53 protein-coding genes are annotated in these 53,883 nt (G+C 66.5%); 34 read left to right on the top strand and 19 right to left on the bottom strand.

Translation table 11 applies throughout. The features are described 5' to 3' along the window. Positions 1 to 275: 275 nt before the first annotated feature. Positions 276 to 1,094, bottom strand: a complete 819-nt coding sequence (locus NR101_RS17455; RefSeq protein ID WP_256776896.1) for a hypothetical protein — start codon at positions 1,092 to 1,094, stop codon at positions 276 to 278. Between the two features lie 551 nt (positions 1,095 to 1,645). Between NR101_RS17455 and NR101_RS17450 the strand changes: the two genes are divergently transcribed. The 11 genes from NR101_RS17450 (at position 1,646) to NR101_RS17400 (ending at position 10,124) form a co-directional block, all read left to right on the top strand. Next, a complete protein-coding gene (locus tag NR101_RS17450) occupies positions 1,646 to 2,014 on the top strand; it encodes a hypothetical protein (RefSeq protein ID WP_256776897.1) in 369 nt (122 codons plus the stop codon). A gap of 31 nt (positions 2,015 to 2,045) precedes the next feature. Further along, the gene (gene atpB, locus NR101_RS17445) at positions 2,046 to 2,840 is read left to right on the top strand and encodes a F0F1 ATP synthase subunit A (RefSeq protein ID WP_256776898.1); all 795 of its coding nucleotides are present in this window, start codon (positions 2,046 to 2,048) and stop codon (positions 2,838 to 2,840) included. 61 nt (positions 2,841 to 2,901) lie between these two features. Beyond that, positions 2,902 to 3,204 carry a F0F1 ATP synthase subunit C gene (gene atpE, locus NR101_RS17440; protein WP_256776899.1) on the top strand — a complete coding sequence of 101 codons (303 nt, stop codon included), beginning with the start codon at positions 2,902 to 2,904 and terminating at the stop codon, positions 3,202 to 3,204. Positions 3,205 to 3,315: 111 nt separating this feature from the next. Beyond that, positions 3,316 to 3,786: a F0F1 ATP synthase subunit B gene (locus NR101_RS17435; protein ID WP_128097913.1), complete on the top strand. Its 471-nt coding sequence runs from the start codon at positions 3,316 to 3,318 to the stop codon at positions 3,784 to 3,786. 3 nt (positions 3,787 to 3,789) lie between these two features. Continuing rightward, positions 3,790 to 4,317 carry a F0F1 ATP synthase subunit delta gene (locus NR101_RS17430; protein ID WP_256776900.1) on the top strand — a complete coding sequence of 176 codons (528 nt, stop codon included), beginning with the start codon at positions 3,790 to 3,792 and terminating at the stop codon, positions 4,315 to 4,317. Between the two features lie 44 nt (positions 4,318 to 4,361). Further along, positions 4,362 to 5,909: a F0F1 ATP synthase subunit alpha gene (gene atpA, locus NR101_RS17425; protein WP_256776901.1), complete on the top strand. Its 1,548-nt coding sequence runs from the start codon at positions 4,362 to 4,364 to the stop codon at positions 5,907 to 5,909. Between the two features lie 109 nt (positions 5,910 to 6,018). Beyond that, positions 6,019 to 6,882 carry a F0F1 ATP synthase subunit gamma gene (gene atpG, locus NR101_RS17420; protein WP_038686099.1) on the top strand — a complete coding sequence of 288 codons (864 nt, stop codon included), beginning with the start codon at positions 6,019 to 6,021 and terminating at the stop codon, positions 6,880 to 6,882. A 37-nt stretch (positions 6,883 to 6,919) separates the two neighbouring features. Then, positions 6,920 to 8,326, top strand: coding sequence for a F0F1 ATP synthase subunit beta (atpD, locus tag NR101_RS17415; protein ID WP_256776902.1), 1,407 nt, complete (start codon positions 6,920 to 6,922; stop codon positions 8,324 to 8,326). A 112-nt stretch (positions 8,327 to 8,438) separates the two neighbouring features. Further along, positions 8,439 to 8,861 (top strand): F0F1 ATP synthase subunit epsilon, encoded by a 423-nt coding sequence (locus NR101_RS17410; protein ID WP_256776903.1) that lies wholly within the window; start codon positions 8,439 to 8,441, stop codon positions 8,859 to 8,861. Positions 8,862 to 9,066: 205 nt separating this feature from the next. Then, a complete protein-coding gene (locus NR101_RS17405) occupies positions 9,067 to 9,612 on the top strand; it encodes a chorismate mutase (protein ID WP_256776904.1) in 546 nt (181 codons plus the stop codon). Positions 9,613 to 9,764: 152 nt separating this feature from the next. Further along, entirely contained in the window at positions 9,765 to 10,124 is a 360-nt protein-coding gene (locus NR101_RS17400; protein WP_256776905.1) for a DUF5339 domain-containing protein, read from the top strand. 50 nt (positions 10,125 to 10,174) lie between these two features. Here the strand turns inward: NR101_RS17400 and NR101_RS17395 are convergent, their stop codons facing one another. Next, positions 10,175 to 10,558 carry a GtrA family protein gene (locus NR101_RS17395; protein ID WP_256776906.1) on the bottom strand — a complete coding sequence of 128 codons (384 nt, stop codon included), beginning with the start codon at positions 10,556 to 10,558 and terminating at the stop codon, positions 10,175 to 10,177. 86 nt (positions 10,559 to 10,644) lie between these two features. On the opposite strand from NR101_RS17395, the gene glmU reads away from it, so the two are divergent. Continuing rightward, the gene (glmU, locus tag NR101_RS17390) at positions 10,645 to 12,012 is read left to right on the top strand and encodes a bifunctional UDP-N-acetylglucosamine diphosphorylase/glucosamine-1-phosphate N-acetyltransferase GlmU (protein ID WP_256776907.1); all 1,368 of its coding nucleotides are present in this window, start codon (positions 10,645 to 10,647) and stop codon (positions 12,010 to 12,012) included. A gap of 64 nt (positions 12,013 to 12,076) precedes the next feature. Here glmU and NR101_RS17385 read toward each other — a convergent pair whose 3' ends face one another. The 7 genes from NR101_RS17385 to NR101_RS17355 all read right to left on the bottom strand — a co-directional run bounded on the left by NR101_RS17385 (position 12,077) and on the right by NR101_RS17355 (position 19,848). Then, positions 12,077 to 13,423, bottom strand: a complete 1,347-nt coding sequence (locus NR101_RS17385) for an ATP-binding protein (protein ID WP_256776908.1) — start codon at positions 13,421 to 13,423, stop codon at positions 12,077 to 12,079. Further along, positions 13,420 to 14,763, bottom strand: a complete 1,344-nt coding sequence (locus NR101_RS17380; RefSeq protein WP_256776909.1) for a sigma-54 dependent transcriptional regulator — start codon at positions 14,761 to 14,763, stop codon at positions 13,420 to 13,422. The genes NR101_RS17385 and NR101_RS17380 overlap by 4 nt, the downstream gene beginning before the upstream one ends. A gap of 80 nt (positions 14,764 to 14,843) precedes the next feature. After that, complete coding sequence (locus tag NR101_RS17375; RefSeq protein WP_256776910.1) at positions 14,844 to 15,263, bottom strand: PDZ domain-containing protein; 420 nt, start codon at positions 15,261 to 15,263, stop codon at positions 14,844 to 14,846. A 1-nt stretch (position 15,264) separates the two neighbouring features. Continuing rightward, a complete protein-coding gene (locus NR101_RS17370) occupies positions 15,265 to 16,485 on the bottom strand; it encodes an ABC transporter permease (protein ID WP_256776911.1) in 1,221 nt (406 codons plus the stop codon). Between the two features lie 16 nt (positions 16,486 to 16,501). After that, positions 16,502 to 17,806, bottom strand: a complete 1,305-nt coding sequence (locus NR101_RS17365; protein WP_256776913.1) for an ABC transporter permease — start codon at positions 17,804 to 17,806, stop codon at positions 16,502 to 16,504. 7 nt (positions 17,807 to 17,813) lie between these two features. Beyond that, positions 17,814 to 18,533 (bottom strand): ABC transporter ATP-binding protein, encoded by a 720-nt coding sequence (locus tag NR101_RS17360; RefSeq protein WP_256776914.1) that lies wholly within the window; start codon positions 18,531 to 18,533, stop codon positions 17,814 to 17,816. Positions 18,534 to 18,579: 46 nt separating this feature from the next. Beyond that, entirely contained in the window at positions 18,580 to 19,848 is a 1,269-nt protein-coding gene (locus NR101_RS17355; RefSeq protein ID WP_256776915.1) for an efflux RND transporter periplasmic adaptor subunit, read from the bottom strand. A 203-nt stretch (positions 19,849 to 20,051) separates the two neighbouring features. Between NR101_RS17355 and glmS the strand changes: the two genes are divergently transcribed. The 3 genes from glmS to NR101_RS17340 all read left to right on the top strand — a co-directional run bounded on the left by glmS (position 20,052) and on the right by NR101_RS17340 (position 23,097). Beyond that, on the top strand, positions 20,052 to 21,893 hold the full coding sequence (gene glmS / locus NR101_RS17350) for a glutamine--fructose-6-phosphate transaminase (isomerizing) (RefSeq protein ID WP_256776916.1): 1,842 nt from the start codon (positions 20,052 to 20,054) through the stop codon (positions 21,891 to 21,893). A 428-nt stretch (positions 21,894 to 22,321) separates the two neighbouring features. Further along, on the top strand, positions 22,322 to 22,753 hold the full coding sequence (locus tag NR101_RS17345) for a CBS domain-containing protein (RefSeq protein WP_256776946.1): 432 nt from the start codon (positions 22,322 to 22,324) through the stop codon (positions 22,751 to 22,753). Next, the gene (locus tag NR101_RS17340; protein ID WP_256777756.1) at positions 22,750 to 23,097 is read left to right on the top strand and encodes a hypothetical protein; all 348 of its coding nucleotides are present in this window, start codon (positions 22,750 to 22,752) and stop codon (positions 23,095 to 23,097) included. The genes NR101_RS17345 and NR101_RS17340 overlap by 4 nt, the downstream gene beginning before the upstream one ends. Positions 23,098 to 23,172: 75 nt before the next feature. Here NR101_RS17340 and NR101_RS17335 read toward each other — a convergent pair whose 3' ends face one another. The 4 genes from NR101_RS17335 to gloA form a co-directional block, all read right to left on the bottom strand. After that, the gene (locus tag NR101_RS17335; protein ID WP_256776918.1) at positions 23,173 to 24,645 is read right to left on the bottom strand and encodes a UdgX family uracil-DNA binding protein; all 1,473 of its coding nucleotides are present in this window, start codon (positions 24,643 to 24,645) and stop codon (positions 23,173 to 23,175) included. Then, the gene (locus tag NR101_RS17330) at positions 24,642 to 25,913 is read right to left on the bottom strand and encodes a putative DNA modification/repair radical SAM protein (protein ID WP_256776919.1); all 1,272 of its coding nucleotides are present in this window, start codon (positions 25,911 to 25,913) and stop codon (positions 24,642 to 24,644) included. The genes NR101_RS17335 and NR101_RS17330 overlap by 4 nt, the downstream gene beginning before the upstream one ends. A 167-nt stretch (positions 25,914 to 26,080) precedes the next feature. Beyond that, positions 26,081 to 26,515 carry a VOC family protein gene (locus NR101_RS17325; RefSeq protein ID WP_256776920.1) on the bottom strand — a complete coding sequence of 145 codons (435 nt, stop codon included), beginning with the start codon at positions 26,513 to 26,515 and terminating at the stop codon, positions 26,081 to 26,083. Between the two features lie 150 nt (positions 26,516 to 26,665). After that, complete coding sequence (gene gloA, locus NR101_RS17320) at positions 26,666 to 27,193, bottom strand: lactoylglutathione lyase (protein ID WP_256776921.1); 528 nt, start codon at positions 27,191 to 27,193, stop codon at positions 26,666 to 26,668. 111 nt (positions 27,194 to 27,304) lie between these two features. Here gloA and NR101_RS17315 point away from each other — a divergent pair, with 111 nt between their 5' ends. Continuing rightward, positions 27,305 to 28,417, top strand: a complete 1,113-nt coding sequence (locus NR101_RS17315) for a PLP-dependent cysteine synthase family protein (protein WP_256776922.1) — start codon at positions 27,305 to 27,307, stop codon at positions 28,415 to 28,417. Between the two features lie 155 nt (positions 28,418 to 28,572). On the opposite strand, the gene NR101_RS17310 is transcribed toward NR101_RS17315, so the two are convergent. Further along, entirely contained in the window at positions 28,573 to 28,968 is a 396-nt protein-coding gene (locus tag NR101_RS17310; RefSeq protein ID WP_256776923.1) for a hypothetical protein, read from the bottom strand. 173 nt (positions 28,969 to 29,141) lie between these two features. Between NR101_RS17310 and NR101_RS17305 the strand changes: the two genes are divergently transcribed. Then, positions 29,142 to 31,178: a M3 family metallopeptidase gene (locus NR101_RS17305; RefSeq protein ID WP_256776924.1), complete on the top strand. Its 2,037-nt coding sequence runs from the start codon at positions 29,142 to 29,144 to the stop codon at positions 31,176 to 31,178. A 274-nt stretch (positions 31,179 to 31,452) separates the two neighbouring features. On the opposite strand, the gene NR101_RS17300 is transcribed toward NR101_RS17305, so the two are convergent. Both NR101_RS17300 and NR101_RS17295 read right to left on the bottom strand, forming a co-directional pair. Further along, on the bottom strand, positions 31,453 to 32,253 hold the full coding sequence (locus NR101_RS17300) for an SDR family oxidoreductase (RefSeq protein WP_256776925.1): 801 nt from the start codon (positions 32,251 to 32,253) through the stop codon (positions 31,453 to 31,455). Then, complete coding sequence (locus tag NR101_RS17295; RefSeq protein WP_256776926.1) at positions 32,244 to 32,837, bottom strand: DUF1415 domain-containing protein; 594 nt, start codon at positions 32,835 to 32,837, stop codon at positions 32,244 to 32,246. The genes NR101_RS17300 and NR101_RS17295 overlap by 10 nt, the downstream gene beginning before the upstream one ends. 254 nt (positions 32,838 to 33,091) lie before the next feature. Between NR101_RS17295 and NR101_RS17290 the strand changes: the two genes are divergently transcribed. The 3 genes from NR101_RS17290 to NR101_RS17280 all read left to right on the top strand — a co-directional run bounded on the left by NR101_RS17290 (position 33,092) and on the right by NR101_RS17280 (position 36,887). Continuing rightward, positions 33,092 to 34,558, top strand: a complete 1,467-nt coding sequence (locus NR101_RS17290; RefSeq protein WP_256776927.1) for a benzaldehyde dehydrogenase — start codon at positions 33,092 to 33,094, stop codon at positions 34,556 to 34,558. Positions 34,559 to 34,571: 13 nt separating this feature from the next. Next, positions 34,572 to 35,699, top strand: coding sequence for an NAD(P)-dependent alcohol dehydrogenase (locus NR101_RS17285; RefSeq protein ID WP_256776928.1), 1,128 nt, complete (start codon positions 34,572 to 34,574; stop codon positions 35,697 to 35,699). 87 nt (positions 35,700 to 35,786) lie between these two features. Beyond that, a complete protein-coding gene (locus NR101_RS17280; RefSeq protein WP_256776929.1) occupies positions 35,787 to 36,887 on the top strand; it encodes a helix-turn-helix domain-containing protein in 1,101 nt (366 codons plus the stop codon). A 55-nt stretch (positions 36,888 to 36,942) separates the two neighbouring features. On the opposite strand, the gene NR101_RS17275 is transcribed toward NR101_RS17280, so the two are convergent. After that, positions 36,943 to 37,425 carry a YajQ family cyclic di-GMP-binding protein gene (locus NR101_RS17275; protein WP_256776930.1) on the bottom strand — a complete coding sequence of 161 codons (483 nt, stop codon included), beginning with the start codon at positions 37,423 to 37,425 and terminating at the stop codon, positions 36,943 to 36,945. Between the two features lie 78 nt (positions 37,426 to 37,503). On the opposite strand from NR101_RS17275, the gene NR101_RS17270 reads away from it, so the two are divergent. From NR101_RS17270 to NR101_RS17255, 4 genes are all read left to right on the top strand, one after another. Next, positions 37,504 to 38,400 (top strand): DMT family transporter, encoded by an 897-nt coding sequence (locus NR101_RS17270; RefSeq protein ID WP_256776931.1) that lies wholly within the window; start codon positions 37,504 to 37,506, stop codon positions 38,398 to 38,400. Positions 38,401 to 38,540: 140 nt separating this feature from the next. Continuing rightward, positions 38,541 to 39,548, top strand: coding sequence for a methionine ABC transporter ATP-binding protein (locus tag NR101_RS17265; protein ID WP_256776932.1), 1,008 nt, complete (start codon positions 38,541 to 38,543; stop codon positions 39,546 to 39,548). Next, the gene (locus NR101_RS17260) at positions 39,545 to 40,234 is read left to right on the top strand and encodes a methionine ABC transporter permease (protein WP_256776933.1); all 690 of its coding nucleotides are present in this window, start codon (positions 39,545 to 39,547) and stop codon (positions 40,232 to 40,234) included. Before NR101_RS17265 ends, NR101_RS17260 begins: the two co-directional genes overlap by 4 nt. A gap of 116 nt (positions 40,235 to 40,350) precedes the next feature. After that, the gene (locus tag NR101_RS17255; RefSeq protein WP_256776934.1) at positions 40,351 to 40,653 is read left to right on the top strand and encodes a HigA family addiction module antitoxin; all 303 of its coding nucleotides are present in this window, start codon (positions 40,351 to 40,353) and stop codon (positions 40,651 to 40,653) included. 9 nt (positions 40,654 to 40,662) lie between these two features. On the opposite strand, the gene NR101_RS17250 is transcribed toward NR101_RS17255, so the two are convergent. Beyond that, positions 40,663 to 41,268: a lipocalin family protein gene (locus tag NR101_RS17250; protein ID WP_256776935.1), complete on the bottom strand. Its 606-nt coding sequence runs from the start codon at positions 41,266 to 41,268 to the stop codon at positions 40,663 to 40,665. A gap of 161 nt (positions 41,269 to 41,429) precedes the next feature. Between NR101_RS17250 and NR101_RS17245 the strand changes: the two genes are divergently transcribed. Together NR101_RS17245 and NR101_RS17240 are read left to right on the top strand one after the other, a co-directional pair. Further along, on the top strand, positions 41,430 to 41,786 hold the full coding sequence (locus tag NR101_RS17245; RefSeq protein WP_256776936.1) for a hypothetical protein: 357 nt from the start codon (positions 41,430 to 41,432) through the stop codon (positions 41,784 to 41,786). Positions 41,787 to 41,820: 34 nt separating this feature from the next. Continuing rightward, positions 41,821 to 43,914 carry a prolyl oligopeptidase family serine peptidase gene (locus NR101_RS17240; RefSeq protein ID WP_256776937.1) on the top strand — a complete coding sequence of 698 codons (2,094 nt, stop codon included), beginning with the start codon at positions 41,821 to 41,823 and terminating at the stop codon, positions 43,912 to 43,914. 704 nt (positions 43,915 to 44,618) lie between these two features. On the opposite strand, the gene NR101_RS17235 is transcribed toward NR101_RS17240, so the two are convergent. Next, a complete protein-coding gene (locus NR101_RS17235) occupies positions 44,619 to 45,806 on the bottom strand; it encodes a pyridoxal phosphate-dependent aminotransferase (protein WP_256776938.1) in 1,188 nt (395 codons plus the stop codon). Positions 45,807 to 45,918: 112 nt separating this feature from the next. On the opposite strand from NR101_RS17235, the gene NR101_RS17230 reads away from it, so the two are divergent. The 8 genes from NR101_RS17230 (at position 45,919) to hslU (ending at position 53,651) form a co-directional block, all read left to right on the top strand. After that, positions 45,919 to 48,039 (top strand): S9 family peptidase, encoded by a 2,121-nt coding sequence (locus NR101_RS17230; RefSeq protein WP_256776939.1) that lies wholly within the window; start codon positions 45,919 to 45,921, stop codon positions 48,037 to 48,039. 106 nt (positions 48,040 to 48,145) lie between these two features. Next, positions 48,146 to 48,571, top strand: a complete 426-nt coding sequence (locus NR101_RS17225; protein ID WP_256776940.1) for a YbaN family protein — start codon at positions 48,146 to 48,148, stop codon at positions 48,569 to 48,571. 228 nt (positions 48,572 to 48,799) lie between these two features. Continuing rightward, positions 48,800 to 49,036, top strand: a complete 237-nt coding sequence (locus NR101_RS17220; protein ID WP_256776941.1) for a lipoprotein — start codon at positions 48,800 to 48,802, stop codon at positions 49,034 to 49,036. Further along, the gene (gene dapF / locus NR101_RS17215) at positions 49,029 to 49,880 is read left to right on the top strand and encodes a diaminopimelate epimerase (RefSeq protein WP_256776942.1); all 852 of its coding nucleotides are present in this window, start codon (positions 49,029 to 49,031) and stop codon (positions 49,878 to 49,880) included. Before NR101_RS17220 ends, dapF begins: the two co-directional genes overlap by 8 nt. Then, positions 49,877 to 50,554, top strand: a complete 678-nt coding sequence (locus NR101_RS17210; protein ID WP_256776943.1) for a DUF484 family protein — start codon at positions 49,877 to 49,879, stop codon at positions 50,552 to 50,554. The genes dapF and NR101_RS17210 overlap by 4 nt, the downstream gene beginning before the upstream one ends. A gap of 22 nt (positions 50,555 to 50,576) precedes the next feature. Next, positions 50,577 to 51,467, top strand: a complete 891-nt coding sequence (xerC, locus tag NR101_RS17205; RefSeq protein ID WP_256776944.1) for a tyrosine recombinase XerC — start codon at positions 50,577 to 50,579, stop codon at positions 51,465 to 51,467. Between the two features lie 91 nt (positions 51,468 to 51,558). Then, positions 51,559 to 52,110, top strand: a complete 552-nt coding sequence (gene hslV, locus NR101_RS17200; RefSeq protein ID WP_019183676.1) for an ATP-dependent protease subunit HslV — start codon at positions 51,559 to 51,561, stop codon at positions 52,108 to 52,110. A gap of 167 nt (positions 52,111 to 52,277) precedes the next feature. After that, positions 52,278 to 53,651: an ATP-dependent protease ATPase subunit HslU gene (gene hslU / locus NR101_RS17195; protein ID WP_256776945.1), complete on the top strand. Its 1,374-nt coding sequence runs from the start codon at positions 52,278 to 52,280 to the stop codon at positions 53,649 to 53,651. Positions 53,652 to 53,883: the final 232 nt, after the last annotated feature.

Genomic DNA, 53,883 nt, shown 5'->3' with positions numbered 1-53,883 from the left:
CCTGGGCAAAATAAAGGAGGAGGCCGCCAGGCCGGGGGACATTTGCGCCAGGGGCCTACCGGCCGCTACGGGGCCCTCACGCGCGCGACAGGCCCCAGCGGAGACACAGCCGGATCCACCCGCCGCCGACACTGGCCCGTCCCACTCGTAGCAGCGTCGAGTTCACTCTGCGACGGACCTTGCAGAAAGACGCTCCCCTCAGATGGGAGACGACCCAAAAAAAACGCGGCCCCCGATGTTCCGGGGGCCGCGCTCGGAGAGATCGCCTGGAGAACTTAGAAGACGAAGCTGACGCCCGCCACCGGGCCCTTGAACTCCTGCTTCAGACCGATCGTGCCGTCGCTGCCGCTCTGGTCCACGTCCAGCTTGAACCAGTCGTAGCCGGCGAACAGACCGAAGTTCTTGGTCAGGCGGTAATCCACGATCGCATTGGCGCGGGTCAGGTCACCGTCGTAATCATCGAAGTTGCCCCACTTGGTGTTCAGGTACTGGCCCTGCACCGTGATCATCCACTTCTCGGACGGGTTGAAGCTCATGCGCGCACCCACCACCGGCGCCACACCGTCGGCCTTCTCATCCAGGAAACGGCCCTGGTACAGATCGCCCACATCGGCATAGGCCTTCGTGCTCACCTTGGCGTACTCGGCACCCAGCTGCAGGCCGAGATCGAAGGTATCGGTATCCACCACCGAGTAGTCGTACACCAGGCTGGCGACCTGATACTTCAGCTCACCCTTGATGAAACTGCCGGCCGGCACGGACACGTCACCGAAGCTCACGCCGTCATCCAGCGTCTCGCGGCGGTCCTTGTCGTACTTGAAGTAATTGAACAGCAGGCGCTGACGGTCGCTGATGCGGAACATGCCGTCGATGCGCGGTTCCCATTCCTTGCCACCCAGCTTGAAGTCTTCGGAGAAGCCCACGTCCTGGCCGGCCACGTTGGTGTTGCCGCGGATCGTGTTGTCCGAATCGATGTTCATCGCACCCAGGCGCAGCGCGAAGCGGTCATCGCCCTCGGCAGCGCTGGCGGTGTTGGCATGGGTCAGCGCGGCCATGGCCAGCGGCAGGGCGAGGAGGGAAAGCGTCAGGCGCATCGGTGTGTGTCCTTGCAGTGGTTCATTGATGTGCCGACACTCTGCCCAGTGCCGCGTCCACCATTCGTGAACGTATGGTGGAGGGAGTGTGTACCGTTCATGCAACAGCCGGTGCCGCCGGGCGGGTGGGGTGGCCGCGACCGGCGTCGGAATGCGTTTGAACCGCTGTGGACCGGTCCCCGATGGGTACCGGAACATCGGAAGCCGGTCCCACCAAAGAAAGTGGCCCCGGAGAGAGCTCGGGGCCACTTTGGGGTGCAGACCTGCGCTTGGGGCGCCGACGAGGATCGAAAAGTGCAGGTCGATGTCTGTGACCGGGCGCTGCGACCAAAGTTCAATATGTTGCATCGCAACAGGCCAAGAGCCTGACAGGGCCACGATTGGACCGCCGGTGGACCGCAAAATCTGTGGCGATGCAGCAACTTGCAGACATCCGGGATGAACAGGGGGCGGTTGTCTCGCAAATTGTCCCGTTGCTATAATTTGGCGGCTCGACGGGGCGCTTGCTTGCGACCCCGGCCTTTCTACTTACGATCAAGCAGGACATACGTGTGCTGAACTCCGTTGATTCGGGTCGGCGACTGATGCTGCGCGCAGCGGTTTACCCGCTGGCTGCAGTGGCTGTCCTGGCCCTGGCCTTCCTGCTGCTGGCAGGGCAGAAGTCCGCCCTGGGAGCGCTGGTGTCAGGCGTGGCGGTGTCGGCAGGTGGTTGGGTTGCCGCACGGATGGCGCTCAGTGGTGGGGTACAGGCGGCCGGTTCGGCGCTGGCCCGGCTGATCGTGGCGGTGGTGGCAAAGTGGGTGCTCGTTTTCGGCGTCCTGATGGTGGGGTTCCTGGTCTTCAAGCTGCCTGCATTGGCGCTGCTGGCCGGTATCGCCGTCGGGTTGATGTTCCAGGTCCTGGCTCTGGCCAGGCGCTGATCCAATTTATTTAACTTAAGGTTCCGGACACATGGCAGGCGAGGCGCTTACTCCCACCTCCTACATCCAGCATCACCTGCACAACCTGACGATTCATATGCAGGAAGGTGGTTTTTGGGCGATCCACGTCGACACCATCGTGACCTCGGTCCTGATGGGCCTGTTGATGGTGTTCGGTTTCTGGATGGCCACCCGCAAGGCCACTGCCGGCGTGCCGGGCAAGTGGCAGGCGTTCGTGGAAATCTGCCTGGAGTTCGTTGACCGCCAGGCCAAGGACACCTACCACGGCACCAGCAAGCTGGTGACCCCGATCGCGATCACGATCTTCTTCTGGATCCTGTTGATGAACCTCATCAAGATGATCCCGGCCGACTTCATCGCGCTGCCGCTGGAAGCTCTCGGCGTGCCGTACTGGAAGCCGGTTCCCACCGCCGACGTCAATGCCACCCTGGGCATGTCGATCAGCGTGTTCTTCCTGATGCTGTTCTTCGCGCTGCGCTCCAAGGGCCTGGGTGGTTTCACCAAGGAATTCCTGACCGCGCCGTTCGGCAAGTGGCTGATGCCGTTCAACCTCATCCTCAACATCGTCGAGTGGCTCAGCAAGCCGATCTCGCTGGCGATGCGACTGTTCGGCAACATGTTCGGCGGCGAAATCGTCTTCCTGCTGATCTGGGTGCTGGGCGGTGCCGGCATTGCCGGTGCCATCGCGGGCGGCGCATTCGGCCTGGGCTGGATGCTGTTCCACCTGCTGGTGATTCCGCTGCAGGCTTTCATCTTCATGATGCTGTCGATCGTGTACCTGAGCCTGTCGGAAGACAGTCACTGAGTTTCGCTTCACCCTTCATCCGTTTCATTACCCTTAGCAACTTAAGTTCCTGGAGATAACCATGTACTTCGCCGTCCTGACCAACTTCGCCCAGATTCAGAGCTCCACCGCCCTCGCCGTCGGCATCATGATCGGCCTGGCCGCGCTGGGTGCCGGTCTCGGTCTGGCCATCATGTCCGGTAAGTTCCTGGAGTCGGCCGCTCGCCAGCCGGAACTGATCCCGGTCCTGCAGGTCCGCATGTTCATCACCGCCGGCCTGATCGACGCCGCGTTCATCATCTCGGTCGCCGTCGGCCTGCTGCTGGCCTTCGCCAACCCGCTGTCGCAGGCGCTGCTGGACCAGGCCAAGCTGGTTGCTGGCTGATCCATTGAAAGCGAACGATCAGGCGCCGTGTGCGCCTGATCGCGGATGAAGGAACGGCTGCGCCGCCGCAGGCGGCGCAACCACCCCATCACCCCAGATTGAGCGAACCCCATGGAAATCGGTTTTACCCTCGTTGCCCAGGCACTGGCGTTCGCCGGTCTGATCTGGATCATCGCGACCAAGATCTGGCCGCCGCTGATGAATGCCATCGAAGAGCGTCAGCAGAAGATCGCTGAAGGCCTCGCCGCTGCCGACCGCAGCCAGAAGGATCTGGCCCAGGCGCAGGAAAAGGTCAACGAAGCACTGAAGGATGCACGCGGCAAGGCCAACGAGATCATCGACCAGGCCCACGCGCGCGCCAATCAGATCGTTGAAGCCGCCAAGAATGAAGCCATCGCCGAAGCGAACCGCCAGAAAGATCTGGCCCACGCTGAAATCGAGGCTGCCGCCAACCGTGCCCGTGAGGATCTGCGCAAGCAGGTGTCCGCGCTGGCCGTGAGCGGTGCCGAAAAGCTGCTCAAGCGCGAAATCGATGCCAACGCCCACAAGGCGCTGCTCGACGAGCTGGCATCGGAGATCTGATCGATGAGCCAGGCCCTCACGCTTGCACGCCCGTATGCCCGCGCCGCGTTCGCGACCGCGCGCGACGAAGGCACGTTCGCGCCGTGGTCGGACGCGCTTGCGTTCTCCGCCCACGTAGCCGCCGACCCGCGCGTGGCGGCCTTGCTGTCGAACCCGGAACTGGACCGCGGCGAAGCCGTCGCGTTGCTGGCCCCGGAATCGTCCAGCGAGACCTTCGGTCGCTTCCTGGCCATCCTGGCCGGTGCGCACCGTCTGCCGCTGCTGCCGGAAATCGCCGGCATGTACGCCCAGCTGCGCGCTGAAGCCGAGCACGTGGTCAAGGCCACGGTGACCTCGGCCACCGACCTGTCCGGCGCCGAACTGGACGCCATCAAGGCCGCGCTGCGCAAGCGCTTCGGCTGCGAGGTGGACGTGACGACCGCGGTCGATGCCTCGCTGATCGGCGGTGCCGTGATCGACGCCGGCGATGTGGTCATCGATGGCTCGCTCAAGGGCAAGCTGTCGCGCCTGCAGACCGCGCTCGCTAACTGAATTCATTTAACGTCCGGCGTGATCGCCGGCACTAGGACTTGACGATGGCAACCACGCTCAACCCCTCCGAAATCAGCGAACTGATCAAGAACCGCATCGAGAAGGTCAAGCTGGCCGCGGAATCGCGCAACGAAGGCACCGTGACCAGCGTGTCCGACGGCATCGTGCGCATCTTCGGTCTGGCCGACGTGATGCAGGGCGAAATGATCGAACTGCCGAACAACACCTTCGCCCTGGCACTGAACCTGGAGCGCGACTCGGTCGGCGCCGTGGTGCTGGGTGCCTATGAGCACCTGCGCGAAGGCGACGTCGCCAAGACCACCGGCCGCATCCTGGAAGTGCCGGTCGGTCCGGAAATGCTCGGCCGCGTGGTCAACGCGCTGGGCGAGCCGATCGACGGCAAGGGCCCGATCGCCGCCAAGGCCACTGCGCCGGTGGAGCGCGTTGCCCCGGGCGTGATCTGGCGCAAGTCGGTCGACCAGCCGGTGCAGACCGGTTACAAGTCCGTCGACTCGATGATCCCGATCGGCCGCGGCCAGCGCGAGCTGGTCATCGGTGACCGCCAGACCGGCAAGACCGCCCTGGCCATCGATGCGGTGATCAACCAGAAGACCACCGGCATCAAGTGCGTGTACGTCGCGATCGGCCAGAAGGCCTCGACCGTGGCCAACATCGTGCGCAAGCTGGAAGAGAACGGCGCCCTGGCGCACACCGTGGTGGTTGCTGCGACCGCGTCCGAATCGGCCGCGATGCAGTACATCAGCGCCTACTCGGGCTGCACCATGGGCGAGTACTTCATGGACCGCGGCGAAGACGCGCTGATCGTGTACGACGATCTGTCCAAGCAGGCCGTTGCCTACCGCCAGATCTCGCTGCTGCTGAAGCGCCCGCCGGGCCGCGAAGCCTACCCGGGTGACGTGTTCTACCTGCACTCCCGCCTGCTCGAGCGCGCTGCCCGCGTGTCCGAAGAGTATGTGGAGAAGTTCACCAACGGTGCCGTCACGGGCAAGACCGGCTCGCTGACCGCGCTGCCGATCATCGAAACCCAGGCCGGTGACGTTTCGGCGTTCGTGCCGACCAACGTGATCTCCATCACCGACGGCCAGATCTTCCTGGAAACCGATCTGTTCAACTCCGGCATCCGCCCGGCCGTGAACGCCGGTATCTCGGTGTCGCGCGTCGGTGGTGCGGCCCAGACCAAGATCATCAAGAAGCTGTCCGGCGGCATCCGTATCTCGCTGGCCCAGTACCGCGAGCTGGCTGCGTTCGCGCAGTTCGCCTCGGATCTGGACGAAGCCACCCGCAAGCAGCTTGAGCGCGGTCAGCGCGTCACCGAGCTGATGAAGCAGAAGCAGTACGCCCCGATGTCGATCGCCAACCAGGCGTTGTCGATCTACGCCGTCAACGAGGGTTACCTCGACGACGTGCCGGTCAACAAGCTGCTGGCACTGGAAGAGGGCCTGCACGCCCACTTCGCCAACACCCAGGGCGAGCTGATCAACAAGATCAACGCCACCGGCGGTTGGGACAACGAGATCGAAGCTGCCTTCAAGCAGGGCATCTCCGAGTTCAAGACCACCGGCAGCTGGTAATACCGGTCCTGTAGAGCGGAGCGTTGCTCCGCTGGGCTTGAAAGCAGCGGAGCAACGCTCCGCTCTACGTCAAACGCGGGGCATGTGCCCCGCGCCACGGGAATAAGAGATGGCTAGCGGTCGCGAAATCAAAACCAAGATCAAGAGCGTGCAGAACACCCGCAAGGTGACCCGTGCGCTGGAGATGGTCTCGGCCTCCAAGATCCGCAAGGCGCAGGAGCGGATGAAGACCTCGCGCCCGTATGCGCAGGCGATGAAGCAGGTGATCGGTCACCTGGCCCAGGCCAGCACCGATTACCAGCATCCGTTCCTGGTCCAGCGTGACGAGGTCAAGCGGGTCGGTTACATCGTGATCTCCTCCGACCGTGGCCTGGCCGGTGGCCTGAACAACAACCTGTTCCGCAAGATGCTGGGCGAGGTTCGCCAGTACCAGGACAAGGGCGCCGAGATCGACGTGGTGACCGTGGGCCAGAAGGCATCGACCTTCTTCCGCCGGATCAAGGTCAACATGGTCGGCAGCGTTACCCACATGGGCGACGTGCCGCACCTGGAGCAGCTGATCGGCGTGATCAAGGTGATGCTCGATGCGTTCACCGAAGGCAAGGTCGATCGCGTGTACCTGGTCTACAACCGCTTCATCAACACGATGACGCAGAAGGCCAGCTTCGACCAGCTGCTGCCGTTGCCGGCCGCTGAGAAGCAGGTCGCGCACCACGACTGGGACTACCTGTACGAACCCGACGCCGCGACCGTGCTCGAGCACGTGATGACGCGTTACGTCGAGTCGCTGGTGTACCAGGCCGTGCTGGAAAACGTCGCGTCCGAGCATGCAGCCCGCATGGTCGCGATGAAGTCGGCCAGTGACAACGCGAACAAGCTGATCGGAACCCTGCAGCTGGTCTACAACAAGGCTCGCCAGGCAGCGATCACCCAGGAAATCTCCGAAATCGTCGGCGGCGCGGCAGCAGTCTGACGCGCACAGTCAAAGCACACATTAGAGGATTGCAGCAATGAGTCAGGGCAAGATCGTTCAGATCATCGGCGCCGTCGTCGACGTCGAATTCCCCCGCGAGTCGGTGCCGAGGGTGTACCACGCGCTGAAGGTGGACAACACCGAAATCACGCTGGAAGTGCAACAGCAGCTGGGTGACGGCGTGGTCCGTTGCATCGCGCTGGGCTCCACCGACGGCCTGAAGCGCAACCTGGTTGCCACCAACACCGAACGCGCCATCTCGGTGCCGGTCGGCGCAGGCACCCTGGGCCGCATCATGGACGTGCTGGGCCGTCCGATCGACGAAGCCGGCCCGGTGGCCGCCAGTGATACCTGGGAAATCCATCGTGCCGCCCCGTCGTACGAAGACCAGTCCCCGGCGACCGAGCTGCTGGAAACCGGCATCAAGGTCATCGACCTGATGTGCCCGTTCGCCAAGGGCGGCAAGGTCGGCCTGTTCGGCGGCGCCGGCGTCGGCAAGACCGTCAACATGATGGAACTGATCAACAACATCGCCAAGGCGCACAGCGGTCTGTCCGTGTTCGCCGGCGTGGGTGAGCGTACCCGTGAGGGCAACGACTTCTACCACGAGATGAAGGACTCCAACGTCCTGGACAAGGTCGCGATGGTGTACGGCCAGATGAACGAGCCGCCGGGCAACCGTCTGCGCGTCGCCCTGACCGGCCTGACCATGGCCGAGTACTTCCGCGACGAAAAGGACGAGAACGGCAAGGGCAAGGACGTGCTGCTGTTCGTGGACAACATCTACCGCTACACCCTGGCCGGTACCGAAGTGTCGGCACTGCTGGGTCGTATGCCGTCGGCCGTGGGCTACCAGCCGACCCTGGCCGAGGAAATGGGCGTCCTGCAGGAGCGCATCACCTCGACCAAGAATGGCTCGATCACCTCGATCCAGGCCGTCTACGTGCCCGCCGATGACTTGACCGATCCGTCGCCGGCCACCACGTTCGCCCACTTGGATTCGACCGTGACCCTGTCGCGTTCGATCGCCTCGCTGGGTATCTACCCGGCCGTGGATCCGCTCGATTCGACCAGCCGCCAGATGGATCCGCTGGTCATCGGTCACGAGCATTACGACACCGCCCAGCGCGTCCAGCAGACCTTGCAGAAGTACAAGGAACTGAAGGACATCATCGCCATCCTGGGCATGGACGAACTGTCCGAAGAAGACAAGCAGGCCGTGACCCGCGCCCGCAAGATCGAGCGCTTCTTCAGCCAGCCGTTCCACGTGGCCGAAGTGTTCACCGGCTCGCCGGGCAAGTACGTGTCGCTGAAGGACACCATCCGTGGCTTCAAGGCCATCGTTGATGGTGAGTACGATCACCTGCCGGAGCAGGCGTTCTACATGGTCGGCAGCATTGAAGAAGCGGTCGAGAAGGCCAAGAAGATGGCCGAGAAGGCCTGATGCGGCGGGGGCGGGCATACGCCCGTCCCGACCGTGACACGGGGTGGGCTCGCGCCCACCGCTGCGGAACACCTGCGGTGGGTTCAACCCGCCCCTTAGCGAAGAGAGTTACATGAGCACCATCCGTTGCGACATCGTCAGCGCCGAGCAGGAAATTTTCCGTGGTGAAGCGACCCTGGTCGTGGCCACCGGCGAGCTGGGCGAGCTGGGCATCGCGCCCAAGCATGCCCCGCTGATCACCCGGCTGAAGCCGGGCAAGGTGGTGGTGACCACGGCCAACGGCGAGCAGCTCGATTTCGCCATTTCCGGCGGCATCCTCGAGGTGCAGCCGCAGGTCGTGACCGTGCTGGCCGACACCGCCATCCGTGCCCAGGACATCGACGAAGCGTCGGTGCGCAAGGCCAAGGAAGAAGCCGAGCGCATGCTGGCCAACCGTGGTGAGGCAATGGACGTGGCCCAGGCCCAGCAGAAGCTGGCCGAAGCGGTCGTCCAGCTGCAGGCGCTGGAGCGCCTGCGCAAGACGCTCAAGCACTAAGCAGCTTGCCTGCGGGTGTTCGACTGCGCCGGCCTTGTGCCGGCGTTGTCGTATCCGGGCCCCCGTGCAGGGAGATGGCCTGGACTGTGATCGACCCGGCAACGGGGCGCGGCCAGGTCGGGCAGAATCGGCGGCATCCTTTGCCCGGCGCCTGACGATGATTCCTGCACGCACTATCACGGTCATCGGGATCCTTTGCAGCCTGGTGCTGACTGCCACCGTGTCCGCCCGCGCGCCGCAGGGCAGCCTGGCCGACTGGATCGCACAGGTGGCGGCGCGCAACGCGATCGCCCACGACGTGGCGGCATACAAGTTTCCCGCCGGACGCCCGATCGAAGACCCTCGGCGCGAGGCGGCCGTGCTCGCCGACAAGCGCGCACGCGCCCTGCAGATGGGGTTGGACCCGGACAGCGTGGTGGCCACCTATCGCCAGCTGATCGAGGCCAACAAGCTGCTGCAGCACATTGACGTACACCGCTTCCTGCTGGGCACGCAGGTGCCGCCGGCTCCGCCGCTGGAGGTCATCCGGGACCGCATCGACGTGCTGGATGCGCGCCTGTTGGCGCAGTGGGCATCGCTGGACGATGTGCGCGCTGCGCCGGACTGCCCGCGCCGGCTGGCACAGGCCATTGCCCGGCAGGCTGCGGAGGCGGCGAAGAACGAGCAGGACAGTGGAAACGCATTGGTGCTGGCCACGGTCGGCTTCTGTGCGGACGAGGCACGCGCCCGGTCGGCGCCGACCGGAGGATGAGTCGTGACCGGTTGCCTGCACGTTCGGCTGCAGCATGACGCGACTGGAGTTTGCTGCTAGAAGTGCACCTGCCGACATGCCCCCGGACGTGCGCGACCGGAGACTGACATGCAGGCATTGGAAACCCCTGACGCTTCAATCAAGGAATGATCATGTTCAAGAACGCATTGATTCTCGCGGTGGCCCTCACCGGCCTGGTGGCGTGTGGCAAGAAGGACGACGCTGCCGCGCCTGCTACCCCAACCCCGGCGGCGGCTGCACCATCCACCGCTGCAGCGTCCACCGATGCCGGCATCGGCGCGGGCCTGCCCCAGGCCTGTGAGGCCTACCTGACCCGCGCCAAGGCCTGCTTCGACAAGTCCAACCCGCAGACGGCCGCTGCCTTCCAGCAAGGCGTGGACCAGGCCAAGGCGCAGTGGGCCACCATGCACGACAAAACGGCGCTGGAGGCGGGCTGCACGTCGGCCAACGACCAGTTCGCCCAGGTCGCCAGCGCGCTGAAGTGCGAATAGCCTGACCCCGGCCGGGCACCGCACCGGTGCCCGGTTACTGCGCCGGCTGTTCAGCGATAGACGAAGTGCCGCATCAGCAGGAACGAGAGGGCGGCCAGGCCGCCTTCGACGATCGGTTTGGCCAGCCACGCATAGGCCAGGCCCAGGTGGTGCGCCGTCGTGCTCACCAGCAGCGTGCTGACCACGGTCAACACCAGCCACAACGCCAGGAACCGTGCGAAACGCGCCCAGCCGAGGCGCTGGCCGCCTTCAGCGGCAAATGTGTAGCGGCCGTTGAGCCAGAACCCCAACAGCATTCCGCACACCCGGCCCAGCACGTTGGCCGGCGCGGTCGGAACGCCCAATGCCGTGGCACCGACGAACACCGCCCAGTCCACGAGCAACTGCACCAGGCCGATGAGGATGAAGCGGCTGCCTTGGCGGATCAGGCTCACGGGAGGGCGGTACCGGTGCGGAAAGGCAGCATGTTAACTGTCCGCGTTCTAGAATTGCAGCCACTACCGCCCACACACGCTGCCCCATGACCCAAGCCCTGCACGTCATCATCCTCGCCGCCGGCGCTGGCAAGCGCATGAAGTCCGACCTGCCCAAGGTGCTGCAGCCGATTGCCGGCCGCCCGATGCTGGCCCATGTGATCGATGCTGCCCGCGACCTGCAGCCCGCCGCCATCCATGTGGTGTACGGACACGGTGGCGATGCGGTGCGCGACGCGTTCGCCAGCCAGACCGACCTGCTCTGGGCCCAACAGCGCGAACAGCTGGGCACCGGCCATGCCGTGCAGCAGGCCATGCCGAACGTGCCCGACGCGGCCACCGTGCTGGTGCTGTACGGCGACGTGCCGATGATCCGCACCGACACCCTGCGCCATCTGCTGGCGCAGCCGGGCCGGCTGGCGGTGCTGGTGGCCGAAGTGGCCAACCCGACCGGCTACGGCCGCATCGTGCGCAATGCCGAGGGGCGCGTGGCGGCGATCGTCGAGCAGAAGGACGCCAGCGACGAGCAGCTGTCCATCCGCACCATCAACACCGGCATCATCACCGCCGAGTCCACGGCGTTGCGCACCTGGTTGTCACAGCTGTCCAATGCCAACGCGCAGGGCGAGTACTACCTGACCGACGTGTTCGCCGCTGCCGCGCATGACTACACGCCGGCCGACATGGCGTTCGTCGAGGACGCGCAGGAAGCCGAAGGCGCCAACGATCCGTGGCAGCTGGCACAGCTGGAACGCGCGTGGCAGCTGCGCGCGGTGCGGGCGCTGTGCACGCAGGGCGCGCGGGTGCTGGACCCGGCACGGCTGGACATCCGTGGCACGGTCAGCGTCGGGCGCGACGTGCAGATCGACGTCAACGTGATCCTGGAGGGCCGGGTCGAGCTGGGCGACGGTGTCAGCATCGGGCCGTTCACCCGGCTCAAGGATGTGGCGCTGGCTGCGGGCACCGTGGTCAAGGCGCATTGTGATCTGGACGGCGTGGTCAGCGAGGGCGCGGCCGAGATCGGGCCGTTCGCGCGGCTGCGCCCGGGCACAGTGCTGGCCGCCGGCAGCCACGTGGGCAACTTCGTGGAAACCAAGAAGGTCACCCTCGGGCCAGGTAGCAAGGCCAACCACCTGACCTACCTGGGCGATGCGGTGATCGGGGCCAAGGTCAACATCGGCGCGGGCACCATCACCTGCAACTACGACGGGGTGAACAAGTCGCAGACCACTATCGGCGACAACGCTTTCATCGGCTCCAACAGCGCGCTGGTGGCGCCGGTGGTCATCGGTGAGGGCGCCACGATTGCGGCCGGGTCGGTGGTCACCCGCCATGCGCCGGACGGCAAGCTGACGGTGGCGCGTGCGCGACAGGAAACGATCGAAGGCTGGAAGCGTCCGGTCAAGAAGGCCTGAGCGGTGATGCCAGCCGTTGGCCGGCATCAGGCAATACCGGCGGCATGAGCTTGCCGGCCATGCCTCAGGCAATGGGCAGGAAGATCGCCACGCACAGGCCGCCTTCGCGGCGGTTCTGCAGCGAGATGCGACCGCCGTGCGCTTCGACGATCTCGCGTGTGAGGGCCAGGCCCAGTCCGGTGCCATTGCGCTTGGTCGAATAGAACGGCATCAGCGCGTTCTGCAGCACGGCCTCGTTCATGCCCTTGCCGCGATCGAGTACTTCCAGCCGCAGCCACTGCGGCAGCCGGGTCAGCCGCACTTCGACGTCGTCGTTGGGCGGTTCGGCTTCGCTGCAGGCTTCGTGCGCGTTCTTGAGCAGGTTCAACAGCGCCTGGCCGAGCTGGGCGATATCCACCCGGCTGTGCAGTTCATCGCTGATGCCGCTCATGCGGAACGCGATCTGGTGCTGCAGGCTGGTCAGGAACTGCAGCCATTGCACGTTCTGCAGCTGCGGTTGCGGCAGCTTGGCAAAGCGCGCATAGCCGCGGATGAAGCCTTCCAGGTGCCGCGCACGATCTTCGATGGTGGCGAACACTTCCTCCAGGCGCTCGGTCTTGCCACGCCGCACCAGCTCGCCGCCGGAATGTGCCAGTGACGCGATCGGCGCGAGCGAGTTGTTGAGTTCATGACTGATTACCCGGATCACCTTCTTCCACGTCTGCACTTCCTGGCGGCGCAGCTCGGCGGTGAGCAGGCGGATCAGCAACAGGTCGTGGGGGCGTCCGTTGAGGTGGAAGTTGCGGCGCGACAGGTGGTAAACCTGTTCGTCCTCTTCATCGTCGCTGCCTTCGTCATGCACGGCGAACAGGCTGTCGCCACCGCGCACGATCGCGTCGCGCAACTCCACCGGCATGGTTTGCAGCACGTCCTGCATGCGCTGGCCTTCCAGCTTCCAGCCGTTGTGCAGCAGCCGACGTGCGGCCAGGTTGGAGAACGCCACGCGCTGGATGCCATCGCCGCCATTGGCCAGCAGCAGCATCGACACCGGGGTGTTCTGCACCATCGTGTCCAGCAGCAGCTCGCGTTGCACCAGGCCCTGGCGTTGTTCGCGCAGTACATCGCCCAGCTCGCGGTGGGCCTTTACCAGGTCGCCCAGTTCGTCGTTGCCCGGCCAGTACACGCCGAAGTTGTACTCGCCATCGCGGTAGCTGCTGGTGGTGCCGGACAAGGCGCGCAACAGTGAACGCACCGGTGCGGTGGCGCGGCGCAGGCTCCACCACATCACCGACAGCAGTACGACGAGGGAGACCGCGCTGATCAACCAGCCATGGTCCAGCCAGTAGGCCAGGTACCACGGAAAAGCGGCGGCCAGCGCCAGTACCGGCAGCAGGCGCAGGAACAGCCGGAAGGTGAACGAGCTGCGCTTCATTCGCGCGGAATACCGTAGCGGTCCATGCGCCGGTACAGCGCTTGCCGGCTCAGGCCAAGTTCGGCGGCGGTCTGGGCGATGATGCGGTGGTTGCGGCCCAGCGCGGCTTCGATATGGCTGCGGTCCGGGTCGACCGTCGGGCTGGCCGGGCGCGGTGCGCTGGCCCCCCGCGGCAGGTTGAGATCGGTCACTTCGATGCGCGGCCCGCTGGCCAGCAGCTGGGCGCGTTGCAGTACGTTGCGCAGTTCGCGCACGTTGCCCGGCCAGGTGTGTCGCTGCAACGCGGTGGCCGCGGCGGCGGACAATGGCTTGTCGCCGTCCATGAAGCGTTCGGCCAGCGGCAGGATGTCGCCGGCCCGTTCGGCCAGCGGCGGCAGCGCCAGCTCCACGGTATTGAGGCGGTAGTACAGATCTTCGCGGAACTGGCCATCGCGGATCATCGCCGGCAGGTCGGCATTGGTGGCACTGATCACCCGCACCTTGACCTGGCGTTCGCGGTTGGAGCCCAGCCGCTCGAAGCGTCCGGTTTCCAGCACGCGCAGCAGTTTCATCTGCCCGCCCAGCGAAAGATTGCCGATCTCGTCCAGGAACAGCGTGCCGCCATCGGCGGCCTCGAACTTGCCTTCGCGTGCCTTGTTGGCGCCGGTATACGCGCCGGCCTCGCTGCCGAACAATTCGGCCTCGATCAGTTCGGCGGGAATGGCGCCGCAGTTGAGCGCGACGAACGGGCCCTTGGCCACCAGCGAATTGGCCTGGATGATCTCGGCGATCTTCTCCTTGCCGGCGCCGTTGGGTCCGGTGATCAGCACCGGCAGTGCCGAGCGCGCCACCTGGCAGGCCAGGTTCACCACGCGCTCGCTGGCCGGGTCGGCAACCACCGCACCGCGCAGGTCGTAGCGGGCTTCCAGCGCCGAGCGGTTGCGCTGCTCGCGCTCGCGGCGGCGGTCCAGCTCGCGACGGGTTTCAGACAGTTCCAGCAGGTTGTTGACCGTGACCAGCAGCTTGCGGTCGTCCCAGGGTTTGGCCAGGTAATCGGCGGCGCCGGCGCGGACCAGGTCCACGGCGCTGCTCAAGTGGGTCCAGGCGGTCAGCAGGATCACCGGCAGGTCCGGATGGCGGGCACGGATCTGCTGGAACAGGGCCTCGCCTTCCTCACCGGAGGTGGTGTCTTCGGTGAAGTTCATGTCCTGGATGACCAGGTCCACCGGATGTTGTTCCAGCAACGCCAGTCCGGCGTCGGGTGACAACGCGTGCAGCGCATCGATGTCGTGCAGCGAGAACAGCACTTCCAATGCGGTGCCGACGCTGGCGTTGTCGTCAATGATCAGGATTGAAGGCATGCGGCATCGAAAGCCAGGAAGTGGAATCAAGAGTACCGGAGCGCCGGGCCAACGTGGAGATGGCCCGGCGCGCGGGTGCCTCAGCTGCGCGGGGTGGGCGGTGCCGGGGGCGCTGGCGGTGCCGGAGGAGCCGCCGGGACTACCTTGCTCCAGGCGGCGGTGGTCACATCCAGGCTCATCTGATCGCCCCTGCGCACCACCGTCATCGGCAGTCGCGTGCGGTGCGTAGCGGCCAGCGTATCGGTCAGGTCGGCGATCGTGCGCACCGGCTTGCCGTCGATGCTCAGGATCCTGTCGCCGGCGCGCACGCCGAAGTAGGTGCCCGGCTCGGTGGTGGTGACCCGCACGATGCCCTGGTTGGCATCCACGACCAGATGATGGTCGCCCTCGCGCCATTCCAGGCGTCCGGTTTCGGTGCGGGTGGAGGTGGTGGCGGCCAGCGCCGGTGCGCTGGCCAGCAGGAAGGACAGCACGAGGGTGGACAGCAGGGTCTTGCGCATATCAGGCACTCCGGGTGGCAACGGCAGGGGGAACGGCGGCGGCACGACGGGCCGGGCCGAAGACAGCGATCTGGCCGAGCAGCCACAACAGCACCGCGCCGATCGGCAGGTAACTGATGGGCATGCGCGGCAGCTCGTAGTTGTTCATCAGGTACAGATTGATCGTGTAGGCCATCAACATGCCGAGCACGATACCGACCGTGGCCAGCAGGAAGTTCTCGGTCTGGAAATAGCGCAGGATCTGCCCGCGGGTCGCCCCCAGCGCACGGCGGATGCCGATCTGCTTGGTGCGCTGCTGCACCCAGAAGCTGGCCAGGCCGACGATGCCCAGCGCGGTCACTACCAACAGGGCGACGCAGACGGTGATCAGCAGGCCGACCATCGCCCGGTCGTTGGCGAAGTACTTCTGGCGCTGCTCTTCATAGGTGCGCTTGCCACGGACCAGGCGACTGGAATCAACGCGTTCCAGCGCTTTCACCGCCGCTTCGAGCACTTCATTGCGCCGCGCCGGATCGGTGACCCGGATCAGGTAGAAGGCCTCGTCGTAGCCCATGCGCAGCGGCAGGATGAGCGAGAAGCGGGTATCGCCTTCGCGGCTGGTCGGCCGGGCCAGTTCCTTGACTACCCCCACCACCCGCAACGGCATGTGCCCGCTGTAGACGGTCTTGCCCACTGCGGGGGTACCGGGGAACAGTTTGTCGGCCGCGGCCTTGGACAGAATCACCGCCGATCCGTTGGCTTCCAGATTCGGATCGTTCTTGGCGGTCTCCACGTCCTGGTATTCATCGGCCTGGAAGTCACGGCCGGCCACCACTTCCAGGCCCAGCGTGTCCACGGTGCCTTCGCTGCCGAAGTACTGCGACGCGCTCAGGGTGGGGCGTTCCTGGTCCGGGGTCAGGCCCAGGCTGGTGTTCCAGGAGTTGTTGCGGAACGGCATCTGGTTCAGCGGCACCACGCTCTTGACCCCGGGGATGCCGCGCAGCGCGGCCAGATCTTCGCGGGTTCGTGCGGCCACGTTGACCTGGGTGCCGATGCCGCCCAGACGGACTTCGACCAGTTCGTTCTCGGCGATGCCGCTGGGCTGGTTGATCTTCTCGATGCGCTGGCCGATCAGGAACAGCGCGTTGCAGACGATCGCGCAGGTCAGCGCGATCTCCAGCACGATCAGTGCGGCGGCGGTCTTGTGCCGGCGCAGCGTGGTGAGGATGGGACGGATATCCATGATGTGCTCCGGATCCTTACTGCGATTTGAGTTGGATGGCGGGGGCAACCTGCATGGCGCGCAGCGCCGGCAGGAACCCGGCCAGCAGGCTGGCCACCAGGGTCAGCCCGAAGGTCAGCAGCAGCATCTGTCCATCCAGCGTGGCCAGCTTGGCGTACTCCACCGGCTGCTGGCGCACGGCATACAGCCCCAGCGCCGCCAGCCCGAGACCCAGCACACCGCCGGCCAGGCCGACCGTTCCTGCTTCGACCAGCGACTGCAGGAAGATCTGCGCACGACTGGCACCCAAGGCCCGCCGCACGCCGATCTCGCCGCTGCGACGCAGGAACTTGGCCAGCAGCAGGCCGACGGTATTTACCAGACAGACCAGCAGGAAGCCCATCGCCAGCCACAGCTGCAGGCGCACGTCACCCGGCACCACCTGCTTGTAGTCCAGCCACGCCATCACGTTGCGCAGGCGGACATTGTTGGGACGCTCGAAGCGACCGGCCGCATGCTGCTGGGTGGAGTAGTTGTCCAGGTAGGCACGGAAGTCCGACGCCTGCGACGCGCTCTCCAGCTCCACCCAGTACTGGATCCAGGTGCAGCTGGCATTGAGCGAGGTTTCGTCGGTCTCGTTCTTGCGTCCGAAGCAATCCATGTTGCCGTTGCGGCCGAACTTCAGGTCCATGGCGGTGGAGAACGGCATGAATACGTCTTCGCTGTCGCCGTACCTGCCGGTTTCCAGGTCGTAGAAGTGCGGGTTCGGATTCCAGGTGTCGAGCACGCCGATCACGGTGAAGGTATTGCCATCCATCCGCAGCGACTTGCCGACGCTGTCGGCACCGTCGAACAGCTTCTGGTTGAGCGTGCGCGAAATCACCGCCACGCGACCGCGCCCCTCGTCCTGGTCGGCCTTCCAGCCGCGCCCGAACAGGAATGGCGCATCGAACATCGTGAAGAAGTCGGCCGAGGTGTAGCGGGCATCGGTGGTGAACGGGCGCAGCGCGCTGTTCTCCGGTTCCAGGGTGACACCACCGCCGGTCATCATCGCCTGGTGCTTGGCGTGCTTCTCGCGCAGCAGTGCTTCGGCATCGAAGCGGGTCAGCTGGTCATTGGGTTCTTCACCGGCCTGGTAGCCCAGCATCGGCTGCGGGTCCAGCTGCACGTAGAACAGGCGGTCGCTCTTCTGCGGGATCGGATCGCCGGACAGCACGTGGAATACGGTAAGCGTGGTCATCGACGCACCGATGCCCAGCGCGATGGCGATCACCATCAGCGCGGTCAGCACCCGGTTGCGCCGGAAGCTGCGCAGGGCCAGTCGGAAGTAGTAGGCGAGCATGGTGGCCTCAGTCGTGGGTGGTGGCGACGACAGCACGCGGGGTGGACAGCACCGGCTCGCGCAGCAGGTCGGTGGCCTGGCCATCGACGATATGTACGTTGCGCTGCGCACGGGCGGCCAGTTCCGGGTCATGGGTGACCATGACGATGGTGGTGCCGGCGGCGTTGATTTCCTCCAGCAGTTCCATCACCCCGCGTGCCATCTGGCTGTCCAGGTTGCCGGTCGGTTCATCGGCCAGCAGCAGGCGCGGGCTGCCCGCCAGGGCGCGTGCGATTGCCGCGCGCTGCTGCTGTCCGCCCGAGAGCTCGGCCGGGTAGTGCTTCATGCGCGAGCCCAGCCCGACCTGGCCCAGCGCCTTTTCGATGCGCTGCTTGCGCTCGGCGGCGGGCATGCCGCGATAGCGCAGCGGTACATCGACATTGTCGAACAGGTTGAGGTCGGAGATCAGGTTGAAACCCTGGAAGATGAAGCCGATTTTCTGGTTACGCAGGCGGCTGCGCGCATCGTCGCCGAGCTTGCTGACGTCCTGGCCATCGAGCATGTAGGTGCCGCTGGTGAAGGTTTCCAGCAGGCCGGCGATGTTGAGGAACGTGGTCTTGCCCGAGCCGGACGGACCGGTCACGGCGACGAACTCGCCTTCGCGGACGTGCAGGTCAAGCGACCGCAGGGCATGGGTTTCCACCTGTTCGGTGCGGAACACTTTGGCGACCGCGCGCATCTCGAGCATGACTGTTTTCCTTACCGTTGGTTGAGGATGAAATGTGTTGTGGAGATCAGTTGATGGACACGTGCTCGGCATCGCCGAACAGATCGCTGCCGGAGACCACGACGCGATCGCCGGGCTGCAGGCCAGAGAGGATTTCCACTTCGCCCAGGCTGCTCACACCGAGCTTGACCGGGCGGCGCACCGCGGTGCTGCCGTCCATGACGTAGGCCTGGCCGTTGCCCTGTTCGACGAACGGGCCGCGCTCGACCTTGAGCACATTGCGACGGGTATCGAGCACCACCCGGGCCTGCATGCGCTGGCTCTGGCGCAGACCCTGCGGCTGCTTGTCGGAGAAGCGGATGCGGGCGTTGACTTCACCGGCGACCACTTCCGGGGACACCGCGCTGATCTCGCCCGGGAAGGGCTGGCCGTTGCCGCTGGTGAGCTGGGCCGGGATGCCGATCGCCAGCTCGCGGGCGAAGCTCTCGGGCACCTTGATCTCGATCTCGAAGCGCGACAGATCGACCACGCCCAGGATCGGCGCATTGGCGATCACGTTGGTGTGCTGGGTGGCCTGCACCTGGCCGACCTGGCCGTCGAACGGCGCGCGCAGGGTCAGTGCATCGACCTGGCGCTGCACCTCGGCCACCACCGCCTTCTGGCGTTCGGCCAGCAGGTGCTTGTTGCGTGCGTCCAGGTCGGCGCCCTGGCCCTGCAGGCGTGCGTCGGTCTGCGCGTTGGCCAGCTGGATGTCGGCTTTCTTGAGGCTGTCATTGGCCTTGGCCAGGTCGATCTGCGGCACCGCACCGCCGTCGAAGCCGCGCTGGTAGCGCTGCAGGTCGCGGTCGGCAGCCTGCCGCTCGATGCTGGCCTGGTCGGTTTCCTTGCGTGCCTTGGCACGGGCCAGGGTGGCATCGAGGGTGGAGCGGCTCGCTTCGGCTTCCAGGCCGGCCAGGGTGGCCTGTTCCTGGGCGAGCTTGCTGCGCAGTTCCGGGCTGTCGATCACCGCCAGTTCCTGGCCCTTCTTGACCACGTCGCCGGCCACCACCTTCAGGTCCACGGTACCGGCGGAGATGGCGTACAGGATCGGGCTGTTGGCGGCGATGACCCGGCCGTCGGCGGCGATGTCGCGGACCAGGTCGCCGCGGGTGACCTCGGCGATGCGCACCCGCGCCCCGTCGAAGGAGCGGCTGGCGCCCAGCCAGGCGCGGACAGCGAAGCCGATGGCCAGCAGCACCACCAGTGCGGCCAGGCCCGGCCACAGCCAGCGCTTCCACGGGGCTGCCGTGCCGGCAACGGAGAGGGTCTGGTCCTGGGCGGAAGTGTCGCGGATCATCGGGCTCGTTCGCGGTTGGGTTGCCGAGTACAAAGCAGATCCCGTGCCAACTTTTGGCCATTTGAAATCAATGGCTTGCGAGGGCGACCTGCTTGTCCGCGTGTCCGCGGACACCCGCCGGACACTTTCGTTAAGCGGACAGCGGCGTCCCGGACACGGGGGCCACGCTAGAATGCGAGGCTCGATACCTGGGATCAGAATCTATGTGCGGCATTGTGGGAGCGATCGCGAATCGCGATGTGGTACCGGTCCTCATCGAAGGGCTGAAGCGATTGGAATATCGCGGCTACGATTCCTCCGGCATCGCCGTGCTCGACCAGCGCCAGGCACAGCCCGACGTGCGCCGCGTCCGCCGCACCGGCCGCGTGGCCGAGATGGAGAAGGCTGCCCTCAGTGAGGGCTTCGACGCGTCGCTGGGCATCGGCCATACCCGCTGGGCAACGCACGGTGGCGTCACCGAAGCCAACGCGCATCCGCATATCAGCCACGGCGTGGCGCTGGTGCACAACGGCATCATCGAAAACCATGAAGAACAGCGCGAGAAGCTGCGCGCGCTGGGCTATGTGTTCGAGTCGCAGACCGACACCGAAGTGATCGCGCACCTGATGCACCATCACCTCAAGGACGGCGACACCCTGCTGTCGGCGCTGCAGCGCACGGTCAAGGAGCTCACCGGTGCCTACGCGCTTGCGGTGATGAGCCGGGCCGAGCCGGAGCACTTCGTGTGCGCGCGCATGGGCTGCCCGCTGCTGGTAGGCCTGGGCGAGGGCGAGAACTTCGTCGCCTCCGATGTCTCGGCGATCCTCTCGGCCACCCGCACGGTGATCTTCCTGGAGGAGGGCGATACCGCCGACATCCGCCGCGATGGCGTGCAGGTCTATGACGAGCACAATCTGCCGGTGGTGCGCGATGTGCACCTGTCCGATGTGTCGCTGGCCTCGCTGGAACTGGGCCCTTACCGCCACTTCATGCAGAAGGAAATCCACGAGCAGCCGCGCGCGCTGGGCGACACCATCGAAGCGGCGATCGACGCCGGTGGGTTCCCGGCCGAGCTGTTCGGCAAGAATGCAGAAAGCGTGCTGGCCGGCATCGAAGGCGTGCAGATCCTTGCGTGCGGCACCAGTTACTACTCTGGTCTGACCGCGCGCTACTGGATCGAATCCATTGCCGGGTTGCCGTGCAGCGTCGAAATCGCCAGCGAATACCGTTATCGCGCGGCATATGCCAATCCCAAGCACCTGATCGTGACCATCTCCCAGTCCGGTGAAACCCTGGACACGATGGAAGCGCTGAAGTACGCAAAGTCGCTGGGCCACCTGCATACGTTGTCGATCTGCAACGTGCCCGAAAGCGCGATCCCGCGTGCCAGCGAACTGGTCTGCTACACCCGCGCCGGCGCCGAGATCGGCGTGGCCTCGACCAAGGCCTTCACCACCCAGCTGGCCGCGCTGTTCCAGCTGACCGTGGTGCTGGGCAAACTGCACGGGCGCATCGATGCCGCGCAGGAAGCGGACTACCTGGAGCAGCTGCGCTTCCTGCCGGGCAGCGTGCAGCATGCGTTGAACATGGAGCCGCAGATCGCCGCCTGGGCCGAGCGTTTCGCGCGCAAGAGCAGCGCGCTGTTCCTCGGTCGCGGCCTGCATTACCCGATCGCGCTGGAAGGCGCGCTCAAGCTGAAGGAAATCACCTACATCCATGCAGAAGCGTACCCGGCCGGTGAGCTCAAGCACGGCCCGTTGGCGCTGGTGGACGAAGACATGCCGGTGGTGGTGATCGCGCCCAACGACAACCTGCTGGAGAAGGTCAAATCCAACATGCAGGAAGTGCGCGCGCGCGGTGGTGAGCTGTTCGTGTTCGCCGACCAGGACAGCAACTTCGTCGAGTCCGACGGCGTGCACGTGATCCGCACGCCGCGGCATGCCGGCGTGCTCAGCCCGGTGGTGCACACCATCCCGGTGCAGCTGCTGGCCTACCACACCGCGTTGGCTCGGGGCACCGACGTGGACAAGCCGCGCAATCTGGCCAAGAGCGTGACGGTGGAATAAACGCGCGCGCAGGCGACGCGGATGGGGAGAAGGGGGCCGCGAGGCCCCTTTTTCGTGGGCGTCTGGTTAGGGGGCCAGCCACCCATGGGGTGGCTCTACACCCGTATTCATCGGTAGAGCCGCGCCATGCGTGGCTGCCTTTCAATCCGGCGCCGACGCAGCCACCCGTGGGGTGGTGCCACACGCGGCAGCGGGCCGTGGAACTTTAGTCGTGCGCCACGGCGGCATTCAGCGACGGTTTTAGTCGCGGTGCCATTCTCGGGGTCGTCAGCCATTTCGACGACCAACTGTCCCAGATTTGCAAACTCCTGGGCCAAGCTGCGGTCGTAGAATCCAATGACCGAGGAGCGGGCAGACGCATGGCGCCGCCTCCCTCGCTGCAACAAGGCGCACCTCTCGACTTCAGTAACCTGTACCAGGAAACAAGAATGAACGTCCGCGAACTCCTGCAATCCAAGAAAAATGCAATTGTCACCATCGATGTCGAGGACACCATCGGTGCCGCCGCGCACAAGATGAGCGCGCATAAGATCGCTGCCTTGGTGGTGATGAAAGACGACGCCCCGGTGCGGATCATTTCCGAGAAGGACATCGTCCGCAGCCTGGCCGATGACGGCCCGCAGGCAGGTCGTCGGGTGATCGCCAGCTTGCCGTCGGCAGGCCTTGAAGGCATCGCTCCGGACGCAACGCTGAAGCAGGCGATGGCGCTGATGACCTACTCGCGCCACCGCCACCTGATGGTGACTGAAGGTACCAAGCTGGTCGGCATCCTGAGCCTTGGCGATATCGTCAAGAACCTGCTCAGCGAGTTGGAGCTTGAGAAGGCGGTGCTGCAGGACATCTACATGGCGGCGCATTGACGCCAGCCCATGGCATCGCGGACAGGTGCCGACCCCGCGTCGGCACGCGTCTCCGTCGCACCGCTGTTGGACTGTTCAACCTGCTGCTGATTCCGGCGGCATACGCGACTTCCCAATGTCCCCCTGAAGCCGGCCACAAGCCCGAGTGGATCGGCTGGTTGGCGGTGGCGCTGCTGGGCGGTGGCCTGATCGCGGGCCCACTGCTGGCATGGTGGGTCTTCGCGCGCAGCAAGGGCGCGCGGCGGGGCTGGCGCGTAGTGACCGCTGTCGCCGGGCTGTTGCTGATGCTCGGCCTGTGGGTGGGCTGCGGCGCACTGGCCGGCCACCTCATCCTGAGCTGCTGATCGGTAATGCAGGCCGCTGGCCGGCAACCCCCTGACGCATCCCAATCAGCGTACGCCGCGCAACGCCAACCTGCATTACCCCTCGCGCCGGTCGTCCAGCAAACCCCGCAGATCCTCCACCAGTCCCCGATACGCCGCCTCACGCGCCTCGCCGTCGCCCTGACGCAGCACCCACGCCGGGTGCACCGTGGCGAACGCGCGGGTGCCGTCGTCCAGCGAGTGCCAGCGGCCGCGCTTCTCCATTAGGTTGAAGCCCGCCCCGAACACGGCCGTAGCCGCGGTGGCTCCCAGACACACGATCACCTGCGGGCGCACGTTCTCTATTTCGGCCATCAGCCACGGTTTGCACGCAGTGATGTGGGTCATCTGCGGCTTGCTGTGGATGCGCCGTTTGCCGCGCCGCTCGAACCGGAAGTGCTTCACCGCATTGGTCATGTACAGCGTGCTGCGGTCGATATCCAGTTCCGCCAACGCGCGGTTCAACAGCTGCCCGGCCGGCCCCACGAAGGGGTGCCCGCTCAGGTCTTCGCTGTCGCCGGGCTGCTCGCCCACCAGCATCACTTTGGCGTTCTGCGGTCCTTCACCGAACACCGTCTGGGTGGCCGGTTCCCATAGTGGACAGCGGCGGCACCCCATGGCCGCCGTGCGCAGCGCATCCAGGTCATCGCCGTTGGCGGTGGCCGGCGCACGCGGGGTAATCCGGCGGTCGGGAATGCGGCGCTGCGGTGCTTGCACGTCGCGGTCATGCATCTCCTGTACGCGGTCGCCGGCGTCGCGCACCAGCATCGGCAGCAGCGTTGCTTCAGGCAGGTGTTTCCAGTACCTGGCGGGCATTTCCTGCCGCATCATGCGCGTGTTGAGCCGGGCCGGATTGAAGATGTTGGCGTAGTAGGTGCGCCACAATTCTTCGCGCGCGTCCTCGCGCGGCGCCTGCTCCTGGCTGCCGCCGGGGCCGAATGACAGTGTGCTGCCATCCCATCGCGCGCTGCGCGTCGGGGTTAGAATCGCCCACCGCATGCCGGCGAAGCGACGCGCGAAGAAGGGCGCCACCCGGTCCACGATATGGTGGTCTGGCTCGAACCAGGCAATGAACGCCTCTTGCTCGCCGGGTACTTCCCGGAAGCGCACGAACGCCTTCATTTTGTGCGCATCGCGGCGTACTGCCTGCGCCAGGGCCATGGCGCGCACCACGTCGGGGTCGGCCGGGTTGGTCAGCAGGCGGCGCTCGCCGTGGGTGATCCGCCACAGCATGCGGTACAGCAGCGCCAGCCGCTGCGGTTCACGGTGGCACAGGCAGGTGGCGGCCAGTTCGAGAAAATCACGGGGTACCGCTGCCTGCGTGGATGCGGGCTCCACCGGTAGCGGCGCATCCAGCACCGAAGGGGCATCCAGCAGCGAGCCCTCGCCGGCATCGAGCCAGTCCAGCTGGGGCGGTGCGACCTGTCGCTGCAACGCTGCCCGCGCTACCGCGCGCCATGCCTCCACCGACCACGCCGGCTCCACCCGCGCGCTCCAGCGCTGCAGGTCCGTACGTGCCGGACCAGTCAAAACAACGCACCCTGCTTCGGTGGCGGCGCCAATCGCGCGCGCAGGGTGGCAGGATCATCCAGCTGCTTGCGCGGATGGTGGTCGGCCAACTGGACGAACGGCAATAGTTTGCTCATCGGCGCGCGCAGCCGGGCCACGTCGGCCACCCGCAGGCGGCCATGGCGGCGCGCCATCAACACGCGCTTGACGTTGCGCACGCCCAGGCCGGGAATGCGCAACAGCAATTCCTTCGGCGCTGTATTGACGTCCACCGGAAAACGCTCGGGGTGACGGATCGCCCACGCCATTTTCGGATCGATGTCCAGGTCGAGCATGCCGCCCTGGGTGGTGTCGGTAATCTCTTCCACCCCGTAGCCGTAAAAGCGCAGCAGCCAGTCGGCCTGATACAGCCGGTGCTCACGCGCCAGGGGCGGCGCCTGCAGCGGCAGCGCTTTGCTGGCATCGGGGATCGGGCTGAACGCGGAATAATAAACCCGGCGCATGTGGTAATTGCCATACAGGTTGTCCGCCGCGCCCAGGATCTGCAGGTCGCTCGCGCCGTCGGCACCGACGATCATCTGTGTACTTTGCCCGGCCGGTGCGAAGCGCGGCGCTTGCGGTTTCCTGGTGCGCGGGGCCGGGTCGGCCAGCGGCAGGGTAGCGGTCGCCTTGCGCGCCTGCTTGGCCTCCTCGATCCGCCAGCTGAGCTCGCCCATCGCGCCACGGATGGAGGGCATCGACTTTTCCGGGGCGTAACTGGCCAGTCCGTCTTCGGTGGGCAGTTCGATGTTGATCGACAGGCGGTCGGCATGGCGCCCGGCGGCGGCCAGCAATTCCGGCGAGGCTTCGGGAATGGTCTTCAGGTGGATGTATCCGGCGAACCGATGTTCCTGGCGCAGCACCCGCGCCACTTCCACCATGCGTTCCATCGTGTAGTCGGCGTTGCGGATGATGCCGCTGGAAAGGAACAGGCCCTCGATGTAATTGCGCTTGTAGAAATCCATGGTCAGCGCGACTACCTCGTCCACGCTGAAGCGCGCCCGCTGCACGTTGCTAGAAACCCGGTTCACGCAGTAGGCGCAGTCGTAGATGCAGAAGTTGGTCAGCAGGATCTTCAGCAACGAGACGCACCGCCCATCCGGGGTATAGCTGTGACAGATCCCCGCGCCCTCGGTGCTGCCGATACCACCGGATTTGACCGAGTTCCGCTTTCCCGCGCCGCTGGAGGCGCAGGAGGCGTCGTACTTGGCGGCATCGGCGAGGATGGCGAGCTTGCGCAGGGTGTCCATGCGGCCACCCTAAGCAGGGGCGATCTCATCCAGTGAGATTGGCCGCGGGGCAGCCTGAAGCGTTCATGCCTCGCAACGACACGTGTTCGCGCGGATCCGCTCGCGATCCTGATCGGGCGGGCGCGCAGGGCGTGCCCGCCCCGGGACGGAACTGCGGGCGCGCCCCTCTACTGCGAGAAGCTCACCTTCACCGCATCGGCGCTGTAATCGGCCGGACCGTGGTAGACCACTTCGATGTTGTTGCCATCCGGATCGATCGCGAACGCGGCGTAGTACGCCGGGTGGTACGGGCGTTCGCCGGGCGCGCCGTTGTCCGTGCCACCGGCGGCCAATGCGGCCTGGTGGAACGCCTCGACGGTGGCGCGGTCGCGGGCCTGGAAGGCCAGGTGGTGGCGGCCGGTGAGCTGGCCGGCGGCGGCCTCGCTGCTGGCAGTGGAAATAAACAGTTCGTCGGCCCAGAAATAGGTGTCGCCTTCACCGGCAATCGGGATGCCGATGCTGTCGAACACCGCCTGGTAGAAGCGGCGGCTGGCGGCCAGGTCCTTGACCACCAGTTGCAGATGGTCGATCAGGCGACCCCGGTACAGTTCCATGGTTTCCATGCGCACTCCTCGGCTTGGGCAGGTGCGCAGGTATACCACCGGTGCAGCGCGGCGGCATGTCCGCCGCGTGCACGTTGCTGACCCCGTGGTGGGTGCCGACGCGGTGGCGGTGTGCCGACCAACGGTCGGCACCTACCGGATGCAGCGCTCTCAGGCGATCGGGGTGTTGGAGATGATTTCCACCCAGTAGCCGTCGGGGTCCTTGATGAAGGCCAGGTGCTTCATGCGGCCGTCTTCCAGGCGCTTCTGGTAGGGCACCTGCAGGTCATCGAAGCGCTTGCAGGCGGCCTGGATGTCCGGCACGGAGACGCAGATGTGGCCGAAACCACGCGGGTCGCTGTTGCCGTCGTGGTACACCGCGCCCGGCTGGGATTCGGTGCCGTGGTTGTGGGTCAGCTCCAGCACGCCGGGAATACCGGCCATCCACACCCGGCGCGCGTCGTCGCCCTCGGGGATCTGGGTGCCGGCCGGCAGCAGGGCCAGGAAGTACAGGCTGAACTGGGCTTCGGCGAAGTCGCGCTGGTCGATCAGGCGGAAGCCGAGCACGCGGGTGTAGAAATCCAGCGAGGCGGCGATGTCCTTCACGCGCAGCATGGTGTGGTTGAACACGAAACCGGTGGTTTCGGCCGGCGGCTGGGCGGCAACGCCGGGCTGGGACTGCAGGGAAGCAACGCTCATGGGGGAAATCCTGTGGCAGCGGGGGCCGTGGGTTCACGGCCATGGCGCCCATTTTAGCGGGGCGGCTGCAAGGCGACGTAGAATGCTGCGTCTCCTTGCACAGTCCTGGCCATGTCGCAGCGTGAATGGGTGGCTGCCGCCATCCGCAAGATCGAAGCCGATTTCAACCGTTCGGCCGATACCCACCTGATCCCGATGGATCTGCCCGGGCATGCCGGCATCGACCTGTACTTCAAGGACGAATCCAGCCACCCCACCGGCAGCCTCAAGCATCGCCTGGCGCGCTCACTGTTCCTGTATGCGCTGACCAACGGCTGGCTGCGCGAGGGACGCCCGGTGATCGAGGCCTCCAGCGGCTCCACGGCGGTGTCCGAGGCGTACTTCGCACGGCTGCTGGGCCTGCCGTTCATCGCGGTGATGCCGGCCACCACCTCACCGGAGAAGATCGCCGCGATCGAGTTCCATGGCGGCCGTTGCCACCTGGTCGAGCGTGCCTGCGATCTCAATGGCGATTCGGAGCAACTCGCCCGCGAAACCGGCGGCCACTTCATGGACCAGTTCACCTACGCCGAGCGCGCCACCGACTGGCGTGCCAACAACAACATTGCCGAGTCCATCTTCAAGCAGATGGCCGAAGAGCCGCACCCGGTGCCGGAATGGATCGTGTGCAGCCCGGGCACCGGCGGTACCGCGGCCACGCTGGGCCGCTACGTCAGTTACCGCCGGCATGACACCCGCATCCTGTGCGCGGACCCGGAAGTGTCGGTGTTCTACGACGGTTACTGCGCGGCGCTGGCCGGCCAGCCGTGGCGCGAGCTGACCTGCAGCGGGGGCTCGCGGGTGGAAGGCATCGGCCGGCCGCGGGTGGAATCCAGCTTCATTCCGACCAGCGTCGATGCGATGGTCAAGGTGCCCGATGCGCTGAGCCTGGCCGCGATGCGCCATGTGAGCCGCCAGCTGGGGCGTCGCGTCGGCGGGTCCACCGGCACCAATTTCATCGGCGTGCTGCAGGCCGCCGAGCTGATGCGCCAGGCCGGGCGCAGCGGGTCGATCGTGACCATCCTGTGCGACAGCGGCGAGCGCTACGCGCACAGCTACTACAACCCGGAGTGGTATCCGCGCCAGGGCATCGACGTGGAACAGGCCGATGCGGTGATTGCGGCGGCGGTGGCCGGGCAGGGCTTGCCGGCGTTGCCCTGTACGTCGCTTGAGGCACTGTATTGAGTTGTAGAGCCGACCGTTGGTCGGCTGCTCTTGCCTTGACGCCGTAAATCAGCCGACCAACGGTCGGCTCTACCCCTTGTGCGCGGGACATCAGCCGACCCACGGTCGGCTCTACCCCCTGTGCGCGCGGGACATCAGCCGACCAACGGTCGGCTCTACGCCTGCACGCGCTGGTAGGCGTCCAGCACGGTGTCGCGCAAGACCGGTGGCAGGGTTTCATACGTTGCCGCCAGGTCGTCGAACTGCAGGGACAGGTCCACGCCGATGCGTTGACCGGCCTGCACGGCCAGGATCACCAGCAGCGTGCACAGCACGAATTCGCGTTCGTGGCCGGGCTCGCAGCGGATCGCGCCGCGCTCGATCACTTCATACGGATACCAGAGCTGGTCGTCCTGCAGCCGCCCGGCCTGCGGGCCGACCACCTGCGCCAGGGCGGCGCGATGGCGCGGCTGTTCGTCGGCCTTCCCGAGCGCGGCGATCCAGTCCAGTTCGGCGGTGCTGGCCGTGCCGATCAGCGCGAAATGCGACTGTGCGTAGGTGAACTCATCCATGATCGCGCCGCAATGCCAGCGTAGGAGGCTCCAGCCTCGGTCGGCGCCCGTCAGTCGCGCGTGAACATCGGCTGGCCGATCCGGGGCGGTGCATCGCCTGCAGGGCTTGTGCCGGACCGGGGGCAATGCCATATCGTGGGGGAATGCCGCTGCCGCGGCCCCGTTGTCTGGAGATGCCTGTGACCCCCACCAACCCCCTGCTCGATTTTTCCGGCCTGCCGCGCTTCGACGCGATCCAGCCTGAGCACATCGCCCCGGCGATCGACGCGCTGTTGGCCGAGGCCGACGCCGCGGTGACAGCGGCCGAAACCGTCAGCCCGGTGACCTGGGCCAGCTTCGTGGTGCCGCTGGACGATGCCACCGAGCGCCTGTGGCGCGCCTGGGGCCAGGTTGGCCACCTGCAGGGCGTGGTGAACACCCCGGCGCTGCGTGAGGCCTACAACGCCAACCTGCCCAAGGTGACCCGCTTCGGCAGCGCGCTGGGCCAGAACCTGGCGTTGTTCCAGCAGTACCGCGCACTGGCTGCCGCACCGGAAGCGGCGCAGTACGATGACGCCCGACGCAAGGTGCTGGACAACGCCCTGCGCGACTTCCGCCTGGGCGGCGCCGAACTGGATGACGCCGGCAAGGCGCGCTTCAGTGCGATCAAGGAAGAACTGTCGGCGCTGTCGGCGACGTTCTCGCAGAACGTGCTTGACGCGACCGATGCCTGGTCGCTGCACGTGGAAGATCCGGCCGAGCTGGCCGGGCTCCCCGACGATGTGATCGCCGCGGCACGTGCGGCAGCGGAGAAGGACGGTCTGTCCGGCTGGAAGTTGACCCTGCAGATGCCGTGTTACCTGCCGGTGCTGACCTATGCCACGCACCGCCCGCTGCGCGAGGCGCTGTACCGTGCCAACGCGCTGCGTGCGTCCGAGTTCGGCGATGCCGCGTGGGACAACAGCGCCAACATCGACCGCGTGCTGGCCCTGCGTGCCGAACTGGCCGCACTGCTGGGCTTTGCCAACTACGCCGAGTACTCGATCGCCACCAAGATGGCCGAAGACGCCGCGCAGGTGCTCGGCTTCCTCCGCGACCTGGCCGCGCGCGCCAAGCCGCATGCGCAGCGCGACCGCGCCGAACTGGACCTGTTCGCGCGCGACGAACTGGGCCTGCAGACGCTGGAGGCCTGGGACCTGGCGTTTGCCAGCGAGCAGCTCAAGCAGGCCCGCTACAGCTATTCCGAGCAGGAAGTGAAGCAGTACTTCACTGAGCCCAAGGTGCTCGCTGGACTGTTCGCCGTGATCGAAGGCTTGTACGGGCTGCAGGTGCAGCCGGACACGGCGCCGGTCTGGCATCCGGACGTGCGTTTCTTCCGCCTGGTCGATGCGCAGGGCGCGTTGGTGGGGCAGTTCTACCTGGACCTGTACGCACGCGAAGGCAAGCGCGGTGGCGCGTGGATGGACGATTGCCGCAACCGTCGCGATACCGCGGCCGGCGTGCAGACCCCGCTGGTGTACCTGGTGTGCAACTTCGGCAAGGGCGCCGAGGGCAAGCCGGCCACCTTCAGCCACGACGAAGTCACCACCTTGTTCCATGAAATGGGCCATGGGCTGCATCAACTGCTGACCCGCATCGGCGAGCTTGGCGTGGCCGGCATCAACGGTGTGGAATGGGATGCGGTGGAGCTGCCCAGCCAGTTCATGGAGAACTTCTGCTGGGAGTGGGAGCGGGTGCAGGGCATGACCGCGCACGTGGACAGCGGCCAGCCGCTGCCGCGCGCGCTGTTCGATCGCATGCTCGCCGCGCGCAATTTCCAGAGCGGCATGTTCACCGTGCGCCAGCTCGAATTCGCGCTGTTCGACATGCAACTGCACAGCAGCTTCGATCCGCTGCAGGACACCGTGCTGCAGCTGCTCGAGCGCGTGCGCGACGAAGTCGCGGTCAACCGCCCGCCGGCATGGAACCGCTTCCCGCATCAGTTCAGCCATATCTTCGCCGGCGGCTATGCGGCCGGGTACTACAGCTACAAGTGGGCCGAGGTGCTCAGCGCTGATGCGTATGCCGCGTTCGAGGAAGCACCGGGCAACACCGCCGACACCGGCAGGCGCTTCCGCGACGAAGTGCTGTCACGCGGCGGCAGCCGCAGTGCGGCGGAAAACTTCGCCGCCTTCCGTGGGCGCGCGCCCCGCGTGGATGCGCTGCTGCGGCACAACGGCATGGCGGGGTAAACCGCCCGGCGGCGGCAGCGCATTCCAGAGGAAGGGTGGGCGTAGAGCTGAGCCACGCTCGGCTGACGCGCTGCAGACCCGGAACGAAGGGCAGCGACCGTGACGACGGGCAGGCACCGTGGCGAAGGGCAGCCACCGTGACGACAGGCAGGCACCGGGGCGAAGAGCAGCCACCGTGACGACAGGCAGGCGCCGGGGCGAAGAGCAGCCGAGCATGGCTCGGCTCTACCGGCCATGCGGGCCGTGGGGTCGTGGGGGGCCATGCGGGCCGGTTTCATTCGGCGTAGATCATTTTCCGGGTCATGCCGCCATCCACCACGTGGTCCTGCCCGGTGATGAAGCCGGACAGGTCCGACAGCAGGAACACCGCCAGCGCGCCGATATCTTCCGGCTGGCCCACCCGCCCGACCGGGTGCTGTGCATGGTCGCGGCGCGACAGCGTCGGCGTGCGGCGGCGCGCCGGCCCCTGCCAGGCATCGGTGGTGATCCAGCCCGGGCTGATGCTGTTGACCCGCACGTCCGGGCCTTCGCTCAGCGCCAGCGCATGGGTGAACGCCACCAGCCCGCCCTTGGCGGCGGCATAGGCCTCGCTGTCCGCCTCGGACTGCCATGCACGGGTCGAAGCGATGTTGATGATCGCCCCGTCGTGTTCGCGCAGGGCCGGCAGCGCGTGCTTGCTGCACAGGAACGCGCCGTGCAGGCTGGACAGCCGGCGCTGCCATTCGGCCAGCGTCATCGCCGCCAGCGGCGTGCCATGCGCGCTGGCGATGCCGGCGTTGTTGACTAGCCCATCGATGCGGCCGAAGCGCTTGAGCGTCGCCTTCACCAGCGCCTGCACGCTGCGTTCGTTGACCACGTCCGCGCGCTGGAAGGCCGCGCGTTCGGGCAATGCCCACTCCTTCAGGCAGGCCTTGCCGGCATCGGCATCGAGGTCGGCGAGCATCACGCTGCCGCCGGCACCCAGTACCGCCTGCGCGATGCCGCGGCCCACGCCCTGCGCACCGCCGGTGACGATCACCACGCGATCGCGCAGCGGCTGCGGTGCCCACTCGGCAATGGCCGGGGTCAGTGGCACCGTGAGTTGTCCTTGCGCCCGAGCAGGCGCGTCCAGCCTTCCACGCCCAGCTTGTCCAGCGTTTCGATGTTGCGCTCCACGATCACGTCCGGGTCCGGGAACGCGGCCACGGCGCGCTCGACGCTGTCTTCGCGCAGCAGGTGCAGGGTCGGGTAGGGCGAACGGTTGGTGTAGTTGCTGACGTCATCGGCGGCCGCCCCGGCGAACTGGTACTGCGGGTGGAAACTGGCCACCTGCAGGATGCCCTGCAGGTCCAGCGCCTCGATCGCGGCATCGGCGTTGTCGAGGAAATCGTTGTACTCCAGGAAGTCGCCCAGCACGTGCGGATGCACGATCAGCGTGGTGTCGATCTGCTCGGCCGGGGTGTCGCGCAGCAGTACGAGTTCCTCGGCCAGTTCCTCCACCAGTGCCTCCGGGGTGGTGGCATCGCTGAGTACGAAACGCACCTGGTCCTTGACGTACACCGCCTTGGCGAACGGGCACAGGTTCAGCCCGATGACGATCTGCTCCAGCCAGGTGCGGGTTTCGGCGATGAAATCGGTGCCGTCCGGGGCGCTGCTGTCGGTGAAGCGGTCATCGTTCATGGCGGGCGGTATCGCGGGCTGGGCAGGCGATTGTAAGGCGCAGGACGGCACGGGCGCGTATCGGCGCGGACAGGGTGCTGCTCGGCGACCGGCCCCGCACCGCATGCCTACTGTCCATTAACTGGACAGTGGGCATGCTGCAAAGTCCTTGTGCGGCAAGCACTTGTGCCGAATGCGGCCAGAGGCCAATAGGCAGCGCCGCCGTGCGGGTATTGAATGTCCGGGTGAACCAGAACGATAAAGGCGAGCAGACAATGACTGAAACATCCTCCTTCCTTCCCACGGATCTGTGGTCCGGCAAACTGTTCGACGGCACGTGGCAGACCGGCGCCGGCGTCCAGGACGTGATCGAACCGGCCACCGGCAACACCCTCGGGAAGATCGCCATGACCGACCCGGCCGGCATCGCCGCGGCCGCTGCCACCGCCGCCAAGGCGCAGCGCGAATGGGCCGCCGCCCCGTACGAGACGCGCGCCCAGGTACTTCGCCGCGCTGCGCAGTTGGCCGAGCAGTACAACGATGACATCGTGCAGTGGCTGGTCCGCGAAAGCGGCTCCACCCGGCTCAAGGCCGGCTCCGAAGCGAAGGTGAACACCAAGGCGCTGCACGAAGCGTCCGCGCTGCCCTCGCGCAGCATCGGCGAAGTGCTGCCCTCCGAACCCGGCCGCCTCAACCTGGCGCGGCGGCGTCCCCTCGGCGTGGTCGGGGTGATCGCACCGTTCAATTTCCCGCTGTACCTGGCCATGCGGGCGGTCGCGCCGGCGCTCGCGCTGGGCAATGCGGTGGTGCTCAAGCCCGATCCGCGGACCGCCGTGTGCGGCGGCTTCGTCATCGCGCGCCTGTTCGAGCTGGCCGGGTTGCCGGCGGGCCTGCTGCACGTGCTGCCCGGGGACGGCGCCGCCGGTGCCGCGCTCACCAGCGATCCCAACATCGCCATGATCCAGTTCACCGGTTCCACCGGTGCCGGGCGCAAGGTCGGCGAGGCGGCGGGCAAGCACCTGAAGAAAGTCTCGCTGGAACTGGGCGGGAAGAATTCGCTGATCATCCTGGACGACGCCGACCTCGACCTGGCCGTCGCCAACACCGCCTGGGGCGTGTACCTGCACCAGGGTCAGATCTGCATGGCCACCGGCCGCGTGCTGGTCCAGCGCAGCATCCATGCGCGCTTCCTGGAGAAACTGGTGGCCAAGGCAAGATCGCTCAAGGTCGGTGATCCGGCGACGGGCGATGTGGCGATCGGTCCGCTGATCAACGCACAGCAGCGTGACCACGCCGCACGCATCGTCGCCGAGGCGCAGGCCGCCGGTGCCACCCTGGCCACGGGCGGCGGCTACAAGGACCTGTTCTTCGAACCGACGGTGCTCAGCGATGTGGGCCGTGACAACCCGGCCTTCCGCGAAGAGATCTTCGCGCCGGTCGCGGTGGTGGTGCCGTTCGATACCGACGACGATGCCGTCGCGCTGGCCAACGACAGCGAGTACGGCCTTTCGATGGCGATCGTGTCGAGCAATGTCGGTCGCGCGCTAACGCTCGGCGAGCAGCTGCGTACCGGCCTGCTGCACATCAACGACCAGACCGTCAACGATGAGGTGATCAATCCGTTCGGTGGCGTCGGCGCGTCCGGCAACGGCACCAGCATCGGCGGTCCGTCGAACATCGACGAGTTCACCCAGTGGCAGTGGCTGACCGTCAAGGGCGAAGCGCCCGCCTACCCGATCTGAGAAGGAAACCGACATGACCGCAACAACCGAACTGCGCGACATCACCGTGGCCGTGGTGCGCGAGAAGGAACAGCCGTTCACCATCGAAAAGGCCCGCATCCGCGGCCCGCAGGACGACGAAGTGCTGGTCCGCGTGGTCGCCACCGGCCTGTGCCATACCGACCTGATCGTGCGCGACCAGTACTACCCGGTGCCGCTGCCTGCGGTGCTTGGCCATGAAGGCGCGGGTATCGTCGAAGCGCTTGGCCCGGGCGTGAAGGACCTCAAGGTCGGCGACCACGTCGTGCTGACCTACGGCGCCTGTGGTCACTGCAATCCCTGCAGCGGCGGCCACGGTGCGTACTGCAAGGATTTCTTCGGGCTCAACTTCGGCGGTGGCGCGCTGGATGGTTCCACCGCGATCCAGGATCCGGACGGCAACCCGCTGCACGATCATTTCTTCGCGCAGTCTTCGTTCGCCACCTATGCGCTGAGCCGCGAGAACAACGCCATCAAGGTGCCCGAGGATGCGCCGATCGAACTGCTTGGCCCGCTCGGCTGCGGCATCCAGACCGGCGCCGGTGCGGTGATCAACTCGCTCAAGGTCAGCGCCGGCAGCAGCTTCGCCAGCTTTGGTGCCGGTGCCGTCGGCCTGAGCGCGGTGATGGCCGCCCGCGTTGCCGGGGCGACCACCATCATCGCCATCGATGTGGTGCCGTCGCGATTGGCGCTGGCCAAGGAACTGGGCGCCACCCACGTGATCAACAGCCGCGAGGTGGATGTGGTTGAAGCCGTGCGCGAGATCACCGGCGGCGGTGCCAACTTCGCGCTGGAATCCACCGGTCGCCCGGAGGTGCTGGCACAGGGCATCGAAGCGCTTGGCGGGCGCGGCGTGATCGGTGTGGTCGGTGCGCCGAAGCTGGGCACCAAGGCCGAGTTCGACGTCAACAACCTGCTGCTCGGCGGGCGCAGCATCCGTGGCATCGTCGAGGGCGACAGCGTGCCCAAGGTGTTCATCCCGCAGCTGGTGCAGCTGTACCAGCAGGGCCGCTTCCCGTTCGACAAGCTGGTCAGGTTCTATCCGCTGGACCAGATCAACCAGGCGGCTGAAGACAGCACCCGCGGGGTGACCCTCAAGCCGATCCTGACCCTGGGCAAGTGAAACAATCCGTCGCGGACATGGCTATCCGCGACGGCACAGGCAGTCAGGTTGCCGGGTGTACGCTGTCAGTCCCCTGGGAGGTGACCGATGGCCGTGATGCAACGGGAACAGCAGCAGGTACTGGCTGCCGCGCGCCAGCGCTTCGCCGACGGCGGGGCGCTGGCCGAATCGTTGCTGGCGCCGTCGGTGCAGCGTTCCTGGAAGCGCTCACGGCTGGCCGGCGTGCAACCGTGGCAGGCGCCGCATTACGCGCCGCTGGCGACCTCCGGTCCGCGCCTGGAAGACCCGGCCGACCGCCGCCTGGCGCGTTGCGTCCGCGAGGACCTCGACCACCTCTGGGCCGCCTTTGGCGGACGCCAGTGGACCCTGTTCTGCGTCAATGCCGACGGCACGGTCGTGGCCCAGCGCGAGCATGGCCTGGCGGACGTGCCGGTGCTGCGCCCGATCCAGATAGGCAGACGCCTGCGCGAGATCGATATCGGCACCACCGCACCGGCATGCAGCCTCGCCGACGATGCGCCTGCACTGGTACGCGGCAACGAACACTACCTGGACCGCTTCGCCTCGGTGTTCTGCCTGAGCGTGCCGCTGCACGGACTGGACGGACAGGTCCTGGGCGCATTGGACATCACCGGCACCGGCGAACGCGATGCTGAACTGCTGCACGGCTATTTCCGCCAGGCCGCGCTGTCCACCGAAAACCGCCTCATGCGCGAACACCGGCCCTGCCACCTGTTGGCCGTGCAGCACGACGCGCGCTGGCTGCATTCTCCGTTGCAGGGCCTGTTGGCGGTGGAAGAAGACGGCCACATCCGTGCCGCCAACCGCGTCGCGCGACGCCTGTTCGGCCTGCCCCGACGCGGCCCGCTGCCCCTGCTGACCCTCGATGCCCTGTTCGCTGGCGCCAGCGTGCACCAGCGCCGCCGCCTGCTGCAGGCGGGCCCTGCGTACCGTGTACGCCTTGCCGAAGACAGCGCCGTGCAGGTGCAGTACCTGCGTGGACCGCTTGCGGCACGCGCCGGGGTGGGGAGCGATGCAGACGTCCGCGAGGTCGGCAGCCGTTCGTTGCGCGCGCTGACCACGCAAAGCGTGCGCGATGCCGTGGCCGCGCACCAGGGCAACGTCACCGCAGCGGCGCGCCAGCTGGGTATTTCGCGCACAACGCTCTACAAGCACCTGCGCGGATAGCTGTGCGTGGTTGCCGGCCAGCGGCCGGCAATGCCAGCGGAAGATCCGCGTTCGATCAATCGCGGAAATTGTCGAACTGCAGCGGAACCTCGAAGGTCTCCTTCCTCAGCAGCGCCATCGCATCCTGCAGGTCGTCGCGCTTCTTGCCCGTCACCCGCAGCTTGTCGCCGTTGATCTGGCTGTCCACCTTCAGCTTGGCTTCCTTGATCTTCGCCGCGATCTTCTTGGCCACCTTCTGCTCGATGCCCTGCTTGACCGTGATCTTCTGCCGCGCACCGGCCAGATTGGATTCGATGTCACCAAACTCCAGGCACGCTGCGTCGATCTTCCGCGCGGTCAGCCGCTGGCGCAGGATGTCGGTCATCTGCTGCAGCTGGAAATCGCTCGGCGCGGACTGGGTGATCACGCTGTCTTCCAGCACGAACTCCGCCTCCACCCCCTTGAAATCGAAGCGCGTGGACAGCTCGCGGTTGGCCTGGTCGACCGCGTTGGTCAACTCGTGGGTGTCGACTTCGGAAACAACGTCAAAAGAGGGCATGGGCAAACTCCAGCGGATGAATGCCCACATTCTATCAAGCCACCATGGACGGCCCGGCCAAGGCGGCGATAATGGGCCATGAACACGCAGAAATCCCCCACCCGCGCCGTCGCCTGGATGCTGATCGCCGTCGCCTGCTTCTCGCTGATGGATGCGGGCATGAAGCAGCTCTCGGCCAGCTACCCCACCTTGCAGGTCACCTTCCTGCGCGGCGCCGCCTCGCTGCCGTTCGTGCTGGTCTGGGTGCTGGCCACCGCCGGCCCGCGCTCGCTGGTGCCCCGGCGCTGGGCCCTGCACCTGCTGCGCGGCGTGCTGGGCATGGCGATGATCGGCTGCTTCGTCTACGCCCTGCGCAGCCTGCCGCTGTCCACCGCCTACACCATCTACTTCGTCGCCCCGCTGCTGATCGCCGCGCTCTCGGTGCCGCTGCTGGGTGAGCACGTGGGCCCGCGCCGCTGGATCGCCATCGGCATCGGCCTGGTCGGGGTGCTGGTGGTGCTGCGTCCGGGCGTGGGCGGCTTCATCTCCATCCCCGGGCTGATGGTGCTGCTGGCCGCCACCGCCTACGCGGTCGCCGCGATCACCGTCAGCATGCTCACCCGCACCGACACCCCGCAGTCGATGGTGGTGTGGTTCCTGGTGATCATGGCCATCGGCGCCGGCCTGCTGGCCCTGCCGGACTGGCAGCCGTTGCAGCTCGGCCACGCCGCGCTGATCGCCGGCATGGGCCTGGCCGGGGCAGGGGGCCAGGTCGCCCTGACCCGCGCCTTCCAGCTCGGCGAGGCATCGATGATCGCTCCGCTGGAATACACCGGGCTGGTCTGGGTGATCGGCTGGGACCTGCTGTTCTGGGGCGCGCTGCCGGATGGGGCGACCTGGCTGGGCGCGGCGATCATCGTCGCCTCCGGCCTGTACCTGCTGCACCGCGAGCGCATCCGCCAGGTCCAGCCGCCCACACCGCTGGACCATCCCTGAGCCCGCGCGGGGCCCGCCCGGCCCCGATCACGCTGCCTTAGAACCAAACGGAATATCATTGCGCGCTGCCGCACGGGCCAGGGCCGTCCCGCGCTGGTAGGCTGCACGCCCCCTCCCGTCGATGCCCGGTTGACCGCGAAGTGATCGAGTTCCAGCGCCTGCACAAATCCTATGCCGTCGGCGGCCGCGCGATCGCCGCGCTGCAGCCGCTGGACCTGACCATCGAGGCCGGCGAAGTGTTCGGCATCATCGGCCATTCCGGTGCGGGCAAATCGACCCTGATCCGCCTGATCAACCGGCTCGAGGAACCCACCGGTGGGCGCCTGCTGATCAACGGCGAGGATGTCACCGCGCTCGACGCGGCCGGCCTGCGCGTGCTGCGGCGGAAGATCGGCATGATCTTCCAGCACTTCAACCTGCTGTCCTCGCGCACGGTGGCCTCCAATGTCGCCTTCCCGCTGGAACTGGCCGGTACCCCGCGCGCGGAAATCGATGCGCGCGTGGACGAATTGCTGCACACCGTCGGCCTGGAGGCGCACGCGGGCAAGTACCCCGCGCAGCTGTCCGGCGGCCAGAAGCAGCGCGTCGGCATCGCCCGCGCGCTGGCCACCCGTCCGCAGATCCTGCTGTGCGATGAGGCCACCAGCGCGCTGGACCCGCAGACCACCGCCTCGGTGCTCAAGCTGCTGGGCAGGATCAACCGCGAACTCGGCCTGACCATCGTGCTGATCACCCACGAGATGGACGTGATCCGCCGCGTCTGCGACCGCGTGGCCGTGCTCGATGCCGGCCACCTGGTCGAAACCGGCCCGGTCACCGACGTTTTCCTGCACCCGCAGCATCCGACCACGCGGCGCTTCGTCAACGAGTCCGAACAGGTCGACGAAGGCGAGCTGCACAAGGACTTCCAGGCCGTGGCCGGGCGCATCGTGCGCCTGACCTTCCTGGGTGCGGACACCTACGAACCGCTGCTGGGCCGCATCGCGCGCGACACCGGCGTGGACTACAACATCCTGTCCGGCCGCATCGACCGGATCAAGGACACCCCGTATGGCCAGCTGACCGTGTCGCTGGTCGGGGGCGACGTGCAGGCCGCGCAGGCCGGTTTCGTCGCCGCCGGTGTCCACCTCGAGGAGCTGCGTCGATGATCCTGGCTGCTGCAGGCGGCTTCTTCCGCCATCTCGATGCGGGCAAGTGGGCCGATATCGGCCAGGCCACGCTGGATACCCTGTTGATGCTCGGCGGCTCGCTGCCGCTGACCCTGGTCATCGGCCTGCCGCTGGGCGTGCTGCTGTTCCTTACCGGCTCGCCGCAGCTGCATCGCAAACCGGTGCTGTACGGCGCGCTGGCGCTTTTGGTCAACCTGCTGCGCTCGGTGCCCTTCATCATCCTGATGATCGTGCTGATTCCGCTCACGCTGTGGATGATGGGTACCTCGCTGGGTGTGCGCGGGGCGATCGTGCCGCTGGTGATCGGTGCAGCGCCGTTCTATGCACGGCTGGTGGAAACCGCCCTGCGCGAAGTCGACCGTGGCGTCATCGAAGCCACCCAGGCGATGGGCGCCACCACCTGGCAGCTGGTCACCCGCGTATTGCTGCCCGAAGCGCGCCCCGGCCTGATCGCCGGCGCCACTGTTACCGTGATCGCGCTGATCGGCTTCACCGCGATGGGCGGTGCGATCGGCTCGGGCGGTCTGGGCGACCTGGCGTTCCGCGATGGCTACCAGCGCTCGCACACCGACGTGGCGCTGGTCACCGTGGTGCTGCTGCTGGTGCTGGTGCAGGCCCTGCAGATGCTGGGCGATTGGCTGGTGACGCGCTACAGCCGGAAGTGATTGGCAGGTACCGACCGTTGGTCGGTACGGCCGTTTGATCGGTGTGTGACCTTGATTGCCAAGCGGGCGCACGGGATGCACTACGCTGGTTGGGTCATCCGATCATCCAGCCACGCATGAGCCGACCCATCAACAAACTCAGGGCCGTCCACCCCGGCGAGATCCTCCGCGAGGAGTTCCTGCGGCCCTTGCAGCTGAGCATCACCGGGCTGGCGCGGGCACTGGATGTGCCGCCTACGCGTCTGCACGCGATCGTGCATGAAACCCGCGGCGTCACGGCCGACACCGCAGTACGGTTGGCACGTCACTTTGGTGGCGATGCCGCCTCGTGGTTGGCCCTGCAGGCCGAATACGACCTCAAGACGCTCCCCACCCGCCGGGAAATCGAGAGCAGGGTGCAGCCACGCCAGGCGGCGTGACCACCGGCATCAGCGGACGTTCGGGACCTCATAGCCCAACCGGTCCACCTGCTCGGGGTGCTGCGGCACGCGCTTGAGCTTGTCGGTATTGACCCCGTACTCGTCGCGCAGGCGGGTGGCCAGTTCCTTGTACAGGTCCTTGTCCATGTCCGGCTTGCGCGCGAAGATCCAGGCCATCTCGCGGCCCGGGTAGCCGAGCATCGCCCATGAATAGTCCGGCGCCACTTCCAGCACGCGGGTATGGGTCGGCACGACCTTGTAGAACCAGGTACGCCAGTTGTGGTTGCCGCTGTCCTCGTCCACCGAGGCACGCACGGTCAGCTGCTGCTGCGGTTCGGAGAAGCCGTTGCGATAGCGGTAGGTGATGCTCACCTTCTGGTCGCCACGCAGGCTGAATTCGTTGACGCTGGCCACGTGGCCGCGTTCGACCGGATTGGGAACACGGCCGATCACATACCAGGTGCCCATGAACCGCTGCAGGTCGATCGGAGCGCCTGTCGATTCGCTGGCCACCGGTGCCGGGGTCGGCTTGGCCTCGTGGCGGAAGGCGCAGGCGGACAGCAGCGACAGCGTCGACAGCAACAGGACAGCGCGAAGCGGGCGGTTCAGAGACATGCGGCAGGAGGCTCCAGTGGCTGGCAGGGGCATGGTGGGTGGGACGACGGAGAACGTCAATGGTGGCGTTCACACTGGCCCTCCATGCGGCGGCGGCAGGTCGCAGCCAGTGAGATGGTGGCACGGCAAGGTGACGCATCACTTTCGCACGGAGTCGTGTCATGCCCTTGTCGTCTTCGCGTCGTCAACCACGTTCACACGGTCCCTCGCGCACCGCCAGCGCGCCCGATCCGCAGGTGCTGCGCTGGGTCCGGCAACTCGCCCTGGCGGGACTGGCCCTGGTCCTGGTGTGGCCGGCCGCCCGCGGCAGCAGTGTCTGGCTGGGCTGGTTGCCGCTGTGGCTGGTCGGCATGCCGTGGCTGGCCTGGTGGAGCCTGTACCGGTTCCGGCTGCCGCAGCTGCTGCTACGCCGCCGCAGCACGCGCCGTCGCGGCCCACAGGCCCGCCGCCGCACCCGCGTGGCGCCGCGTACCGCGCGCCCTGACCTTCGACACGGGAGCGCCGGCCAGACCGTGTGATAGCGTCCGGGGCTTATGACTGCCTGGAGCTTCAATGTCCAACATCGCTTCGGCCTGCCTGATGGCAGGCCTGATCACGGCCGGTACGGTGGGTACCGCCATGGCCGCTGAGACCCCCGCCGACCCTTACGCGTGGCTGGAAGACGTCACCGGCGACAAGTCGCTGGACTGGGTCAAGCAGCAGAACGCCAAGTCCGAAGGCCGCCTGGCCCAGACCCCGGCGTTCAAGCAGATGGAAGCCAGCATCCGCGAGGTGCTCGATTCGGACGCCAAGATCCCCGGCGTGCAGAAGATTGGCGACTACTACTACAACTTCTGGAAGGACAAGCAGCACGAGCGCGGCCTGTGGCGCCGCACCACGCTGGCCGAATACCGCAAGGCGTCGCCGACCTGGGAAACCGTGCTCGACCTGGACGCGCTGAACAAGGCCGAAGGCGAAAACTGGGTCTGGCACGGTGCCGACTGCCTGCGCCCGGATTACTCGCGCTGCCTGATCGCGCTGTCGCGCGGCGGCGCCGATGCCGATGTCACCCGAGAATTCAACCTGGCCGACAAGACCTGGATCAAGGACGGTTTCTTCCGCCCCGAATCCAAGGGCGGTCTGAACTGGATCGATCGCGACACGGTGTTCGTCTACACCGATTTCGGTGACGGCACGATGACCACCTCCGGCTACCCGCGCGTGGCCAAGCTGTGGAAGCGCGGCACCCCGATGACCTCGGCCAGCATGGTTTACGAAGGCAAACCCGATGACATGTACATCGCGGCGATGCACGACGACACCCCCGGCTATGAGCGCAACCTGGTCAGCCGCACGCTGGCCTTCTACAACAACGAGGTCTACCTGCGCGGCAACGATGGCACGCTCACCAGGATCGATGCGCCGAACTCGGCAGAGAAAGGCCTGCGCAAGCAATGGCTGACCCTGGAACTGCGCGAACCGTGGACCGTGGGCGGCAAGACCTATACCGCCGGTTCCCTGCTGGTGACCAAGCTGGATGATTTCATCGCCGGCAAGCGCGCGTTCGAGGTGCTGTTCGCCCCGACCGCGACGACGTCGCTGGCCGGCACCAGCTGGACGAAGAATCACCTGGTGCTCAACGTGCTCGACGACGTCAAGAGCCGCCTGAGCGTGCTGACCCCGACCGAGAATGGCTGGAAGAAGAGCGACTTCACCGGCGCGCCGACGTTCGGCACCGTGGCCGTCGGTGCGGTCGATGCCGACGACAGCGACGCGGTGTGGATGACCGTCACCGACTACCTGACCCCGACCACCCTGGCGCTGGCCGAGATCGGCAAGCAGCCGGAAGTGCTCAAGACCATGCCGGCGTTCTTCAATGCCGACGGCAAGGTGATCGAGCAGCACTTCGCCACCAGCAAGGACGGCACCCGCGTGCCGTACTTCGTGGTGCATGCCAAGGACATGAAGCTGGACGGTTCCAACCCGACCCTGCTGTACGGCTACGGTGGCTTCGAGATTTCGCTGACGCCGTCGTATTCGGGCGGCATGGGCCGGGCGTGGCTGGAGAAGGGCGGTGTGTACGTGGTGGCCAACATCCGTGGCGGCGGCGAGTACGGCCCGCGCTGGCACCAGGCGGCGCTGAAGCAGAACCGCCACAAGGCGTATGAAGACATGGCCGCGGTCGCACGCGACCTGGTCAGCCGCAAGATCACCTCGGCCAAACACCTGGGCGTGCAGGGCGGCAGCAACGGTGGCCTGCTCACCGGCAACATGCTCACCCAGTACCCCGAGCTGTTCGGGGCGGTGGTGGTGCAGGTGCCGCTGCTGGACATGAAGCGCTACAGCCACCTGCTGGCGGGCGCGTCGTGGATGGCCGAGTACGGCAATCCGGATACGGCCGACTGGGATTTCATCAAGACCTTCTCGCCGTACCACCTGTTCGATCCGAACAAGACCTACCCGCCGGTGCTGTTCACTACCTCCACCCGCGATGACCGGGTGCATCCGGGCCATGCCCGCAAGATGGCGGCCAAGATGATCGCGGCCGGCAAGGATGTGACCTACTACGAGAACATCGAGGGCGGTCACGGCGGTGCGGCGAACAATGCGCAGGCCGCGCATATGTCGGCATTGGCCTATAGCTTCCTGTGGGAGCAGTTGCGGTAGAGTCGAGCGTTGCTCGACTGGTACCGTTGAGCGCTGCTCAACTGCTGGGATGGCCCATCGGCCCGGTAGCCGCAGAGAATAGCCGAATGCATCTTCGGTCCGACTCCGGGTGGTGGGGCGTCGTGTTGGCCTCACCCCAGTTTCAACGCCACGCAGCAATGCGTGGCGTTTTTTTTGGGTTTTTCTTTCGCCTGCGGCGGGCTTTCAAGTGCGGAAGGCAACTGCAGGATCAACGTCAACTTCATTTTCAACCGCCGCGGGTGTGCGCCTTCGCTGGCTTGGGCGGGTACGGGTGGGTGTGCGGGACACGCTGCAAGTACATCCATGTAAGCTCGCGGGCGCCATCCATGGCGCCCGACGGTCCCGCACACCCACCCGTACCCGCCCTTGACAGTGTGCGGGTGCGCAACCAAGAAGCAGGGAAGCGAAGAGCGGTGAAGCCGGCGATGCCTTGTGCTGGCGCTTTCGCGTTGTGCCATGGCCACCGACCAGTTGTCTGGGGGTGGGGGTGTGTGGATTCGCGGGACCGTCGTACGCCATGGATGGCGTACGCGAGCCTCCAAGGATGGATTTACGGCGTGTCCCGCGAATCCACACATCCCCGCCCAGCTCGACCGTTCGCCGCCTTTGCGGCTTCTGTGCCTTTTCAGCTTTTGCAGTTTTTGCAGCTTTTCAGCTTCTAAAGCTCCTAAAACACCACCGCATCACCGTACCCACGTCTCCAACCCACGCCGGATACGCGCCACCGCCTCTTCCAACCGCGGCACCTCCTGCGTGTAGGCCAACCGCACGTGCTCGTTGGCGCGGTAGTGCCCGAAATCCAGGCCCGGGGTAAACGCCACGTGCTGGGTTTCCAGGAAGTGCGTACAGAACGCCTGCGCATCATCGGTGAACGCGCTCACGTCGCAGTACAGGTAAAACGCCCCTTCGGGCTCCACCTCGATACGGAAGCCCAGCGCGCGCAGTGCCGGCAGCAGGTAATCGCGACGCTCGCGGAAGGCCGCGCGGCGTTGCTCGAAAATCGCGATCGTCTCCGGCGCGAAACAGGCCAGCGCCGCGTGCTGGGCAATGCTCGACGCACTGATGTACAGATTCTGCGCCAGCTTCTCCAGGTCCGGCACCGCCTGCGGTGGTGCCACCAGCCAACCCAGGCGCCAGCCCGTCATCCCGTAGTACTTGGAAAAACTGTTGAGCACGAACGCCTCGTCGTCCACCTGCAGCACGCTCGCCGCGTCCATCCCGTACGTCAGGCCGTGGTAGATCTCGTCCACCACCAGGTGCCCGCCGCGGGCCTTCAACGCCTGCGACAGCCCGCCCAGCTGCTGCGCCGACAACACCGTCCCGGTCGGGTTGGCCGGCGAGGCCACCAGCGCGCCGACGCTGTCGGCGTTCCAGTGGTGCTCGACCAGTTCCGGGGTCAGCTGGTAGGCCGTCTGCGGGCCCACCGGCACCAGCTGCGCCGCGCCTTCCACCAGGCGCAGAAAGTGCCGGTTGCAGGGATAGCCCGGATCGGCCAGCAGCCAGTGCCTGCCCGGGTCCACCAGCAGGCTGCTGGCCAGCAGCAGCGCGCCCGAGCCACCGGGGGTGACCAGGATGCGCTCCGGGTCGATCTGCACCTGGTAGCGGTCGTGGTAGAAACCGGCGATGGCCTGGCGCAGGGCCGGCAGGCCGCGCGCGGCGGTGTAGCGGGTGTGGCCGGCGGCCAGCGCGGCCTGGCCGGCCTGGACGATCGGCGCGGCCGTGGTGAAGTCCGGCTCGCCGATCTCCAGGTGGATGACATCGTGGCCGGCCTGTTCCAGCGCCTGCGCGCGGGCCAGCAGCGACATCACATGGAAGGGCTCGATTTCCTGGCTGCGGCGGCTGTAGCCGGCCGTGATCGTGGGGGTGCTCATCTGGCGCATTCTAGGGGCAGTGGCGACCGCCCTGCTTGCCGCTGCCCCACCGGCCGCCCAGACTGGGGCGAACACGGACGCCATTGCATTCCCCCGCCAGGAGCCTTATCTCGTGAAACCCGCCCTTTGCTTATTGGTTGCCAGCCTGATGACCTCCACCGTGCATGCCGCCCCCGCGCTGACCCCACCCGACGCCGAGAAGCACCCGCACACGGTCAAGGCGCCGTTCGGGGCCACCCGCAACGACGACTATTACTGGCTGCGCGACGACAAGCGCGAAGCGCCGAAGATGCTGGCCTACCTGAATGCGGAAAATGCGTACACCGACCAGGTGATGGCGCCGCTCAAGCCGCTCGAAGACACGCTTTACAAAGAGATCGTCGCGCGCATCAAGCAGGACGATGCCAGCGTGCCCGCGCGTGATCGCGGCTACTGGTATTACACCCGCTTCGAAACCGGCAAGGACTACCCGATCCAAGCGCGGCGCAAGGGCAGCATGGACGCGCCGGAAGAGATCCTGCTGGACATCAACGTGATGGCCGAGGGCAAGAACTACTTCGATGTCGGCGATGCCGATGTCAGCCAGGACAACCAGCTGCTGGCCTGGGCCGAAGACGACGTCGGCCGCCGCCAGTACGTGATCCGCTTCAAGGACCTGCGCACCGGCCAGGTGCTGCCGGACCGCATCGAGAACGTCTCCCCGAACGTGGTCTGGGCCGATGACAACCGCACCCTGTTCTACGTCGAGAATGACCCGGAAACCCTGCTCACCGTACGGGTGAAGAAGCACGTACTGGGCACGCCGACCAGCAGCGACGTGTTGGTCTACGAAGAGAAGGACGACAGCTTCTACATGGGCGTGGGCCGCACCCGCGACGATAAGTACCTCACCATCGAACTGCACAGCACGGTCAGCTCGGAAACACGCTACGCACCGGCCGCCGATCCACAGGCATTCACGCTGTTGGCCGCGCGTGCGCGCGACGTCGAATACGATGCCGACCACTTCAACGGTCGCTGGGTGATCCGTACCAACGATGCCGATGCGAAGAACTTCAAGATCGTCACCGCGCCGAGCAATGCCACCTCGCGCAAGCAGTGGACCGACTGGGTCGCGCACGATGATGCGGTGCTGGTCGAAGGCTTCGAGCTGTTCGACGGCTTCAGCGCGATCGCCGAGCGCTCCAATGGCCTGGAGCGGATCCGCCTGCTGTACCCGGACGGTCGCCAGGACTACGTCAAGGCCGACGAACCGGCCTACTCGATGGGCCTGGCCGCCAATCCCGAGCCGGACAGCCCGTGGCTGCGCTACGCCTACAACTCGCTCACCACCCCGACCACCACCTTCGAACTCAACACCGTCACCGGCGAGCGTCGCCAGCTCAAGCAGCAGCCGGTGATCGGCTACGACCCGTCGCAGTACACCACCGAGCGGGTCTGGGTGACCGCGCGTGATGGCGTCAAGGTGCCGGTGTCGCTGGTGTATCGCAACGGGTTCAAGAAGGACGGCAGCGCCGCGCTGTACCAGTACGCCTATGGCAGCTACGGCATGTCGATGGACCCCGGTTTCAACCAGAGCGTGGTCAGCCTGCTCGACCGCGGCGTGGTCTACGCCATCGCGCACATCCGCGGTGGCGAGGAAATGGGCCGCGCGTGGTACGAGGAGGGCAAGCTGCTCAAGAAGCAGAACACCTTCAACGACTTCGTCGATGTCACCCGCGAACTGGTCCGCCTGGGCTATGCGTCCAAGGACCGCGTGGCGGCCTCCGGCGGCAGCGCCGGTGGCCTGCTGATGGGCGCGGTGGCCAACCAGGCCCCGCAGGATTACCGGGTGATGGTCGCGCAGGTGCCGTTCGTGGACGTGGTCACCACCATGCTCGATGCCAGCATCCCGCTGACCACCAACGAATACGACGAGTGGGGCAACCCGGAGCAGCGCGAGTACTACGACTACATGCTCACCTATTCGCCCTACGACAACGTCAGGAAGCAGGCCTATCCGGCGCTGTTCGTCGGCACCGGCCTGTGGGATTCGCAGGTGCAGTACTGGGAGCCGGCCAAGTGGGTGGCCAAGCTGCGCGATGACAACACCGGTACCCATCCGATCGTGTTCCGCACGAACATGGAGGCCGGCCACGGCGGCAAGTCCGGGCGTTTCCAGCGTTACCACGAGCTGGCCGAATCGTATGCGTTCGTGCTCGACCAGCTCGGCGTGACCCAAACCACCCGGTAAGCCCGGCGGCTGGCCGGCAACCCGGTCCGCCGACGGCCCCGCGTCGTCGGCGGCGCGTATGGCGCGGACCATCGCCGTTGCCGTCCGGCCTCGCTATGCTGCATGCGTGACCCTGCCTGAGCGCCCTGATGTTCCCGATGCACCGGCCCCGCGGCCGGTGGTGCGGTTCCGCTGGGCATGGTGGTTGCTGGCCTATGCCAGTCTGGGCACCGGCATCGTCGGCATCTTCGTGCCGGGGTTGCCCACCACGGTCTTCATCCTGATCTCGGCCTGGGCCGCCTCGCGCGGCTCCGAGCGCCTGCACGCCTGGCTGTTGCAGCACCCACGCTTCGGCCCGGCCATCGTCAACTGGCAGGCCCATGGTGCGGTCAGCCGCTACGCCAAATGGATGGCCACCCTGACCATGACCGCGTGCGCGGGCATCATGCTGTGGTGCGTGCCGATCGCCTGGGTGAAATGGCTGTCCATCGGCAGCATGACCGTGGTGGCAATCTGGCTCTGGAGCCGACCGCAACCCCCCACCGACCGGTAGTGCCGGCCGCTGGCCGGCAACCCAGGACCCCGTCAGGACACGCATCGTAGCCGGCCGCTGGCCGGCTACCCAGGACCCCATCAGGGCACGCATCGTAGCCGGCCGCTGGCCGGCAGCCCATGACCCCATCAGGACACGCATCGTAGCCGGACATCGGCCGACACCCCGCCTGGCCACGTTCATCGAATCGATACCCTCGGCCAAAGAGGGCGCGGCTATACTCGGGGCATGAGCATCCCCCATCGCAACCGAATCCTGATTCCGTTGGCAGCGGCCTCGCTGCTTCTCCTTGCCGCCTGCGGCAACAAGGGCCCGCTGGTGCTGCCGCAGAAGCCGGTGCCGGTGGAAGAAGTGGCCGAGCCGGCCACTGATGAAACCACGCCCCCGGCCGATGACAGCAACACGCCGCCGGTGGTGCCCGATCCGGTCGATGCACCGCTGAAGTCCGAAGACGGGAATGAATAAGGCCGCGTCCACGGCACTGCGCTTCAGCAAGATGCACGGTGCCGGCAATGACTTCGTGGTGTTGGACCTGCGCGACGGCACCCCCGAACCCACCCCGGCCCTGGCCGCACGGCTGGCCGACCGCCACACCGGCGTCGGCTGCGACCAGATCCTCACCATCGAAGCCCCGCGCGCGGAAGGCTCGGTGGCGTCCTACCGGATCTGGAATGCCGATGGCTCCCAGTCCGAGCAGTGCGGCAACGGCGCGCGCTGCGTGGCGGCCTGGCTGGTGCGCGACGGCGCGGCCGGCGGCAACCATTTCACCATCGACAGCCCGCTGGCCACCCACAGCATTGAACGCCTGGCCGATGACCAGTACGCGGTGGCCATGGGCGTGCCGCGCTTTGAACCCCAGCAGATCCCACTGCTCGGTTTCGCCCGCGCCCGCGACGAATACCTGCTGCCGCTGCAGGGCGACACGGTGCGCTTCGGCGCCGTGTCGATGGGCAATCCGCATGCGGTGATCGAGGTCGGCCTGGTCGACGCGGCGCCGGTCGAACGGCTCGGCCCGCTGCTGCAGCAGCACGCAACCTTCCCGCAGTCGGTCAACGTCGGCTTCGTGCAGGTGCTCGATCCCACCCATGCACGCCTGCGCGTGTACGAACGCGGCGTCGGCGAAACGCTGGCCTGCGGCAGCGGCGCCTGCGCCGCGGCGGTGGTGATGATGCAGCGCGGTCGCCTGGAGCGTGATGCCACCTTGTCGCTGCCGGGCGGTACGCTGCGCCTGCGCTGGCCGGCCGACGACGCCCAGGTGGTGATGTCCGGCCCGGCAGCCTTCGTCTTTGAAGGGGAGTGGAACGCATGAACGAGACCGTCGAAAAGATCGGTGCGCATGAAGTCGCCGCATGGCTGCGTCGGCATCCGGCGTTCCTCAAGCAGTTCCCCGACCTGGCCCTGACCCTGGTGGTGCCGCGCGATGACGGTCCTACCGCGTCGCTGGCCAGCTACCAGCTGGACGTGCTGCGCGACAAGAACCGCGAACTGTCGCGGCGGCTGGCCGAGCTGGCCGGCAACGCACAGGTCAACGAACGCCTGGCCGTGCGCACCCACCAGCTGACCCTGGCGCTGATGAAGCAGACCACCGCCGCCGACACGCTGCGCGCGATGGCCGCGTCGCTGGAAGAGGATTTCGCCGGCGATCTGGTCCGGCTGGTGATGCTGCACCCGGTGGAGGGGCTGGAGCAGGCACCGTGGTTGCAGGTGGTCGCCGAGGACAGTGCCGCGCTGGGCGCGTTCCGCGATTGCCTCAAGGATGGCGAGCCGATCTGCGGCCGCCTGCAGCATGAAAAGAGTACGTTGCTGTACCAGGAGCGCGTCGAGGAAGTGCAGTCCAGCGCATTGCTGCCGCTGCCGGGCGTTGGCCTGATCGCGGTCGGCAGCCGCGATGCCAATCGGTTTTATCCCGGCATGGGCACGCTGTTCCTGCGCATGATGGGCGAGTCGCTGGGCGTGGCGTTGAAGCGCTTCGCGCAGGCCTGAGTCCGTACGCCCTCCCGTTGCCATGAGCGCCGCCGCCGAGTTCCTTGGCTACCTGGAGGTCGAGCGGCGCATGTCGGCGCACACGCTGGATGCCTACCGCCGCGACCTGGAGGCGCTGGAGGCGTGGTCGCAGAAGCAGGGCGCGGTGATCGAAGCGCTGGATGGCGAGCAGTTGCGCCAGTTCATCGCCGCCGAGCATCGTCGCGGGCTGGCGCCCAAATCGTTGCAGCGCCGCCTGTCGGGCTGTCGCAGTTTCTATGCGTGGCTGCTCAAGCACCGTCGCATCACGGTCAGCCCCGCCGCCGGATTGAAGGCGCCCAAGGCACCACGCAAGCTGCCGCAGGTGCTGGACGCTGATGAAGCGGTGCAGCTGGTCGAACTGCCCACCGATGCGCCCCTGGGCCTGCGCGATCGCGCGCTGCTGGAGCTGTTCTATTCCTCCGGGCTGCGTCTGAGCGAACTGTGCGCGCTGATCTGGCGCGATCTGGATTTCGCCACCGGGCTGGTCAACGTGCTGGGCAAGGGCAACCGCCAGCGTCGCGTGCCGTTCGGTTCGCACGCGCGCACCGCGCTGGAAGGCTGGCGTGGCGAGAGTGGCGGTGGCGAGGCACAGCCGGTGTTTCCCGGTCGCAAGGGCGGGCCGATCACCCAGCGCGCGATCCAGATCCGCATCCGTGGGCTGGCCCAGCGCCAAGGCCTGTTCAAGCATGTGCACCCACACATGCTGCGGCACAGTTTCGCCAGCCACATCCTGGAATCCTCCGGCGACCTGCGCGGAGTGCAGGAGCTGCTCGGCCATGCCGATATCGCCACCACGCAGATCTACACCCACCTGGATTTCCAGCACCTGGCCAAGGTCTACGATGCGGCCCACCCGCGCGCCAAGCGGCGCAAGAGCGGCAACGAAAGCTGAATCGATCCGCTGCGTCACCCGGGCGCAGGGCAGGGTGGGTTGAAGCCTCCGGCAACGACCCCACCTCAGTCCTTGTCACCCCGGAGGCTCCATGGACCCCAGTCAGAACCCCAACGTATTTCATGCCACCACCATCATTTCGGTGCGCCGCAACGGGCATGTCGCCGTCGCCGGCGACGGCCAGGTCACGCTCGGCCACACGGTGATGAAGGGCAATGCCCGCAAGGTGCGCCGGCTGGGTCGCGAGGGCCAGGTGCTGGCAGGTTTCGCCGGTGCCGCGGCCGATGCGTTCACCCTGTTCGAACTGTTCGAGGCCAAGCTGGAAAAGCACGGCCAGCTGCAGCGTGCGGCGGTGGAGCTGGCCAAGGATTGGCGCACCGAGCGCCGCCTGGGCAAGCTCGAAGCGCTGCTCGCGGTGGCCGACAAGGACACCTCGCTGATCATTAGTGGCACCGGTGATGTGATCGAGCCGGAGGACGGCATCATCGCCATCGGTTCCGGCGGTTCCTACGCCCTGTCGGCCGCACGCGCGCTGATGGCGCACACCGAACTGGACGCCCGCACGATCGCCACCGAGTCGATCAACATCGCCGGCGACATCTGCATCTACACCAATCGCAACGTGGTGGTTGAAGAGCTTTGACGGGTACCGTCAGCGCATTCGCGCTGCCGCCCCACGCGTTGCTGCGCAACATGCCCCGCCGCTTCGCGGCAGCCCCCTGACTCAGGGGGCTCTGCACCCGCTACATGGCGTAGTGCCGGCCGCTGGCCGGCAACCCCGACACACCACATTCATTCGTGAGCACACCCATGCCGCACAAGATTGAAGTCTCCTCCGCCACCATGACCCCGCGCGAGATCGTGCAGGAGCTGGACCGGCACATCGTGGGCCAGCACGACGCCAAGCGTGCGGTCGCCATCGCGCTGCGCAACCGCTGGCGGCGCATGCAGCTGCCGGCCGAGCTGCGCAATGAAGTGATGCCCAAGAACATCCTGATGATCGGTCCGACCGGCGTGGGCAAGACCGAGATCGCGCGTCGCCTGGCCACGCTGGCCAACGCGCCGTTCGTCAAGGTCGAAGCTACCCGCTTCACCGAAGTGGGCTACGTCGGCAAGGACGTGGAGCAGATCATCCGCGACCTGGCCGACACGGCCGTCAAGCTGTACCGCGAGCAGGCCAAGGTGCGCGTGCGCACCCAGGCCGAAGAGCGTGCCGAAGACCGCATCCTGGATGCGCTGCTGCCGCGTCGCAGCGCCGGAATCGGCTTCGATGCCGAGGCCGCGCGCAACGAGCCGTCGGCGCAGGACAATGAAACCCGCATCAAGTTCCGCCGGATGCTGCGCAATGGCGAGCTGGACGAGCGCGAGATCGAGCTGGAAGTCTCGGCCAACGTGAGCATGGACATCATGACCCCGCCGGGCATGGAGGAAATGGGCCAGCAGCTGCGCCAGATGTTCTCGAGCATGGGTGGGGCGAAGGCGCAGAAGCGCACGCTGTCGATCAAGGCGGCGCGTCCGCTGCTGGTCGAGGAAGAGGCCGGCAAGCTGGTCAACGAGGACGATATCCGCAGCGCGGCGATCGAGGCCTGCGAGCAGCACGGCATCGTGTTCATCGACGAGATCGACAAGGTGGCCAAGCGCGGCGACAACGTCGGCGGTGGCGATGTGTCGCGCGAGGGCGTGCAGCGCGATCTGCTGCCGCTGGTGGAAGGGTCCAACGTGTCCACCAAGTACGGCACGATCAAGACCGACCACATTCTGTTCATCGCCTCCGGCGCGTTCCATCTGGCCAAGCCGAGCGATCTGATTCCGGAGCTGCAGGGGCGTTTCCCGATCCGGGTGGAGCTGGGCGCGCTGAGCAAGCAGGACTTCGTGCGCATCCTGACCGAGCCGAAGGCAGCGCTGACCAAGCAGTACGAGGCGTTGCTGCAGACCGAGGGTGTGTCGATGACATTCACCGTGGATGCGGTGGACCGTCTGGCCGAGATCGCGTTCCAGGTCAACGAGCGCCAGGAGAATATCGGTGCCCGTCGTCTGCACACGGTGCTGGAGCGTCTGCTGGATACGCTGAGTTACGAGGCCCCCGACCGCGACGGCGAGACCATCAGCATCGATCAGGCTTACGTGGACGCGCATCTGGGCGAGCTGGTGCAGGATCCGGATTTGAGTCGTTACATCCTGTAACGGCTTGGGATGATCGAGCGATACAAATGCGGCGGCGCGAAAGCGTCGCCGCTTTTTTTTGTGTTTTTTGCGGGTGTCTACGGGTGGGGTGAAGGGCGACCGCAACTGCGAGCGAGGGCAGGTTGCCGCTTGCGACGTGGCTGGGCGGGGGGGTGTGAGTTCGCGGGACACGCCGTGAATCCATCCCTGGAGGCTCGCGTACGCCATCCATGGCGTACGACGGTCCCGCGAA

This window comes from Stenotrophomonas sp. Ste86, assembly GCF_024519465.1.
Taxonomy (GTDB): domain Bacteria; phylum Pseudomonadota; class Gammaproteobacteria; order Xanthomonadales; family Xanthomonadaceae; genus Stenotrophomonas.
The sequence above is the reverse complement of the archived record's forward strand: the minus strand, read 5'-3'. Positions and strand labels throughout refer to the sequence as shown.

What these genes read in the sequence shown, in the direction of transcription:
- NR101_RS17455 (WP_256776896.1), bottom strand. Translation starts at nt 1,094, where the DNA reads ATGCGCCTGACGCTTTCCCTCCTCGCCCTGCCGCTGGCCATGGCCGCG.
- atpB (WP_256776898.1), top strand. Translation starts at nt 2,046, where the DNA reads ATGGCAGGCGAGGCGCTTACTCCCACCTCCTACATCCAGCATCACCTG.
- atpE (WP_256776899.1), top strand. Translation starts at nt 2,902, where the DNA reads ATGTACTTCGCCGTCCTGACCAACTTCGCCCAGATTCAGAGCTCCACC.
- NR101_RS17435 (WP_128097913.1), top strand. Translation starts at nt 3,316, where the DNA reads ATGGAAATCGGTTTTACCCTCGTTGCCCAGGCACTGGCGTTCGCCGGT.
- NR101_RS17430 (WP_256776900.1), top strand. Translation starts at nt 3,790, where the DNA reads ATGAGCCAGGCCCTCACGCTTGCACGCCCGTATGCCCGCGCCGCGTTC.
- atpA (WP_256776901.1), top strand. Translation starts at nt 4,362, where the DNA reads ATGGCAACCACGCTCAACCCCTCCGAAATCAGCGAACTGATCAAGAAC.
- atpG (WP_038686099.1), top strand. Translation starts at nt 6,019, where the DNA reads ATGGCTAGCGGTCGCGAAATCAAAACCAAGATCAAGAGCGTGCAGAAC.
- atpD (WP_256776902.1), top strand. Translation starts at nt 6,920, where the DNA reads ATGAGTCAGGGCAAGATCGTTCAGATCATCGGCGCCGTCGTCGACGTC.
- NR101_RS17410 (WP_256776903.1), top strand. Translation starts at nt 8,439, where the DNA reads ATGAGCACCATCCGTTGCGACATCGTCAGCGCCGAGCAGGAAATTTTC.
- NR101_RS17400 (WP_256776905.1), top strand. Translation starts at nt 9,765, where the DNA reads ATGTTCAAGAACGCATTGATTCTCGCGGTGGCCCTCACCGGCCTGGTG.
- glmU (WP_256776907.1), top strand. Translation starts at nt 10,645, where the DNA reads ATGACCCAAGCCCTGCACGTCATCATCCTCGCCGCCGGCGCTGGCAAG.
- NR101_RS17385 (WP_256776908.1), bottom strand. Translation starts at nt 13,423, where the DNA reads ATGAAGCGCAGCTCGTTCACCTTCCGGCTGTTCCTGCGCCTGCTGCCG.
- NR101_RS17380 (WP_256776909.1), bottom strand. Translation starts at nt 14,763, where the DNA reads ATGCCTTCAATCCTGATCATTGACGACAACGCCAGCGTCGGCACCGCA.
- NR101_RS17375 (WP_256776910.1), bottom strand. Translation starts at nt 15,263, where the DNA reads ATGCGCAAGACCCTGCTGTCCACCCTCGTGCTGTCCTTCCTGCTGGCC.
- NR101_RS17370 (WP_256776911.1), bottom strand. Translation starts at nt 16,485, where the DNA reads ATGGATATCCGTCCCATCCTCACCACGCTGCGCCGGCACAAGACCGCC.
- NR101_RS17365 (WP_256776913.1), bottom strand. Translation starts at nt 17,806, where the DNA reads ATGCTCGCCTACTACTTCCGACTGGCCCTGCGCAGCTTCCGGCGCAAC.
- NR101_RS17360 (WP_256776914.1), bottom strand. Translation starts at nt 18,533, where the DNA reads ATGCTCGAGATGCGCGCGGTCGCCAAAGTGTTCCGCACCGAACAGGTG.
- NR101_RS17355 (WP_256776915.1), bottom strand. Translation starts at nt 19,848, where the DNA reads ATGATCCGCGACACTTCCGCCCAGGACCAGACCCTCTCCGTTGCCGGC.
- glmS (WP_256776916.1), top strand. Translation starts at nt 20,052, where the DNA reads ATGTGCGGCATTGTGGGAGCGATCGCGAATCGCGATGTGGTACCGGTC.
- NR101_RS17345 (WP_256776946.1), top strand. Translation starts at nt 22,322, where the DNA reads ATGAACGTCCGCGAACTCCTGCAATCCAAGAAAAATGCAATTGTCACC.
- NR101_RS17330 (WP_256776919.1), bottom strand. Translation starts at nt 25,913, where the DNA reads ATGGACACCCTGCGCAAGCTCGCCATCCTCGCCGATGCCGCCAAGTAC.
- NR101_RS17325 (WP_256776920.1), bottom strand. Translation starts at nt 26,515, where the DNA reads ATGGAAACCATGGAACTGTACCGGGGTCGCCTGATCGACCATCTGCAA.
- gloA (WP_256776921.1), bottom strand. Translation starts at nt 27,193, where the DNA reads ATGAGCGTTGCTTCCCTGCAGTCCCAGCCCGGCGTTGCCGCCCAGCCG.
- NR101_RS17315 (WP_256776922.1), top strand. Translation starts at nt 27,305, where the DNA reads ATGTCGCAGCGTGAATGGGTGGCTGCCGCCATCCGCAAGATCGAAGCC.
- NR101_RS17310 (WP_256776923.1), bottom strand. Translation starts at nt 28,968, where the DNA reads ATGGATGAGTTCACCTACGCACAGTCGCATTTCGCGCTGATCGGCACG.
- NR101_RS17305 (WP_256776924.1), top strand. Translation starts at nt 29,142, where the DNA reads ATGCCTGTGACCCCCACCAACCCCCTGCTCGATTTTTCCGGCCTGCCG.
- NR101_RS17295 (WP_256776926.1), bottom strand. Translation starts at nt 32,837, where the DNA reads ATGAACGATGACCGCTTCACCGACAGCAGCGCCCCGGACGGCACCGAT.
- NR101_RS17290 (WP_256776927.1), top strand. Translation starts at nt 33,092, where the DNA reads ATGACTGAAACATCCTCCTTCCTTCCCACGGATCTGTGGTCCGGCAAA.
- NR101_RS17285 (WP_256776928.1), top strand. Translation starts at nt 34,572, where the DNA reads ATGACCGCAACAACCGAACTGCGCGACATCACCGTGGCCGTGGTGCGC.
- NR101_RS17280 (WP_256776929.1), top strand. Translation starts at nt 35,787, where the DNA reads ATGGCCGTGATGCAACGGGAACAGCAGCAGGTACTGGCTGCCGCGCGC.
- NR101_RS17275 (WP_256776930.1), bottom strand. Translation starts at nt 37,425, where the DNA reads ATGCCCTCTTTTGACGTTGTTTCCGAAGTCGACACCCACGAGTTGACC.
- NR101_RS17270 (WP_256776931.1), top strand. Translation starts at nt 37,504, where the DNA reads ATGAACACGCAGAAATCCCCCACCCGCGCCGTCGCCTGGATGCTGATC.
- NR101_RS17260 (WP_256776933.1), top strand. Translation starts at nt 39,545, where the DNA reads ATGATCCTGGCTGCTGCAGGCGGCTTCTTCCGCCATCTCGATGCGGGC.
- NR101_RS17255 (WP_256776934.1), top strand. Translation starts at nt 40,351, where the DNA reads ATGAGCCGACCCATCAACAAACTCAGGGCCGTCCACCCCGGCGAGATC.
- NR101_RS17250 (WP_256776935.1), bottom strand. Translation starts at nt 41,268, where the DNA reads ATGTCTCTGAACCGCCCGCTTCGCGCTGTCCTGTTGCTGTCGACGCTG.
- NR101_RS17245 (WP_256776936.1), top strand. Translation starts at nt 41,430, where the DNA reads ATGCCCTTGTCGTCTTCGCGTCGTCAACCACGTTCACACGGTCCCTCG.
- NR101_RS17240 (WP_256776937.1), top strand. Translation starts at nt 41,821, where the DNA reads ATGTCCAACATCGCTTCGGCCTGCCTGATGGCAGGCCTGATCACGGCC.
- NR101_RS17235 (WP_256776938.1), bottom strand. Translation starts at nt 45,806, where the DNA reads ATGAGCACCCCCACGATCACGGCCGGCTACAGCCGCCGCAGCCAGGAA.
- NR101_RS17220 (WP_256776941.1), top strand. Translation starts at nt 48,800, where the DNA reads ATGAGCATCCCCCATCGCAACCGAATCCTGATTCCGTTGGCAGCGGCC.
- dapF (WP_256776942.1), top strand. Translation starts at nt 49,029, where the DNA reads ATGAATAAGGCCGCGTCCACGGCACTGCGCTTCAGCAAGATGCACGGT.
- NR101_RS17210 (WP_256776943.1), top strand. Translation starts at nt 49,877, where the DNA reads ATGAACGAGACCGTCGAAAAGATCGGTGCGCATGAAGTCGCCGCATGG.
- xerC (WP_256776944.1), top strand. Translation starts at nt 50,577, where the DNA reads ATGAGCGCCGCCGCCGAGTTCCTTGGCTACCTGGAGGTCGAGCGGCGC.
- hslV (WP_019183676.1), top strand. Translation starts at nt 51,559, where the DNA reads ATGGACCCCAGTCAGAACCCCAACGTATTTCATGCCACCACCATCATT.
- hslU (WP_256776945.1), top strand. Translation starts at nt 52,278, where the DNA reads ATGCCGCACAAGATTGAAGTCTCCTCCGCCACCATGACCCCGCGCGAG.